The organism is Ktedonospora formicarum (genome assembly GCF_016587355.1).
Classification (GTDB): domain Bacteria; phylum Chloroflexota; class Ktedonobacteria; order Ktedonobacterales; family Ktedonobacteraceae; genus Ktedonobacter; species Ktedonobacter formicarum.
Genome location: NZ_BNJF01000001.1, coordinates 403,700 through 459,028, shown reverse-complemented (window position 1 = coordinate 459,028; position 55,329 = coordinate 403,700). Strand labels below are relative to the sequence as shown.

Annotated in this window: 61 protein-coding genes and 7 pseudogenes (1 of these 68 running past the window's edge); 35 read left to right on the top strand and 33 right to left on the bottom strand. The window is 52.3% G+C overall.

Going from position 1 to position 55,329, the window contains the following annotated elements:
* The 3 genes and pseudogenes from K3T82_RS02090 to K3T82_RS48950 all read left to right on the top strand — a co-directional run.
* Window positions 1-1,883: the 3' portion of an ATP-binding cassette domain-containing protein gene (locus K3T82_RS02090; RefSeq protein ID WP_220191844.1), read on the top strand. 355 nt of this gene lie to the left of the window's left edge; 1,883 of the gene's 2,238 nt are visible here — the last part of the coding sequence; its start codon lies off the left edge, out of view; the stop codon is at window positions 1,881-1,883.
* 343 nt (window positions 1,884-2,226) lie between these two features.
* Window positions 2,227-2,601, top strand: a pseudogene (locus tag K3T82_RS48955) (serine hydrolase domain-containing protein); the annotation flags it as partial.
* Between the two features lie 119 nt (window positions 2,602-2,720).
* Complete coding sequence (locus K3T82_RS48950; RefSeq protein ID WP_268886613.1) at window positions 2,721-3,296, top strand: serine hydrolase domain-containing protein; 576 nt, start codon at window positions 2,721-2,723, stop codon at window positions 3,294-3,296.
* A gap of 260 nt (window positions 3,297-3,556) precedes the next feature.
* Here K3T82_RS48950 and K3T82_RS02075 read toward each other — a convergent pair whose 3' ends face one another.
* Complete coding sequence (locus K3T82_RS02075) at window positions 3,557-4,549, bottom strand: helix-turn-helix domain-containing protein (protein WP_220191841.1); 993 nt, start codon at window positions 4,547-4,549, stop codon at window positions 3,557-3,559.
* A 186-nt stretch (window positions 4,550-4,735) separates the two neighbouring features.
* On the opposite strand from K3T82_RS02075, the gene K3T82_RS02070 reads away from it, so the two are divergent.
* From K3T82_RS02070 to K3T82_RS49780, 6 genes and pseudogenes are all read left to right on the top strand, one after another.
* Window positions 4,736-5,965 (top strand): MDR family MFS transporter, encoded by a 1,230-nt coding sequence (locus K3T82_RS02070; RefSeq protein ID WP_220191840.1) that lies wholly within the window; start codon window positions 4,736-4,738, stop codon window positions 5,963-5,965.
* 332 nt (window positions 5,966-6,297) lie between these two features.
* Complete coding sequence (locus tag K3T82_RS02065) at window positions 6,298-6,774, top strand: MarR family winged helix-turn-helix transcriptional regulator (protein ID WP_220191839.1); 477 nt, start codon at window positions 6,298-6,300, stop codon at window positions 6,772-6,774.
* Between the two features lie 111 nt (window positions 6,775-6,885).
* Window positions 6,886-7,377: a nitroreductase family deazaflavin-dependent oxidoreductase gene (locus K3T82_RS02060; RefSeq protein WP_220191838.1), complete on the top strand. Its 492-nt coding sequence runs from the start codon at window positions 6,886-6,888 to the stop codon at window positions 7,375-7,377.
* Between the two features lie 339 nt (window positions 7,378-7,716).
* Window positions 7,717-7,905, top strand: a complete 189-nt coding sequence (locus K3T82_RS49785; RefSeq protein ID WP_420799285.1) for a pentapeptide repeat-containing protein — start codon at window positions 7,717-7,719, stop codon at window positions 7,903-7,905.
* 94 nt (window positions 7,906-7,999) lie between these two features.
* Window positions 8,000-8,671, top strand: coding sequence for a Type 1 glutamine amidotransferase-like domain-containing protein (locus K3T82_RS02050; protein WP_220191836.1), 672 nt, complete (start codon window positions 8,000-8,002; stop codon window positions 8,669-8,671).
* A 139-nt stretch (window positions 8,672-8,810) separates the two neighbouring features.
* A pseudogene (locus K3T82_RS49780) lies at window positions 8,811-9,008 on the top strand (IS701 family transposase); the annotation flags it as partial.
* A 177-nt stretch (window positions 9,009-9,185) separates the two neighbouring features.
* Here K3T82_RS49780 and K3T82_RS02045 read toward each other — a convergent pair.
* The 3 genes from K3T82_RS02045 to K3T82_RS02035 are packed head-to-tail and all read right to left on the bottom strand — an operon-like array spanning window position 9,186 to window position 10,448.
* Window positions 9,186-9,893 (bottom strand): quinone oxidoreductase family protein, encoded by a 708-nt coding sequence (locus K3T82_RS02045; RefSeq protein ID WP_220191835.1) that lies wholly within the window; start codon window positions 9,891-9,893, stop codon window positions 9,186-9,188.
* A complete protein-coding gene (locus K3T82_RS02040; RefSeq protein ID WP_220191834.1) occupies window positions 9,797-10,156 on the bottom strand; it encodes a hypothetical protein in 360 nt (119 codons plus the stop codon). The genes K3T82_RS02045 and K3T82_RS02040 overlap by 97 nt, the downstream gene beginning before the upstream one ends.
* A 58-nt stretch (window positions 10,157-10,214) precedes the next feature.
* Window positions 10,215-10,448, bottom strand: a complete 234-nt coding sequence (locus K3T82_RS02035) for a hypothetical protein (protein WP_220191833.1) — start codon at window positions 10,446-10,448, stop codon at window positions 10,215-10,217.
* A 234-nt stretch (window positions 10,449-10,682) separates the two neighbouring features.
* Here K3T82_RS02035 and K3T82_RS02030 point away from each other — a divergent pair, with 234 nt between their 5' ends.
* Window positions 10,683-11,252: a MarR family transcriptional regulator gene (locus K3T82_RS02030; RefSeq protein ID WP_220191832.1), complete on the top strand. Its 570-nt coding sequence runs from the start codon at window positions 10,683-10,685 to the stop codon at window positions 11,250-11,252.
* Window positions 11,253-11,305: 53 nt separating this feature from the next.
* Here the strand turns inward: K3T82_RS02030 and K3T82_RS02025 are convergent, their stop codons facing one another.
* The 6 genes from K3T82_RS02025 to K3T82_RS48945 form a co-directional block, all read right to left on the bottom strand.
* Window positions 11,306-11,653 carry a zinc ribbon domain-containing protein gene (locus tag K3T82_RS02025; RefSeq protein ID WP_307810712.1) on the bottom strand — a complete coding sequence of 116 codons (348 nt, stop codon included), beginning with the start codon at window positions 11,651-11,653 and terminating at the stop codon, window positions 11,306-11,308.
* On the bottom strand, window positions 11,563-12,531 hold the full coding sequence (locus K3T82_RS02020; protein ID WP_220191831.1) for a class I SAM-dependent methyltransferase: 969 nt from the start codon (window positions 12,529-12,531) through the stop codon (window positions 11,563-11,565). The genes K3T82_RS02025 and K3T82_RS02020 overlap by 91 nt, the downstream gene beginning before the upstream one ends.
* Window positions 12,521-13,237 (bottom strand): TetR/AcrR family transcriptional regulator, encoded by a 717-nt coding sequence (locus K3T82_RS02015; protein WP_220191830.1) that lies wholly within the window; start codon window positions 13,235-13,237, stop codon window positions 12,521-12,523. The genes K3T82_RS02020 and K3T82_RS02015 overlap by 11 nt, the downstream gene beginning before the upstream one ends.
* A 201-nt stretch (window positions 13,238-13,438) precedes the next feature.
* A complete protein-coding gene (locus K3T82_RS02010) occupies window positions 13,439-14,017 on the bottom strand; it encodes an aromatic-ring hydroxylase C-terminal domain-containing protein (protein ID WP_220191829.1) in 579 nt (192 codons plus the stop codon).
* Window positions 13,990-14,457, bottom strand: a complete 468-nt coding sequence (locus K3T82_RS02005; protein WP_220191828.1) for an FAD-dependent monooxygenase — start codon at window positions 14,455-14,457, stop codon at window positions 13,990-13,992. The genes K3T82_RS02010 and K3T82_RS02005 overlap by 28 nt, the downstream gene beginning before the upstream one ends.
* A complete protein-coding gene (locus tag K3T82_RS48945; protein WP_220191827.1) occupies window positions 14,421-14,690 on the bottom strand; it encodes an FAD-dependent monooxygenase in 270 nt (89 codons plus the stop codon). Before K3T82_RS48945 ends, K3T82_RS02005 begins: the two co-directional genes overlap by 37 nt.
* Before the next feature lie 195 nt (window positions 14,691-14,885).
* Here K3T82_RS48945 and K3T82_RS01995 point away from each other — a divergent pair, with 195 nt between their 5' ends.
* Complete coding sequence (locus K3T82_RS01995; protein ID WP_220191826.1) at window positions 14,886-15,179, top strand: hypothetical protein; 294 nt, start codon at window positions 14,886-14,888, stop codon at window positions 15,177-15,179.
* 179 nt (window positions 15,180-15,358) lie between these two features.
* Here the strand turns inward: K3T82_RS01995 and K3T82_RS01990 are convergent, their stop codons facing one another.
* From K3T82_RS01990 to K3T82_RS01975, 4 genes and pseudogenes are all read right to left on the bottom strand, one after another.
* On the bottom strand, window positions 15,359-17,272 hold the full coding sequence (locus K3T82_RS01990; protein WP_220191825.1) for a sensor histidine kinase: 1,914 nt from the start codon (window positions 17,270-17,272) through the stop codon (window positions 15,359-15,361).
* A 122-nt stretch (window positions 17,273-17,394) separates the two neighbouring features.
* Entirely contained in the window at window positions 17,395-17,643 is a 249-nt protein-coding gene (locus K3T82_RS01985; RefSeq protein WP_220191824.1) for a hypothetical protein, read from the bottom strand.
* Window positions 17,644-17,984: 341 nt separating this feature from the next.
* Window positions 17,985-18,149, bottom strand: coding sequence for a hypothetical protein (locus K3T82_RS01980; RefSeq protein WP_220191823.1), 165 nt, complete (start codon window positions 18,147-18,149; stop codon window positions 17,985-17,987).
* An 88-nt stretch (window positions 18,150-18,237) separates the two neighbouring features.
* Window positions 18,238-18,327 (bottom strand): annotated as a pseudogene (locus K3T82_RS01975) (transposase); the annotation flags it as partial.
* A gap of 72 nt (window positions 18,328-18,399) precedes the next feature.
* Between K3T82_RS01975 and K3T82_RS01970 the strand changes: the two are divergent.
* Entirely contained in the window at window positions 18,400-18,759 is a 360-nt protein-coding gene (locus tag K3T82_RS01970) for a hypothetical protein (RefSeq protein ID WP_220191822.1), read from the top strand.
* Between the two features lie 255 nt (window positions 18,760-19,014).
* On the opposite strand, the gene K3T82_RS01965 is transcribed toward K3T82_RS01970, so the two are convergent.
* The gene (locus K3T82_RS01965; protein ID WP_220191821.1) at window positions 19,015-19,770 is read right to left on the bottom strand and encodes an SIR2 family NAD-dependent protein deacylase; all 756 of its coding nucleotides are present in this window, start codon (window positions 19,768-19,770) and stop codon (window positions 19,015-19,017) included.
* A gap of 534 nt (window positions 19,771-20,304) precedes the next feature.
* On the opposite strand from K3T82_RS01965, the gene K3T82_RS01960 reads away from it, so the two are divergent.
* Window positions 20,305-20,862, top strand: a complete 558-nt coding sequence (locus K3T82_RS01960) for a DinB family protein (RefSeq protein ID WP_220191820.1) — start codon at window positions 20,305-20,307, stop codon at window positions 20,860-20,862.
* Window positions 20,863-21,311: 449 nt separating this feature from the next.
* On the opposite strand, the gene K3T82_RS01955 is transcribed toward K3T82_RS01960, so the two are convergent.
* Together K3T82_RS01955 and K3T82_RS01950 are read right to left on the bottom strand one after the other, a co-directional pair.
* Window positions 21,312-22,595 carry a hypothetical protein gene (locus tag K3T82_RS01955; protein WP_220191819.1) on the bottom strand — a complete coding sequence of 428 codons (1,284 nt, stop codon included), beginning with the start codon at window positions 22,593-22,595 and terminating at the stop codon, window positions 21,312-21,314.
* Window positions 22,596-22,804: 209 nt separating this feature from the next.
* Complete coding sequence (locus K3T82_RS01950; RefSeq protein ID WP_220191818.1) at window positions 22,805-23,227, bottom strand: SgcJ/EcaC family oxidoreductase; 423 nt, start codon at window positions 23,225-23,227, stop codon at window positions 22,805-22,807.
* Between the two features lie 141 nt (window positions 23,228-23,368).
* Between K3T82_RS01950 and K3T82_RS01945 the strand changes: the two genes are divergently transcribed.
* The 4 genes and pseudogenes from K3T82_RS01945 (at window position 23,369) to K3T82_RS01930 (ending at window position 26,551) form a co-directional block, all read left to right on the top strand.
* On the top strand, window positions 23,369-24,508 hold the full coding sequence (locus tag K3T82_RS01945; protein WP_220191817.1) for a helix-turn-helix transcriptional regulator: 1,140 nt from the start codon (window positions 23,369-23,371) through the stop codon (window positions 24,506-24,508).
* Between the two features lie 138 nt (window positions 24,509-24,646).
* Entirely contained in the window at window positions 24,647-25,240 is a 594-nt protein-coding gene (locus K3T82_RS01940) for a hypothetical protein (protein ID WP_220191816.1), read from the top strand.
* Between the two features lie 59 nt (window positions 25,241-25,299).
* Window positions 25,300-25,611: pseudogene (locus tag K3T82_RS01935) on the top strand (transposase); the annotation flags it as partial.
* A gap of 736 nt (window positions 25,612-26,347) precedes the next feature.
* Window positions 26,348-26,551 carry a hypothetical protein gene (locus K3T82_RS01930; protein ID WP_220191815.1) on the top strand — a complete coding sequence of 68 codons (204 nt, stop codon included), beginning with the start codon at window positions 26,348-26,350 and terminating at the stop codon, window positions 26,549-26,551.
* A 174-nt stretch (window positions 26,552-26,725) separates the two neighbouring features.
* On the opposite strand, the gene K3T82_RS01925 is transcribed toward K3T82_RS01930, so the two are convergent.
* Together K3T82_RS01925 and K3T82_RS01920 are read right to left on the bottom strand one after the other, a co-directional pair.
* Window positions 26,726-27,115 (bottom strand): alpha/beta fold hydrolase, encoded by a 390-nt coding sequence (locus K3T82_RS01925; protein WP_220191814.1) that lies wholly within the window; start codon window positions 27,113-27,115, stop codon window positions 26,726-26,728.
* Window positions 27,112-27,873 carry an alpha/beta fold hydrolase gene (locus tag K3T82_RS01920; RefSeq protein ID WP_220191813.1) on the bottom strand — a complete coding sequence of 254 codons (762 nt, stop codon included), beginning with the start codon at window positions 27,871-27,873 and terminating at the stop codon, window positions 27,112-27,114. Before K3T82_RS01920 ends, K3T82_RS01925 begins: the two co-directional genes overlap by 4 nt.
* Before the next feature lie 113 nt (window positions 27,874-27,986).
* Between K3T82_RS01920 and K3T82_RS01915 the strand changes: the two are divergent.
* Window positions 27,987-28,586 (top strand): annotated as a pseudogene (locus tag K3T82_RS01915) (Type 1 glutamine amidotransferase-like domain-containing protein); the annotation flags it as partial.
* A gap of 443 nt (window positions 28,587-29,029) precedes the next feature.
* On the opposite strand, the gene K3T82_RS01910 reads toward K3T82_RS01915, so the two are convergent.
* Window positions 29,030-29,533: an SgcJ/EcaC family oxidoreductase gene (locus K3T82_RS01910; protein WP_220191811.1), complete on the bottom strand. Its 504-nt coding sequence runs from the start codon at window positions 29,531-29,533 to the stop codon at window positions 29,030-29,032.
* Window positions 29,534-29,991: 458 nt separating this feature from the next.
* Window positions 29,992-30,381, bottom strand: a pseudogene (locus K3T82_RS01905) (hypothetical protein); the annotation flags it as partial.
* A gap of 194 nt (window positions 30,382-30,575) precedes the next feature.
* Here K3T82_RS01905 and K3T82_RS01900 point away from each other — a divergent pair.
* Both K3T82_RS01900 and K3T82_RS01895 read left to right on the top strand, forming a co-directional pair.
* Window positions 30,576-30,770, top strand: a complete 195-nt coding sequence (locus K3T82_RS01900) for an IS4/Tn5 family transposase DNA-binding protein (protein WP_220191810.1) — start codon at window positions 30,576-30,578, stop codon at window positions 30,768-30,770.
* Window positions 30,751-31,215: a hypothetical protein gene (locus tag K3T82_RS01895; protein ID WP_220191809.1), complete on the top strand. Its 465-nt coding sequence runs from the start codon at window positions 30,751-30,753 to the stop codon at window positions 31,213-31,215. The genes K3T82_RS01900 and K3T82_RS01895 overlap by 20 nt, the downstream gene beginning before the upstream one ends.
* Before the next feature lie 287 nt (window positions 31,216-31,502).
* Here K3T82_RS01895 and K3T82_RS01890 read toward each other — a convergent pair whose 3' ends face one another.
* Together K3T82_RS01890 and ltrA are read right to left on the bottom strand one after the other, a co-directional pair.
* A complete protein-coding gene (locus K3T82_RS01890; RefSeq protein ID WP_220191808.1) occupies window positions 31,503-33,173 on the bottom strand; it encodes a recombinase family protein in 1,671 nt (556 codons plus the stop codon).
* Between the two features lie 393 nt (window positions 33,174-33,566).
* Window positions 33,567-35,324 (bottom strand): group II intron reverse transcriptase/maturase, encoded by a 1,758-nt coding sequence (gene ltrA, locus K3T82_RS01885; protein ID WP_220191807.1) that lies wholly within the window; start codon window positions 35,322-35,324, stop codon window positions 33,567-33,569.
* 660 nt (window positions 35,325-35,984) lie between these two features.
* Here ltrA and K3T82_RS01880 point away from each other — a divergent pair.
* Entirely contained in the window at window positions 35,985-36,317 is a 333-nt protein-coding gene (locus K3T82_RS01880) for an IS4 family transposase (protein ID WP_220191806.1), read from the top strand.
* Window positions 36,318-36,470: 153 nt separating this feature from the next.
* Here the strand turns inward: K3T82_RS01880 and K3T82_RS01875 are convergent, their stop codons facing one another.
* Window positions 36,471-37,670, bottom strand: coding sequence for a hypothetical protein (locus K3T82_RS01875; RefSeq protein ID WP_220191805.1), 1,200 nt, complete (start codon window positions 37,668-37,670; stop codon window positions 36,471-36,473).
* A 768-nt stretch (window positions 37,671-38,438) separates the two neighbouring features.
* Here K3T82_RS01875 and K3T82_RS49775 point away from each other — a divergent pair.
* Complete coding sequence (locus K3T82_RS49775; protein WP_420799284.1) at window positions 38,439-38,927, top strand: zinc ribbon domain-containing protein; 489 nt, start codon at window positions 38,439-38,441, stop codon at window positions 38,925-38,927.
* 340 nt (window positions 38,928-39,267) lie between these two features.
* Here K3T82_RS49775 and K3T82_RS01865 read toward each other — a convergent pair whose 3' ends face one another.
* On the bottom strand, window positions 39,268-39,711 hold the full coding sequence (locus tag K3T82_RS01865) for a ribosomal maturation YjgA family protein (RefSeq protein ID WP_220191803.1): 444 nt from the start codon (window positions 39,709-39,711) through the stop codon (window positions 39,268-39,270).
* Between the two features lie 235 nt (window positions 39,712-39,946).
* On the opposite strand from K3T82_RS01865, the gene K3T82_RS01860 reads away from it, so the two are divergent.
* The gene (locus K3T82_RS01860; RefSeq protein WP_220191802.1) at window positions 39,947-40,264 is read left to right on the top strand and encodes an alpha/beta fold hydrolase; all 318 of its coding nucleotides are present in this window, start codon (window positions 39,947-39,949) and stop codon (window positions 40,262-40,264) included.
* A gap of 133 nt (window positions 40,265-40,397) precedes the next feature.
* Here the strand turns inward: K3T82_RS01860 and K3T82_RS01855 are convergent, their stop codons facing one another.
* Window positions 40,398-40,880, bottom strand: coding sequence for a GNAT family N-acetyltransferase (locus K3T82_RS01855; RefSeq protein ID WP_420799283.1), 483 nt, complete (start codon window positions 40,878-40,880; stop codon window positions 40,398-40,400).
* Window positions 40,881-41,200: 320 nt separating this feature from the next.
* Here K3T82_RS01855 and K3T82_RS49770 point away from each other — a divergent pair.
* From K3T82_RS49770 to K3T82_RS47460, 4 genes and pseudogenes are all read left to right on the top strand, one after another.
* Window positions 41,201-41,284: pseudogene (locus K3T82_RS49770) on the top strand (hypothetical protein); the annotation flags it as partial.
* A gap of 386 nt (window positions 41,285-41,670) precedes the next feature.
* Window positions 41,671-42,210 carry a COG4315 family predicted lipoprotein gene (locus tag K3T82_RS01850; protein ID WP_220191800.1) on the top strand — a complete coding sequence of 180 codons (540 nt, stop codon included), beginning with the start codon at window positions 41,671-41,673 and terminating at the stop codon, window positions 42,208-42,210.
* A 284-nt stretch (window positions 42,211-42,494) separates the two neighbouring features.
* The gene (locus tag K3T82_RS01845; RefSeq protein ID WP_220195038.1) at window positions 42,495-43,235 is read left to right on the top strand and encodes a Type 1 glutamine amidotransferase-like domain-containing protein; all 741 of its coding nucleotides are present in this window, start codon (window positions 42,495-42,497) and stop codon (window positions 43,233-43,235) included.
* A 104-nt stretch (window positions 43,236-43,339) separates the two neighbouring features.
* Window positions 43,340-43,678: a hypothetical protein gene (locus K3T82_RS47460; RefSeq protein ID WP_236030948.1), complete on the top strand. Its 339-nt coding sequence runs from the start codon at window positions 43,340-43,342 to the stop codon at window positions 43,676-43,678.
* On the opposite strand, the gene K3T82_RS47455 is transcribed toward K3T82_RS47460, so the two are convergent.
* Both K3T82_RS47455 and K3T82_RS01835 read right to left on the bottom strand, forming a co-directional pair.
* Window positions 43,656-43,850, bottom strand: coding sequence for a hypothetical protein (locus K3T82_RS47455; RefSeq protein WP_236030946.1), 195 nt, complete (start codon window positions 43,848-43,850; stop codon window positions 43,656-43,658). The genes K3T82_RS47460 and K3T82_RS47455 overlap by 23 nt on opposite strands.
* 47 nt (window positions 43,851-43,897) lie before the next feature.
* A complete protein-coding gene (locus tag K3T82_RS01835; protein ID WP_220191799.1) occupies window positions 43,898-44,764 on the bottom strand; it encodes a HEAT repeat domain-containing protein in 867 nt (288 codons plus the stop codon).
* 251 nt (window positions 44,765-45,015) lie between these two features.
* Between K3T82_RS01835 and K3T82_RS01830 the strand changes: the two genes are divergently transcribed.
* The gene (locus K3T82_RS01830) at window positions 45,016-46,230 is read left to right on the top strand and encodes an IS110 family RNA-guided transposase (protein ID WP_220191798.1); all 1,215 of its coding nucleotides are present in this window, start codon (window positions 45,016-45,018) and stop codon (window positions 46,228-46,230) included.
* A gap of 20 nt (window positions 46,231-46,250) precedes the next feature.
* Here K3T82_RS01830 and K3T82_RS01825 read toward each other — a convergent pair whose 3' ends face one another.
* The 3 genes from K3T82_RS01825 to K3T82_RS01815 form a co-directional block, all read right to left on the bottom strand.
* Window positions 46,251-46,562 carry a hypothetical protein gene (locus K3T82_RS01825; protein WP_220191797.1) on the bottom strand — a complete coding sequence of 104 codons (312 nt, stop codon included), beginning with the start codon at window positions 46,560-46,562 and terminating at the stop codon, window positions 46,251-46,253.
* 235 nt (window positions 46,563-46,797) lie between these two features.
* A complete protein-coding gene (locus K3T82_RS01820) occupies window positions 46,798-47,082 on the bottom strand; it encodes a hypothetical protein (RefSeq protein ID WP_220191796.1) in 285 nt (94 codons plus the stop codon).
* A gap of 69 nt (window positions 47,083-47,151) precedes the next feature.
* On the bottom strand, window positions 47,152-47,544 hold the full coding sequence (locus tag K3T82_RS01815) for a nuclear transport factor 2 family protein (protein ID WP_220191795.1): 393 nt from the start codon (window positions 47,542-47,544) through the stop codon (window positions 47,152-47,154).
* Between the two features lie 331 nt (window positions 47,545-47,875).
* Here K3T82_RS01815 and K3T82_RS01810 point away from each other — a divergent pair, with 331 nt between their 5' ends.
* Window positions 47,876-48,448, top strand: a complete 573-nt coding sequence (locus tag K3T82_RS01810; protein WP_236030944.1) for a GNAT family N-acetyltransferase — start codon at window positions 47,876-47,878, stop codon at window positions 48,446-48,448.
* Between the two features lie 198 nt (window positions 48,449-48,646).
* Here K3T82_RS01810 and K3T82_RS01805 read toward each other — a convergent pair whose 3' ends face one another.
* Together K3T82_RS01805 and K3T82_RS47450 are read right to left on the bottom strand one after the other, a co-directional pair.
* The gene (locus tag K3T82_RS01805) at window positions 48,647-49,351 is read right to left on the bottom strand and encodes an RNA-guided endonuclease InsQ/TnpB family protein (protein ID WP_236030942.1); all 705 of its coding nucleotides are present in this window, start codon (window positions 49,349-49,351) and stop codon (window positions 48,647-48,649) included.
* Window positions 49,352-49,380: 29 nt separating this feature from the next.
* The gene (locus K3T82_RS47450) at window positions 49,381-49,554 is read right to left on the bottom strand and encodes a hypothetical protein (protein ID WP_236030940.1); all 174 of its coding nucleotides are present in this window, start codon (window positions 49,552-49,554) and stop codon (window positions 49,381-49,383) included.
* Window positions 49,555-49,918: 364 nt separating this feature from the next.
* Between K3T82_RS47450 and K3T82_RS01800 the strand changes: the two genes are divergently transcribed.
* The 6 genes from K3T82_RS01800 (at window position 49,919) to K3T82_RS01775 (ending at window position 55,218) form a co-directional block, all read left to right on the top strand.
* Window positions 49,919-50,461, top strand: coding sequence for an RNA polymerase sigma factor (locus K3T82_RS01800; protein WP_220191794.1), 543 nt, complete (start codon window positions 49,919-49,921; stop codon window positions 50,459-50,461).
* Window positions 50,458-51,777, top strand: a complete 1,320-nt coding sequence (locus K3T82_RS01795; protein ID WP_220191793.1) for a WD40/YVTN/BNR-like repeat-containing protein — start codon at window positions 50,458-50,460, stop codon at window positions 51,775-51,777. The genes K3T82_RS01800 and K3T82_RS01795 overlap by 4 nt, the downstream gene beginning before the upstream one ends.
* A gap of 731 nt (window positions 51,778-52,508) precedes the next feature.
* Window positions 52,509-52,943: a hypothetical protein gene (locus tag K3T82_RS01790; protein WP_220191792.1), complete on the top strand. Its 435-nt coding sequence runs from the start codon at window positions 52,509-52,511 to the stop codon at window positions 52,941-52,943.
* 122 nt (window positions 52,944-53,065) lie between these two features.
* A complete protein-coding gene (locus K3T82_RS01785) occupies window positions 53,066-53,440 on the top strand; it encodes a hypothetical protein (protein ID WP_220191791.1) in 375 nt (124 codons plus the stop codon).
* A 273-nt stretch (window positions 53,441-53,713) separates the two neighbouring features.
* Window positions 53,714-54,199: a hypothetical protein gene (locus K3T82_RS01780; RefSeq protein WP_220191790.1), complete on the top strand. Its 486-nt coding sequence runs from the start codon at window positions 53,714-53,716 to the stop codon at window positions 54,197-54,199.
* Window positions 54,200-54,234: 35 nt separating this feature from the next.
* Window positions 54,235-55,218 (top strand): alpha/beta fold hydrolase, encoded by a 984-nt coding sequence (locus tag K3T82_RS01775; protein WP_220191789.1) that lies wholly within the window; start codon window positions 54,235-54,237, stop codon window positions 55,216-55,218.
* Window positions 55,219-55,329: the final 111 nt, after the last annotated feature.

Genomic DNA, 55,329 nt, shown 5'->3' with positions numbered 1-55,329 from the left:
AACCCTACGCGGGTTATGCAAACGCCTTTTCCTTCAACGACCCTCAAGGCATGTGCCTGGAATGTAACGGCCTTGGGCGCAAGATCGGAATTGACCTGGACGCCCTTCTCGACAAAACAAAATCCTTGAACGAGGGAGCTGTCATCGCACCAGGATTGGCAGGCTGGGAACGTGATCTCTATCTGCGTTCTGGTCTGTTCGATAACGATAAGAAGCTTGCCGATTACACTGCGGAAGAACTCGACCTGTTGCTTAACAGCGAGCCACGGAAATACAAACTGGCGATTGGAAACCAGGAGATGAATGCCACCTATGAAGGTCTGGTGTACAAGTTCAACCGAAAATTTATTACGAGAGATATTCAAACCCTGTCAGAGCGTACCCGGCGTCAAGTTGAGCCTATTTTGAAGCTTGGCCCTTGCCCTCTCTGTAAAGGGGGGCGGCTCAATCAAATGGCACTGAACTGCAAGATCAATGGATACAATATCGCCGAGCTATCAGCGATGGAGGTCGATGAATTGCTGGAAGTGGTGCAAACACTCGAAGATCGGGCGGCAGCTCCAATCCTGCGCACCCTAACTGAACGGCTCCAGCATCTCATCGATATTGGTTTGGAGTATCTAAGTCTGGATCGGCCCACCGACACCCTCTCTGGAGGCGAATCACAACGCGTCAAGATGGTCAAGCACCTCAACGGAAGCCTTGTGGATGTAATGTACATCTTTGACGAACCAAGCATCGGGCTACACCCACGCGATGTCCATCGCTTGAACGAACTCCTGGAGAAATTACGTAATAAAGGCAATACCGTAATCGTAGTTGAGCATGACCCCGATGTCATCAAACGGGCCGATTATATTGTGGATATGGGACCTTATGCTGGGAGTGAGGGCGGTCAGGTGGTGTATGAAGGCAGTTATACCGGCCTGCTCGAAGCTGATACCCTCACCGGGAACCATTTGCTACATACCAGACCACTTAAGGAAGTATTCCGACAGGCGACTGGCGCTCTGCCGATTGTCCATGCGACAGTGAATAATCTGAAGGATGTCAGTGTAAATATTCCTACCGGAGTACTGACGGTCGTCACCGGCGTGGCTGGATCTGGCAAAAGTTCTTTAATCAATGAAGCCTTTCTGCGCCAGCACCAGGAAGCGGTGGTGATTGACCAAACCTCCCTGAGCACATCCAGCCGTTCCAATCCCGCGACCTATACCGGCATTATGGATGATGTACGTAAAGCCTTTGCGACGGCTAACCACGCTGATGCCGGTCTCTTTAGCTTTAACTCAAAGGGGGCCTGCCCCAACTGTCAGGGGCTCGGTGTGATCTATACTGACCTAGGTTTTCTTGAGGGGGTCAAGCTTCCATGTGAAGTGTGTGGGGGAAAGCGTTTTAAGGACGACGTGCTGGCCTATACTTTGAATGGCAAGTCCATTGCCGACGTGCTGAACATGACCGTTCGTCAGGCCCTGGAGTTTTTGAAAATGAAAGAAGTGCAGCTCAAACTCCAGGCTTTAAGCGATGTGGGTCTGGACTATCTGACCCTCGGTCAGCCCGTAAGCACGCTTTCAGGCGGCGAGTGCCAACGCATTAAACTGGCTAGCGAACTTCACAAGCAAGGCAGCATCTATGTCATGGATGAGCCAACAACAGGGCTGCACCTCTCGGACATCAGTCGTTTGCTTACCATCATGAACCGGCTGGTCGATGGCGGCAACACCGTGATTGTGATTGAGCACCATCTCGATGTGATTCGCAACGCCGACTGGATCATTGATATGGGTCCAGAAGGCGGAAATAAGGGCGGCATGGTCATCTTCGAGGGGACACCACGAGAACTCCTTGGCGCCAGGCATTCGCTGACAAGCCAGTACGTATAATGAATGCTGGCTGACGTTTTTGGCAAGCCGAGCTTCATTTTCAAAGAAGTAGGACCAGAAAATTAGACCAGGGAAATAGCCTCCAAAGATTGTAGTGAGGCTCCTGAGTATGTATGGCATGGGCTGCACTGTGTCATGCATACTCAGAGTGACGTTAAGGTTGTTCACACCTTACAGCGCAGAAGGCCATCATGGACATGTACCTTTTATCAAAATGGGAAAACTTTCGGTGGATGGTAGATTCTTTGAGAAGAGGGGGACTGGACCAATTGCCAGTGGGTAGATAAAAGGAGCCGACCTCTCTGATTTGAATGACCGCCTGGAATGTAGGGAGCAGTTTGCCATGATATTGCTAGACGAACTGGAGCGATACTTCCAGCAACGCACGGGACAAGATGCCTTTTCAGGAGTCGTCCTGATCACGCGGGGCAATTCACCGTTGTTCGCGGGTGCCTATGGGTACGCCAGTCGCTCCTGGAAAGCGCCCAATACTCTCACGACGCGCTTCGATACCGCTTCAGTCACCAAACTTTTTACATCCGTCGCCATCTTGCAGCTGATTGAGCGAGGATTCTTTACCTTCGATACTTCGGCCATCGATTTCCTGGGCTTGCGGGATACCACCATCGCGCGCGAGGTGAACGTGTATCACCTGTTGACCCATACTTCAGGGATCGCGGATGATGCCGAGGAAGAGGACGGCGAGGATTACGCCGATATCTGGAAAACCAGAGCGAACTATGCTGTCACTAAGACCGCCGATTTTCTCCCGCAATTTGCGTACAAGCCCCCAATTTTCCGCCTGGTCAGGAGTGTCGCTACTGTAACTGCGGCTATGTGTTGCTGGGCCTCCTCATCGAAAAGGCCAGTGGTCTGTCCTATCGGGACTACGTCCGCCAGCACATCTTCATGGCAGCTTCGATGCTGCATTCCGATTTCTTCCGCATGGATCTGGTGTATGACGATGTCGCCGAGGGTTGCGATCCGCTCCGCGATGAGGATGGGACGATTCGGGCCTGGAAGAAAAATATCTATTCTTACCCGCCCATCGGGTCGCCCGATGGCGGTGCGCACGTGACTGCCAGCGACCTGGACTGCTTTTTTCGCAAGCTCAAAGCAGGCGCTTTGCTCTCTCCTCAGACCACGGCGAGATTTTTCACTCCACAGGTGCGCTACCATCGGACGCTGGAGGGCTGGGATCGTATGTATGGATATGGGATAGAGTTTGCTGTTGATGGTGCCGGAAAAGTCCTCTTAGCGCAGAAAGGAGGAATCAATGCTGGGGTAAGCGCGGTGATTCGTCATTACCCTGACCAGGATCTCAATGTCGTTCTGCTGGCAAATATCCAGCAAGGTGTGTGGGAACCGCTCAGGACGATTCATCGCTTGCTCAAGGCAGAGGAAGGCACTTGATAGCATCCGCTCAAAATCTTCTCTTTGAGAGATTCCTCTTTACACAACTTTCGGCATGCATCCCCAAGCAAGAATAATTCATGATCCCAGATAGCCGACAGGTTTCATTCACTCTACCTGAACCTATTTTGCGTTTCTTATGGAAGCATGGTGCTGAACGTTGTGGTTGATTGCGGCGCGAATTGTGCATGCAAGCGATTTCAGGTATTTACGCCTCACCTCCCACACACCTTATGAGTGTGTCAGATCCGCTTTTCATGTCATGTACCATCAGGGGCGCACTCTATGCGCCTCTCCCCTTGTTTTTGCTGAAAAGTCTGACGATATGCCTGTGGTGAAATACGCAGAAAACGCTGGAAGTGCAAGCGTAGCGTCGCCGCTGAATGAAAACCACAGCACGTCGCAATCTGCTCAACGGACTCGTTGGTCGTTTCCAGAAGACGCTGAGCCAGCACAATGCGCTGCTGAAGTATCCATTGATAGGGAGTCATCCCCAGGGTCGCGCTGAAACGGCGCGCGAAGGTTCGCTGGCTCATTGCGGCCTGGGCTGCCAGTTGTTTGATGGTAAACGCTCTGTCGAGGTGGGCCGCGATCCACGCCAGGGTCGCGCCAAAGGGGTCGTTCTCATCCAGGTCGGGAAAGGGCGTCTCGATATATTGTGCCTGTCCACCCTCGCGATGGAGAGGCACAACCATCCGCCGCGCGACAGCCGCGGCAATTTCAGCTCCGTAATCCTGACGCACAATATAGAGAGATAGGTCGATAGCTGCTGCCGTTCCTGCAGCCGTCAATACCTGGCTATCATCGACATAGAGCACGCGGGGATTGACCAGGACTTTCGGATAGCGCGCAGCCAGTTCCGCAGCCCAGGACCAGTGGGTCGTGGCCTGGCGCCCATCCAGCAACCCTGCGGCAGCCAGGAGGAAGGCTCCTGTGCAAAATGAGATCACACGTGTGCCACGCTGATAAGCCGTGCGCAAAGCCTCCAGCAAATCGTCTGGCGCGGCCGTGGTACGAAAACGAGGAGAACTGGGCACAATGATCATATCTGCCTCCGCAAGATGCTCCAGGTGGTAGGGAGCGTTCAGGAGAAGGCCGGTAGAAGTCCGAACTGGCCCTGGTTCTGTGGCACAAATGAGCAGCCGATACCAGGGTACCTTCAATTCAGCGCGTTCAACCCCAAAAATTTCCGTAGCTACTCCCAATTGAAAAAGATTCACTGCATCGTACGCAATGATCGCAATTGTATACATGGCAATTTCTGCATGCTTTCTGTCTCTTCTGCTGCTGGTAGGTCTGCTCTGTTGCTGGCAAAATCTTAACACATCGATTGTTTTTTGCCAAACAATGAGCAACTTGAGCAGACGTGGGATCACAACGGGGCTCGCCTCCAGTGCGATTGCCGCGCTGCACATCTCTGAAAGGATTTCATTTTGGACATGTCCACAAAGCGGCTTGCCACTTTTTTGCAGAACCAGCGCTTCTCGCGCCCTTTCTGGTTCCTGGTCACTGGCTCCTTTATCAACAAAGCTGGCAATTTTATCATGCCTTTCTTTACGTTGTATCTGGTCTCTTTTCACCATCTGTCTATCAGTGCAGCGGCGCTCATCATCTCACTGATGGGCCTTGGCTCGCTGGGTGCAGGGGTCTGTGGAGGGATACTGGCTGATAGAATTGGACGACGCGTAACGCTGCTCTTCAGTCTGGTCGCGACAGCTACCTTGATGCTGGCCCTCGGCTTCGCCCAGACGCTGCCTCTGATTATTCCGCTCGCCATCCTCTACCAGTTCTTCAATGAGCTCTTTCGCCCTGTGACCTCGGCGGCCATAGCGGATCTGGTGCCACCAGAAGAGCATACGCGAGCTTATGCCCTGCGCTATTGGGCGAACAACATTGGCAACGCGATTGGACCGCTCATCGCCGGGCTGATTGCCCCTATCTCCTATCTCCTCCTCTTTCTGGGAGACGCGCTCACAACCTGCAGCTTTAGCCTGCTGATCTGGTTCGGGGTACCTGAAACGGGTCAGAGTAACCGTTTGCATGTCAAAAAACAGCTGGAGAGGAAAGCACCCACCAAACTCCCTCTGCGCCAGGCTTTTACCGATCCCTGGCTTTGGTCCTACGCGTTGCTGGCGCTCCTGTTCGACTGTGTCTATGTACAATCGACGACTACGCTGCCGCTTGACATGTACGCACATGGAATGAGTACGCTGGCTTTCGGTACGGTAATGGCGGTAAACGCGGTTCAGATCGTTTTCGTTAGCCTGCCGCTGACCACACTTTTTCAGCGCGTCAATCGGCACCTTTCGCTGGCCATAGCCGCGCTGATGTTGGGCACGGGCATGGGCCTCTATATCTGGCTACATACGTATGCTGGCTATATCCTGGGAGTGCTGTTTTGGACCGTTGGAGAAATTCTCTCCTATCCGATTGCACTGGCGCTGATCGCAGAACTCTCTCCGCCCCTCCTGCGCGGCTCGTATCAGGGAATCTACAGCAGCATTCGCGCGCTGTCTTCGCTTCTCGCTCCCGCGCTGGGTGGCCTGATCCTTGAACAGGTAGGCTCAACAGCTTTGTGGAGCAGCTGTTTTGTGGTTAGCGCACTCATCGCTTGCGGCTATCTGATCCTGAACAAGCTGCGTGTGAGCCCTAACGTAAGCGTGAAATGAAATGAGCTTGAAGATGGCCTCTTTTACGATTGAGATCATGAAAAAAAACAACATAACCGCGAAAAAAATAGAACAACAATCTTCGTTTGAGTGAGATTCTCTGTTACGCGATAAGTATTCTTGCCAGCAACAACTCTTGTCCCAAAGGCAAACCGGAGCTGTATTATCAACATTCGGTCACTTTGTCATCGCCTTCGCATTGCTGTTTTTTGTCAGCGCCCCTTCTCGACTTGACGTGCGTTTGTATCCGTGCTACTATTTGCCATAGAGATATTTGCTACAGAAAATATCTCTATGGCAAATAGTAGCACTTGTAAAGGAGCTAAGGAGGAATGCGACCAGATGAAACGCTTGGTTCTTGGGTAGCCCTCGTCATGCATAGTCTCACCAACGCCTTTGCGGAGGTCTTACAGAGACAGTGCAAACACCTGGAAAAACCGTATACCATTACCCCTCCACAATGGGCCGCGCTTGCCTGGATTGACACTTATCAGGTCTTACCTATTGGGGTGCTCGCGCAGAAACTTGGGATCGATGCTTCTGTTGCAACTGGCATTGTGAAACGACTCGAGGTGCATGGTCTGATTGAACGGGTACATGACCAGATTGATCGCCGCATTGTTCGGCTTTCCCTTACCTCAGAAGGAAGCGAGATCGTTCATCAGCTCAACCCTGTGGTGATCGCTTTTAATGAACGTTCTTTTCATGGCTTCTCATTGGAGCAACAACAGATACTCCTGGAACAGTTACGCCAGATTATTTCCAATGTTGCTCTTGAAACCGGGTCTCGCCACGACAATCTCGTCTAACGGCAACATGAGAAAAACGACTGGAAGAGATATCATCTCTGTTCAAAGCACTCTGCATATCTGCGGAAAACGCGCGAGCGGAACGACGAGCAAGAAAGAAGAGAGCATTTTATGGCAAAAACCTATCAACCCTCATTTACTTTCCGTCTGGGACTCTTTATCACCAGGACCATGCTGCGTGTAGGTATCAGCATGGGTGGTATGACCCTGCTCACAGTACGCGGTCGCAAAAGCGGCCAGCTTCGTACCACGCCGGTGACCATCGTCACACAGAACGGTCAGCGTTGGATCACTGCTCCATTCGGTGCTGTCAATTGGGTGCGCAATCTGCGGGCGGCAGAGGGAGCCACTCTGAGGGTGGGTCATCACAAAGAAACGATCTCTGCGACCGAGTTACCCACCAAGGAGGCCGCACTTGTTCTGAAAGAACATCTTGGCAGCTTTCCCTCTTTTATTCGACAATATTACAACGTCGCCCCGACTTCTTCACTGGAGGAGTTTGAGACGGAAGCACCGCTCCATCCCGTTTTTCTTGTAAAAAGCCAGTCCAAGCAGCAAAGCACGGAGCGTAATGCCCCTGAAGGGGAAGTTCTCTTTTCCTGAGCGATACAAGCACAAGGAAACATGTTTGCTTCCGTGGGTGAAGCAATGGTTTGCTGTTTGTGTATCTCTGAGTGCCTTACGGCAAACCTTTTTCGGGCAAAAAGTCAGGTGGTACCTGCTCCGACCTCTGTGAGCAGCTCTCCCCGTAAGCGTGGATGGACAATACGTCGCTTTGAGCCATCTGCCTGTGATATAGTGAAAAGACGATAACGCCTCTAAGGACAGAGGCCCGTTTATGTCTTGCAAGAACCAAAGAAACAGGGAGCGCGCACGTCATGGCAAATCAGGAACTCGTTGATCTTCTCAAACAGGGAGTGGGGGGCATGGAATCAATGGAGACTGGCGAATCAATCTATCATACCCGATCTCAGTGGTGCCAACCTCTCTAAAGCCAACTTTCGTGATGCCAACCTCAGCGAAGCCGACCTCGGTGGTGCCAACCTCAGTGATGCACCACAGCCGCACTTCTTTTTGATGGAGATAGCATCGACCCATTATATGGCTCGAAGCCGGAAAAGAGCAAGCTAGGAGAAGTTTTTTGCCTTGTAAGGCGGTAGAATGCCTTGCATGTCATAGGACTGGAAAAGACGTTCAGCTCTTCATGGATTGGAAAGGAACCATCATGAAATTGCTTCTCACCTCGGCTGGCATCAAAAATCCGAGCATCCACAACGCGCTGGTCGGCCTACTGGACAAACCAATTGCCGAGTCCAGCGCCCTCTGCATCCCTACTGCGAACTACGCCCAGCGCCGCGGTGCCCTCAACGCATGGCGATTCATCAGCGGACAAGAACCCGAAACCCCCATGTGCGAATTGGGATGGAAGTCCTTGGGAGTGCTGGAGCTTACCGCGTTGCCCAGCATCGATAAAGAGCTCTGGGTCCCCATGGTCCGGGAGACTGACGTCCTGCTGGTGAACGGTGGCGATCCCCTGTATCTATGCTACTGGATGCGGCAATCCGGACTGACCGACCTCTTGCCGGAGCTTGAGAGCAAGACGGTCTATGTGGGACTGAGCGCCGGAAGCATGGTGATGACCCCCAACATCGGGGAGGACTTCGTCGGCTGGGAGCCTCCCACCGGAGGCGATAGAACGCTGGGATTGGTTGATTTTGCGATTTTTCCACACCTGGACAATCCCGATCTGCCGTACAATACCCTGACTCACGCCGAAAGATGGGCCGCAGGCATGTCGGTGCCAGCCTACGCGATTGACGATCAAACCGCCATACAAGTGGTTGATGGCATCGTCGAAGTGGTCTCCGAAGGCCATTGGAAACGGTTAAAGTCCTAAGGAAATACTCGCCAGGAGGATTGTTCGCCCAGGAGGCGTCCTTCGATGCTTGTTTGTTGCGTCTGTTCCCTTTGTCAGGTCTGCTTTTCTCAGATCGAGCGTCTCGTCGCGCCTTTACTCGCACGATCATGTGCAGGGAATAACGCCTCGGTTTGGGGGATTTTCACCTCCATTTCTTGATGTCTGGCGGTGGGGACAGGAACTCCAACTCCTCCATGCTCGTATCGCTCCCCATTTTGTTCGTTCAGAACCCCGGCGTCGGACACTCGCCTATCTCAAAGGAATCATCAGTTCCATGCAGAGGAAAAACGATTGGCAATTGGCAGAGCACGCCGGTTGTAAGTAGGCTTTCACGAGTGTTCTCCTTCCTCTTGTGCGCCCTCTCCGCAGTTCAGCCCGCGTCGGGGAAAGTGAGACATGCGAGCTCGCCATCATTGAGCAGGCTGATGATGGCGAGCTCGCATGTCTGTGGGAACGGCACTCACGCATCAGCCTTTATGCGCGCTGTAGAGGCTCAGGGAACAATGACTATGCGCTTGCCATAAACATCGGTGCGCTTCCAAGCGCTTTCCACGTCTTTGAGTGGCACCTGCTCAATATCAGCCTGGAGCTTGCCCGCTTTGATCCATTCCCACACTAAGATCGTTCCCTCAGCAACAGCCTCAGGAGTAATGCCGGAACCAGCGCCCAGCAGTTCGAGTCCAGATGTGCGCAGCGCCTGTGCAGGCAGAGAAATGGTTGGCCCGGCCATTTCTCCGATTTGTACGAAACGAATGCGGTGTCGGGCAAAGGAGAGTTCACGGGGCACAAGCGCTTCCAGGAGCAGTTCCGTTGGATGCCCCCACACAAAATCAAGGATCACCTGGTATCCTGATGCTCCGGCTTCCTGTTTGAAGGCTTCTACCAGTGCTTCGTCAGATTGTTTGAGGTCAATCACCGCGTCTGCGCCAAGCTCACAAAGCTTCGCAAGCTGTGCCGCGCTGCGCCCGGTGCCAATGACGCGCTGTGCCCCAAGTAACCTAGCGACCTGGATCGCCAGTTTTCCCGCAAAACCGGTTGCGCCATGAATTAAGACCGTCTCATCCGGTTGAAGCTTTGCCCCACACCTGAGCGCAAACAATGCGGTCAGCGTCGATGCAGGAACCGTTGCCGCCGTCGCAGCATCGACGCCTTCAGGGATCGGGACGCAATGGGTTTTGGGAAAGACCGCCTTTTCAGCCATCGAGCCATAAGGAGACCGCAGCCCCCAAAGCCGATGAGTTGACCATCCTCGCGCAGCGCTATGCCATCGGTCCCCACAATCGCTGGCAGCGTGGGGAGTAACTGGTGATTGGCATAATGTGTCCCCTTTGCCAGAGCCCGATCAAAGTTCTCCAGGGCTACGGCCTTCACCTGAGCCAGTATCTCTTCCTCAAGAGGGGTAGGATCGGGAAAATCCTCATAGTGCGGGATATCCCCGAAATGATGGAGTACAGCGGCTTTCATACGGGCTTCCTTTCTTTATCGGCTGATAGTAGAGCATATTCTGTTCGATCTCCCATGACTATTTTTGTGCAGTATGCCGTTCGACGAAGTTCCCAATGCTCTTCTGCCACGCTTTGAGAACCCGAGGCTGGTGTTCCCTGGCATGAGCAGCGGGCAGCGGGTGGTTCGGCAAAGGGTGATTTTGCCAGGGCTGATTTTGCCACGGACGGTTTTTCAGGGGTTCCATGTCTTCAGGCAGGTGAAAGCACGCGGAGAAAAGCTTATGTTGCCAACGGTTGAGCGTGCGAAGCATAGTTGTTTACCCTCTTTCTGTTGTGAAGCACTGGACTCGGGCCCTTGAGGAGGCGAGGCCTGGTGCCTTTTGTAACAAAATGGTTTCTCTGAAACCATTTTGTTTCCTAGAAACAATAATACTGTGGCCTGGCCGTCTTGTCAAGTTTGTTTCCAAGAAACTTTATTTTTTCGCAGATATTTGCTATAGTATTGAGGAACCAAAGAAGACGCGCAGACCTGGAGGAAGAGAACTGTGCCTGAAGCTGACAATAATCAACTGGACGACCACAACGAGATCACCGAGCTTTCCGCACGCATTCTTGCCTTGCTGGGTCTGGTCACGAAGCGTTTCGATTCAGATGAAAATGAGTCGTCCTGGCAGTGGTTTGCTCAGCACGCCAGCAATCCACTCATTGTCGATCTGCTACGCGAATCGACCACCACGGCCTTGCGCGTGCTTAATGCAATAGGACGATTGGAGCCCGCGAACGGTATTACTATTTCTGAACAGTTTCACATTCCAAAGGGCACCGTCTCGAAAATTACCCGGAGGTTGGTCGCTAAAGATCTGATTACCCAAGAATCCCTGCCAAATAACAAAAAAGAGATCTTCTTCCGTCTCACTCCCCTCGGCAAAGAGCTCTTTGAAGTGCATTGCGCCTTTGATGAGCAGATGGAGCGAGGTTTCCTGCGTTTCTTGCAGCGCTATAACGCCGACGAACTGCGGCTACTGACCCGCGTCTTGCACGATGCTACCGAAGCCTCTTTTTTGACCTTGGGACTTCAAGCACCGTCGCAACCAGAAAAGAAGGGTGATGACTGACGAGCAAAGTATTTCTTTCGTCAGAAGGAAGAGCTAAGTGAAGTACCTCACGCCTAAAGGCGGGGGTGCGCGACAGCGCTCGGTTGTCTGCGAAGAGGTAGCCGAGCATTGTGGGGCGGAAAGCGCCCCACAATGCTCGTGAGCAGTGGTCCTTGCTCCACATAGCGATGCTGCAGGTTGCATGCGGCGTTCTCATCTCGGTCGAGCTCTGCACCACAACTTGAGCAGGAGTGCCATCGCTCCGAGAGATCTTTGGGCACCAGGACCCCACAGCCACTACACACCTGACTTGTCTGCTGGGGCGTCATCTTCACCGATGTACAGCCAGCCTCTGCCGCTTTGCAGGCAGACAACGTGATGAACCGGCCCCACGCCGCATCCAAGATGCTTTTGTCATACATTTTTTAATTTCACCCGGCTCAGGATCGTGATCCGAGCTTGCATTCTCATAATGGTAAACGATGAGGCGTTCCATCCTCCGCAGCGTGGTGCTGACCTCCTGGGCGCGGAAAAGCGCACGTACCCAAAGCGGGAAGCGGGAAAACGCGACCAGTTCGCTTGGTCTGAATTCCTTGATCAGCTCCAACTTTGGCTCAAGCTGCTTGATGTCCTGAGGATCATCAAGGCCCCATTTGTAGGTTGCACCCGTGCCCCCGACGTTCGAGCCCGCTCGTTTCACAATGAACGGATTGCAGATATCGAAGATCATCTGACCTCTGGGGAAATGAGCGACCACCGCACCCAGAAGCGCTTTCACTTCTGTTCCGCTCAGGTAGTGCAGCACCCCCTCGGCTAGAAGCAGCCCGGGACGGTCCCGTGGAACCTCGTCTAACCAGCGCAAATCCGAGAGCGGTGCACCGACCAGGTGATAGGAGTTCCGTTCGGGGAACAGTTGGCGGCGCAGGTCAATCACATCGGGGTAATCCACATCGAACCACTGGACAGAAGCCGGTGGATCGATTCGGAATACACGGCTATCCATGCCGCAGCCCACCTGGAGCACGGTCGCATTCGGGTGATCCGCCAGATAGCGGTTCGTGAGCAGATCAAAGGTCGCGGCGCGCGTGGCGATGATGGTAGGTCCGATTTTGTTCCATATGCTCCACGAGCTCACTCCCTTGAGGGTCTTGCTCATGTCGTAGTCGATATGCCGCATCGCTTCTTCAGCCCAGGGATCACGCAAGATAGGATCTTTCCATTGGCTCTGGAGAGCTCGACCACTCAAGGTCATGAGCATCGTTTCTTTTTCTTTGGTAAAATGGATCTTCTCAGTTGTCATTGGTGCTCCTTTCTGGAAACTGTGCCTGCACCTCTTCAATTTTCCGGCGCATCATCGCTTTCCCAGCTTCGAGGTTCGCCCCCGCTTCCGGTGTAAGCAAGGACTCGCAGAGTTCAGCGACTGTTTCCACTAACTCATCAAAAGATGGCTGATTCGGCCTGTTGGAGTCATTGGGGGAGGCTGATCTGCGAGAAGAGAGAGCAGCAAGGATGGAAGGAGTCAGCGCATCCAGGATGAAAGCCATGGCACTTGCGTTCATGTCCTGACGAACGACTCCGATCTCTTGCATGGCCTGGAGATATTCCCGTGTCGGACCAGGATCAGGTGGCCAAGAGACGAAGAAGCTACTTGGCCTGGAGAGATATTTGCCAAATGTTTGCTCATCTCGTGTATACATCGCAGCCATCAATGGTAACTGCTTGAGGGCTGCGAGCAAACCCCGATAGACGCTGGCAACCGTGCCCCCGAGAGGATCATTATCGAGATAGCGGTTCCAGACTTCCGCATAGATGTTCAATTCCCGAAGCAGAAGGGCCTTGATCAATGCGTCCTTTGATGGAAACAAGAGATAGACCAGTCTGCGGTTTAAGCCGACAGCATCGGCCACATCGCTCATTGTTAATTTGTTATACCCATGCCGAAGCAACAATTCAGCGGTCACGTCCAGGATGGCCTGTTCGCGCTCTTTCTCATCAATCCCCATCATTTCTCACTTTCACAATATTTGTTCATCTGTTCTTCATTGTAGGCGCGCTTTCGTTGGGTGTCAAGACGAGGTACCCCCAAGATACGCGCGAAAATATACAGTAACGCAATTTATTCTATTTGATGCAGTGAACGTATTACTCTGAAGCACGGCTAGCAGCTTCAGAGCGATAGACTTCTTAGGAAAGCGTCAAATCAAAGGTTAAATCATGCCCACAAAGATGCTGGCGAGATAGGCCCTGACCTGCTCAAGTGAGAACGGACGACCGAGGAAACCAACATAACCATCCGGTCGGACCAGCACCAGCCCATCCTCGGAGATGCTGTACGCGCGCCCGAGCACTGCGTTTTCGTCGCAGATGAGGCGTGTCCCCAGATGCTCAGCTTCCTCTGTCCGGTGCGGAAGAATGAGCCAGGCTTCTACGAGATCGTTGTATGTGCCTTTGAGCCAGACATCTAGTTCCTGCCAGGCATGCAGACTGCGTTCGGGGTGCTTGCGATGGGCGAAGAAGAACAGCACATGATGCGTCCCCAGGCACAGTGTATGGGTCCGTGTTGGGGTCTCGCCGAGAAGAATCTGGACATCTGGCGCTCGCTCGCCAACGTGACACGCAAGCAGGAAACCTCGCCGCATCCCAGGGATCTCCAGGTGGTGCTCTGCAGGATATTCACGGACGATAGAGCTGCCGTGATAAGATACATCGTTCTGCGCGATGCGCGTCGCGATCCACTTCCCCATTGGTTTGAGGCTCGCTACCAACGTGATGATGCTGTTACGCAATCGTGAGGAGAACGCCCTTGCAGCAGTGCCAGATGCGAAAAGAGGTCCGTCCCTCGCAGGAGTTGGCGTCCAAATCGCTCGCGCTCAACCTCATAGCTCTCGAGGATACGAGGATGCGCCTCCCCTCGACTGACCAGCGCCAGTTTCCATGCCAGGTTGAAGGCATCTTGAATGCCCGTGTTCATGCCTTGAGGGCCGATGGGCGAATGAATATGGCAGGCATCCCCCACCAGAAAGATGGGCCCTTGGCAATAGTGACGTACTTTCCGCTGATTGACATGGAAACGGGAAGACCAGACAATGTCATTCACGTGAACCTCGTTCCAACCGCACTTCGCAAGAGCGTGTTGGAGTTCCTCCAGTGTTACGTCACCCTCTGGCCCGGTTTGTGGCCGATATCCAATCAGAAGACGGTATTGTTCCTGTGGCAGGGGAAGCACGCGATGAAATCCCCTTCCTGCCAAAAGAAGGATGCCTGGGAAATAGGCAGATAGCAATCCATGTGGACATCGGTAAGCGCGAAGGACTGCTCGAATGTCCATCCCTCGAAATTCAGCCCGAGCAGCGTGCTATGGGGACCATCACAGCCAATCAGCCAGCGTGTATGCACCTGCTCATGCTGGTCATCAGCCTCATCTCTCTCTTTCCCTACGATGAGCTGAAGACTCCTCATTTTGGAGAGAGCGACACTCGTTGTACGTCTGGTAACACTGGAGTTTGAGAGAACGAGTCATCAAAAGCTCCAGAGCATTCTCCATCTCTCACTATAGACCCTCCACCGAAAAATAGATTTGGGTACAGCCCCTCACAGCGAAGGTCGGCACGTCTTCCCTCGTGCCTTCGTGCAAGTGAAGAGAGATGACTCTCTATGTTTGATGCTCAATCAACCCCTTTTGCCCAAAGTCAACGCCAGTGTGTGTATCCACTGTTGACCTCTGCTAATCACAGCAGCGAGATTTGTAGGGTTGAGTTTTCTCCTGGAAAAGGTGGGCGTACAAGAGGGCTTCCCATTGAAGCTGATTTTGATGGCCCACGTTTGTATCTCGAGAATTCCGAATATCATGCTATTTTTACGCTGCAAGACCGCGAGATTCTTCAGCCAGGAGAAACTACATGTGTATTCGTGACGTTTGTTTATCCCTCCTTATTAATTGGAGTTTAGACTAAATTGGCTCAGAGATTGCCCCCATGCAAGAATATCTGAGCGTAACAACATCAAATGAGATGGCTCTGTGGAATTATTTGTAGGTTAGGCCCACAGAGCTTGCAGTCCCAACCTGCCAATACTTTGTTGTGAGAGGTTTTTTTCTACATTCTATAGCAGTGTTCACTAAGATTGAGCTACATGGCAGGAGGGCTTATGTCACCCTCCAGAGAGGAGATTAAAGGCAAGGTAAACCAGAACGTGGATCCCTGACCAGGTGCGCTCTCCACCCCAATGCTCCCCTCATGCCGTTCAATGAACACCCGGCACAAATAGAGGGTCAATCCGAAGCTCAGATCCAGTTCATGCTGGACGGCACTCCCTTTGGCGCGATAGAAGCGTTCCCAGATATGATCGAGCTCTTCTCTCGCAATGCCCGACCCCTCATTATGAACTGAGACACGGGCGAGCGCCTCCGCGATTCGTAGCTGTACCACTACAGGCTGTCCTGGGGAAGAATAGGTGAGCGCATTCGTCACATAGGTGATGAGGACGTGCTTAATCCGCCCAGCATCGGCGATGATGGGCACTCTTTGTTCTGGAGAAGGAACATCTAACACGATGGGGTGCTCTGGTGCAGATCGTTGCTGCTTGGTCACTACCTCTTTCAGTAATGTGAGCAGATCCTCAGGGTTCAAGGACAACGTGAGCGTATGGGTCTGGATACGTGCATCATCGATTAAATCATTGATGATACGCTGCTGAAGCTGGGCACTCTGCGAGGCTGCTGCTAAGGGGCGCTGAACATGCGCAATGGGTTTGCGTATCTGAGCGGAGGGAGGCGCGAGTTGCTTTTTTAAGGTCTCTAATCGGCGCTGGGCTAATTGCAGATTGCCCATGATCCCTGTCAGTGGAGTGCGCAGTTCATGGGTCGCCAGAGTTAGAAATTCACCCGCCAGGCGACTCACTTCGCGTTGGGCAAGTACTTTTTTCTGTTTCTCTTCTTGCGCGTGAAAACAGTGGATCCCCTCAATGAGCAGCATGGTCTGTGCGGTGACGACTTTCATGAGCGCAATCTCCTCTGGTGTGTACGTCTCCCCAGAACCTGCTTTGCCGGTCATCAGCACCCCCACCCACTGCTGCTTTAGAAATAGAGGAACAAGCAGGAAAGTCTCGGAGCCGAGAGACATGGAGTGGGGGTATGCTGGAAAAGGCAGTTGTTGGCCGAGATAGTCAATCGTGCGCAACTGATCCGTCGTTAGCACCACCTCTTGGTTGGCGAGGAGGTGGGCCAATACCGTGTCGTCAACTGCTGCTAAGGGATGGAAGCGTCCTCCAATGTCTCGCCAGAGTTGTTCTTGTTCAGCGGTAAAGCCAGTTCCCGCGACAAAATGCAGATGCCCCGTTCGCTGACCAAGGGCGAGCATTTTCACATCATGACAATTGAGGACATTCCGGATGACATTCACCACTTGCTGGGCCACGAAAAGCACCGGAGGCGAGAGGAGGAAGGTTTCTTCTGGCAAGGTGTAATCCATCTGCTCAGGAATCTGCGCGACTGCGGTGAGCAGATCCAACATCGACTCGTGGACACATTGGAGGTGGGAGACTTCCTGGTAATAAGAGGTAAGCTCATGGAAGACAAAGACGATTTCTTCCGTACTGCTCTCTTGATCAACCACGGGAAAGGAGCGGACAGTGACAAAGATCTTGCGCCCGGAAGGTAGATCCAGCAGAAGCGTCTGTTCTGGCGAGTTGGTTCCTGCCTTCCCAGTAAGAACGAGGTTCATCAGCCATTGCCCCGAGGAAATGAATGGTGATTGCTCATCAGAGTGAATGTAGTGTTCGAGAAACTGCTGGGAGTCTTTCCCTTGACATTGGGCTTCGGAAGGTACTTCAAAGAGCTTACGAGCAGCGGTATTGATCCGTACAATCTTCTGGTTGTGATCACACGCAATGAGGCTGTCCGGGAAAGACTCCCAGATGGCTTCTACTCGGCTGAGTTGCTTGTGTGCTCCCTCTAAAGGGCGAAAGTGAGGAATAGGCTTCTCTTCAGGCATCCCACCCTGTTCAAGTTTGCGCTGTGTGACATGATGCAAGCTTTTATCCACCTCAGAGCTCCTTTTAGAAATACTCAATTGCTCTGAAAGCTGAGAGAAAAAACATTCATATAAGACTATTGTATGTGTCGTAGAAAAGAGACTGCAATCGCGTCCTTTTGAGATTGCCAGTGTTAGCACTCGGCTTGAAAGAAAGGCCGAGGTCGTTCAATCTTTATAATGTGTACTCCAGATCCTTCAGCGCGGCGACGCAACCCCTCTACAAGCGTCTGCCATCCACCCTCTACATAGTGAACCGGATGTTTGAGTGAGCGTTGCAGTTTGGCGACAAAAACTTCTGCGCTGACCAGATCGAGCGCAGATCTATAGACAAAGACGCGTGCTGTCGAAGCCAAGAGCCGACGAACCTGGGAACGTTTCACCGTTCGTTCCAGCTACTCCTGCACACTCATATGAGCCACTTCTTTGGTTTTGAGGTGTGGAAGCGTGCTCAGGAGACGTGCAAATTCGAATTTGTCACCAAACGTGAGCAAACGATTCGTCAGAAGCGAGGACAGGCTCACCGGAAAAGGATATATCTGGCCCTGATGCAGCAAAAAGGTCTTTTCTGGGGTGCATAACAGTAGGCAATCCCCAGGTCCTGTAAAACCTCTGAGGTAGCTCCCCAGTATAGATGGCATGGATGCCCCGGTTGAAAAGGTAGCCATCAATGATCGAGGACAAGCAATTGAAAACGCAACATGAGCCTGGATAGCTGATTTGGTCATGCTGTCTCCTGGCTCAGAGGTGCTCCAAGTACGACCGGGCGAAAAGCGCTCACCAGGCTCACAGTATAGATAGGAAGGGTGATGAGGTTGCGCAACGAAAAATCCAACGTCGCACTGATCGCACTGGCAGATGAACCTGTAATTCCGATTCCACTCAGCATAGGCTCACTTACTAGCCAACTCACGAAGCCACTAAATGCAAACTGGATGGGACGATAACACGTTTGCTCATGATCTCTAGCTAGACAGCCCTTCCAGTTTAGCCGATGGAACTAAGTCTTTGATACAATGCCATTGGGCATCCGTCAGATCTGTGGGATAGATTTGGTTGGCTTTCATCTCTCAAGTCTATCTCACCTGACTGGTCGCCCCTTTTCAAACCAACTCTTAGGACAAAATGAGGATCAATGTATGGATATTCTCACATCGCCACTGTTCTTAAACCAAATCCTGCAACAATCCCCCCTCTATCTGATATGGTTCATAGGCATTATCATCGCGCTTGTGAAATGGGATAAGCATCCACGCCTCTCGCTCCTCGTACTGCTTACCTTAATTTGCTTTATTCTCCAACTGCTGGTTAATGGAGCAATCATCATTGCTGCCCCGCTTATCAGCGCTGAGAATCATTGGGGAGTACAGCAGATGGTGGATTTCTACACTAGAGTTACCTTTATCTCATCTCTGGTAAGTGCTATTCTCTGGGGCCTCAACCTCTGGGCGTTCTTCGGTTGGCGTAAACCCGTAGCTGACCCGACCAATCCTACATAAGAGACAGTCTTTTAAGGCGGGAATGAGTGGCTCTTCCTTGGCGGCAGCAAAGTCTTCATCGCCATAAAGTCCCTGTACAAGACCCCTCTTGGTAGTAAAGTATTGCTAAACCAAATAAAGGCTGATTGAGCATTGAATAGTTGGGCCTCCGACCATTTCATAGATAGTGAGCGCTCGTTTGTTCAGTTCCTCGACCGGTTGGAACTTTTTTGCTGTCTGGCGGATACCGCCAGACAGCGTGGAGTTTTGTTTCTCTTACATTTGAGGCCATACCGTCTGGAGCAGTTCGGGCAAGATCTGGCCAGCAGGTCCATTCAGTCGATGGAAATCTGGGAAATCTTGTGCTTTTTCATCGGTATTCATAATCACCACCTCCGCATGGGACCGTCGCGCAAAGTGGACGAATGAGGCTGCTGGATAGACCTGCCCTGAAGTGCCAATGGAGAAGAACACATCACAGGCTGCTACCGCTTCTGCAGCCTCCAGTAATGGCTCTTGAGGTAATGGCTCACCAAACCACACGGCATCGGGTCTCAAGAGTGCCTGACAATGGGGGCAGCGCGGCGGAAGCGTTCCGGTCTCCTCCCACGTTCCTACAATGGTTCCTTCTTGGGAGCATTTCACACGATGAATGTTGCCATGGAGCTCAAGCACACGGCTGCTGCCTGCCTTTTGGTGGAGTCCATCTACATTTTGCGTAATCACGGTCACAGTAGGAACGACTCGTTCCATGGCTGCCAGTGCCTGATGCCCCTGATTGGGAGAGACCTGCCTGACCAATGAGCGCCGAGAGCTATACCACTCCCAGACCAGACGTGGGTGGTGCTCAAATGCCTGAGGGGTCGCCAAGTCCTCTGGATTGTATTGGCTCCAGAGACCTGTTAAGGCATCGCGAAAGGTTGGGATACCACTCTCAGCCGACATGCCAGCGCCAGTCAGGATGGCAATCTTGTTCGCGGCTCGCAAGTTCTCGATAAGTTCCTGGGGGATATCGCATGATCTCTGCATCATTGACGCTTCCTTTCATTCTCTATGGGCTTCTTCTGAACGACTCAAGCGTTCTTTGCAGTGTATGAGAAATACATATTAGCATTTGTTCATGTTTTTCGATACGGTTCGTTTATATTGTGTATGGACATACGCAAACCGTTGCTCACTCTTCTCTTTGCTTCATGTATGTAATCCAACGCGTCTCTCTCAAGGAGTATCCTTTTGCTTTGTCTCATCATTTGCCTCTGTTCCTTATTCCTAAGTACAATCAAATAATTTTCTTGGTAATGCGGGTGTGCATTGAGGGTGGACCATGCCCAAAATGTTGCATGATTGTACTTAGTGCAGGTTCAGAAAAGCTCTTATATAGAGAGGAATCAACAGATAGACAACAGCTCAGTATCCTGCTAGACTGTTAAAACAGCTTCAGTGACAGGAAGAACAGAGCGCTCCTGGCTGCTCTCACCAACGGAAGCACAGGATGCGAAGGTGGAAGAACAAGAGCATTTCTCAGGAAGCCTATTGATGTGAAGAAAGAGGAGAGGGGAAAGAACGATGCCGTACGAAAAGACGATCCAGGTGGTTCAACAGGCGTTGTCGGAAGCTCTCGTCGAGTTGGAGAAATGGTTTGAACAATCAGAGGAGAGTCGCTGTTATCATCCACAAGATGGCGGCTGGTCGATCCAAGCTATTCTTGAGCATGTGACACTGACGAACCATTATCTGCTCCTCATTATTCGTCAAGGACGAGAGAAAGCGTTGCGCCGAGCACAGCGCGGAGAGTCCATCCATGATGGAGAGAGCGATCTGGATCGCCTGACCCCGATTGGACATCCGGATGCTTTCCCTTGGATCAGGCCAGAGCACATGGAGCCAACGGGAGCTTCCCTCGAAGACGTTCGCACACGCCTTCATGCGCAGTACCAGGAGTGTCTGAGCATTCTTGCTGCACTTGGAAAGGGCGAGGGTTCCCTCTATCAGGTGCGGATGTCCGTGCAGAATCTTGGCAAGATGGATATGTACCAGTGGCTCTATTTTCTGGCACTTCATCAGAAACGCCATATCGCTCAGATCGAGCAGGTCTTTGAGGAATGGTACCGGGCTGCATCTTGATCATGCCACTTCCCAACACCAGGACCATCTGGTTGAGAAAGGGAAGGAGGTCAAGCAACCGGCTGAGAAAGCGACCCTAGCAGTTCGTAGCCAAAGTAGTTACACTCCCGTTGTCGGAGTTCGCTGGCAGAGAGCTTGCGAGCAGGCTCAACATCTATACCTTCTTGTGTATTCTCTTGCGTTCAAGCAAGGTCAGACTGTATCATCGTTATTTGGACGAACGTTTCTCTCATCTGGGCCATTCGCTCGTGATCCACTTTGTCATTCTCTGTCCAAGGAAATTAAAACGAATTATACCCCATAATGCCTTTTCTAAGGAAATCGCAGCCGCAATCTCTGCCTCCTGTTGCGGAATCATCTCACACCTGTTGATTCCTCTTTTGCGCATCAGATACGAGACGACTATTCCACGCAGACCCGACTGTTTTGCAGCGGGTCTGCGTGATAGGTTAGATAGCAGGCACTTCTTTCTCTTTAGCTTGTGCTCCAGCCGAAGAGCCACGCATGCGCAGAGCGAAGAGGAGCAGGCCGAGCAAAATGCTCAGACCCATAATCGGTGTGAAGATCCTCTCCAGATAACGCATCTCAGAGATCAAAGCAAAGAGGAAACCGACCAGGCTGATGTTCATTCCCCAGAAGAGGATATCCTCAGTCCAGGGCCATAGTTGGCGGCGTTCCTGCGTCGTCGCGTGAAGAAGGCCAAAAATGGCATTGGTCATAACGCCGACAAAGATCGAGTGATCGAGAGCAAGGAGTAGCCCTGGCGTATCAGTAGCGGGATCGTGGATAGCGCCTGCGATGAGATTGGCTACCAGGTAGACGGTCAGGCCAACGTTGAAAACAACGAAGAGTAGGCTCATGGCAAAGAAACGCTCGCTGTTGCGACCAGGCCAGTTGAGGCGCACGAGTGCAGGGGTAAAACGTACGATGTAAATCAGCACACCAACGATGGAGAAAAGCAAGTTGACCATCTGCAGCGGCATAACAGTGAAAAGGAAACTTGTGCCAATGGCCAGCCCAGCCAGGAAAAAGAGTGTGATTTGGGCTAGTCCCCAGCGAGAGATCCGCTCACACTGCGGCATCAGACTCCATTCAGAGAGACCCATACCAATGAGCACAAGATACCCAGCAGTCATTGTTGAAGCGTGTGCAGGGATGCTGTTTCCTGGCAAGATGAAGGCATTACCTAGAGCAAACACAAACTGGAGCAGCACCCCAATCAGCCCCGCCAGCAATAGCGTCACCAGCGATCCCAACACGGCCAGTTGCGCTACACCCAGATGTACTTTCCTAGTTTTGGCAACCACCCAACCAAGATAGAGCAGGATGACCAGCAGCATAAGCACACCCAGGACCGCGCGGGCAATATAGCTGCCACTCCCAAACCCCGGCACACTGCTGCTCCAAAAGGCCAGCACATACAGCGTGGTGGTGATCGCAGTAAAGATGCAAAGCCAGCGGACATAAGATCTTCCAGGGCCAGCCCCCTCGCCGAAGAGAAAAAGACTGATCGCGAACACGCTGAGTGTGATCCAGCCAAGCGTACCGGCGTGGACATGAGTGAGCAAGGTGTTATGATCGAGTTGCACAATGCGCTGGCCGTTGAAGATACCAATGCCCACGGTGAGAAGGAAGATGATCATAGCAGAGCCCAGGAGAAGCCTGATCTCGCCGCGCCAGGGACTTTGTTGCACATTCCACTGCGAAGTGGGCGCTTCTTGTTGCAGAGCCATTTGGTGTACTCCTTTCCTGAATCACAGTAAAGTGTTTTTTATATAACATGATGGCTGTTGCATCACTCGCTATATCAACGCTTATCATTGAGTTTCTTTATCTCGACTTTAGACAATTCCTCAGCTTCTTTCCAAAATTTATACTCTGGTGCCGCAGACTCACATGGGAGCAGACGAACAAATTCCACTCCGAGTTATTGGGATGGGCCTTATGATCTCTCCTGTTGAATCAAGGTATTTTGGAACGCGGTGAAATGCCACCCGTCAGCTTGTTTGATGGCAATCAGGGTCTGGATGCCATAATTTTCTGGGGCAGGAAGCGTCTGACCAGGAAACCGTGGTCTGCCATGCAGATGAAGCAGGGCAATGTCGTCACGCAAGAATCGGATACTCTTGATTGTCCCCTCCAAGCGGCTGCCTCGATAGAAGGTCTCAAAGATCTGCTGGTGCCCAGCGGCAATGGCCTGGCGCCCCTTGAAGTTGATTCCGTTCCAGACAATATAATCGGCATCGTCTGTGAATGGGGCTGCGAGGGCTTGCCCATTCCCCTGATTCCACCCGTCCACGAACTGTTGAAAAAGCTCGTGCAACGCTTGCTCATCTGCGCTTCGGTTGTACGTGTCATTCATCATAGGTCATTCTCCCTTTCGTTCGCAGTCTTTTGACCTCTCTTTACGACAGGCAGGCTCTTGCAGTAATATACAGTGAGAACTTCCCTACTCACATCCCGGAAATCCATGATTTTTTTGCGCACAATCCCCCAAGGAGGGACCATGCCACGGCTCTCACGTGTGCAACACGAGGCGCTCGGTCAACTCCGACACTTGGCGAGTCGAAGCTTGCTTCCCGAACAACTGGGAACGCTGCTCATGGAAGCCTTGCGCCGAGCGATCCCGTACGATATCCAGATGCTGCTAGGTGTTGATCCTGCGAGTCGGTTGTTCAACAGACTGCTCACCTTGGACGAGCGAGATGCGAGTGTTTTTTTGCGTTGGATCGAGCAGATTTATCTGGTGAAAGAACCCACGTGGGGGACCACCTTTCCCGGCCTGATGCAGGCAGGACTTAGAGTTGTGGTCCTCCATGATCGGATTGAGACCTCCTTGGGCTTGTCGCCAGATTTTTTTCACCCCTTGTCCGCACGTGAGTTCGCTCGCTGTTATCACGAGATTGACTCGCCGGCTGGGGGGATCTTGCGCGCGTTCTTCGCCGTGGATGGGTGCTATATTGCAGCCCTGGAGATGCATCGGTTAGAATCCTATCCAACCTTTCAGCCGACCGATCTGGCGTTTATGCACCTGGTTGCTCCACTCATCGGCAGAGCGTTGCGCTCGGCATTTGATCGCGAACGCGCGAATATCTCTCTCGATCTCGCAGGTCCAGAGATAACTGGCGTCCTCATCCTTTCGCCGACCAAGAAGATGCTGATGGCAACCCCCGCAGCGCTGACCTGGATGGAGCGACTGCGGGTCAATGAGCGGCTCAAGGGGACGCATCTGCCTACGGCGGTGTCCACTGCCGTGGCGAGCCTGTCTTCCCATACTCAGGAATTTCTGCCTCATACAGTCCAGGTCCAGACGTCCACGGGCTTACTGCGAATCGAGGCGGCTGTGGCTAGCGAAGACGGCGCGCTTGCAGTCACACTGGTGCCTCAACACACGCACTTCGAACTTATGGTGCCAGCGACCTTTCCGCTCAGTCGGGCCGAGAGGCAGGTGTGTGAACTGTTGTTGCGCGGCCACAGCAACCAGCAGATTGCCGCCGTTCTGGTCATCAGCGAACATACCGTGGAGTCACACTGTACGCATATTTATGAGAAGCTGGGAGTCCACAACCGCCGTGAATTGCTTGGTCGCTTCTTTCAAGAGGTCAGTTTAAGAGGGTTGGGTGCTCCTAAGATCAGGGAGCGTTGACATGTAGTTATAGCTGGTATCAACATCTATCTGTATAGAAAATTATTTCATGAAACAGTAATATGGGGAATCCTCAACCAGATTACGTTATTCGTTATTTTACTCCATTTAATCAACATTATTTGATGGAATGGGACTATGACCTGGGTTCCAGTGGCAACCTTCTGTTACCAGATCAGACGGGTCCGCATCGGCATCTTATGCTGGGTGTCAGCAAGAGCGGGCGCCTCTCCGCAGGAGCAGCAGACCAATGTTGATCGGATTGTGCAGGAGAGCCAGATCTCATTGCTTCCAGGCCTCTTCATGACACCCGTGTATTGGAGCACGCCCAGTGGAAAGCAGTATATTTATGTTTCCGGAGCCAATGTAGACACTGGACAGGGAGACACGATCAAAGCCTTTGAACTGACCAATGGTCAACTCAATCTAACCCCAGTGATGCACACTTCGCTCACGTACGGTTATCCAGGAGCGGGTATTGCTGTCTCCAGCGACGGAGACAAAGCCGGCACAGGGATTCTCTGGGCGCTCCAGCCTAACCTTCAAGATTCCGCAATCCTGCGTGCCTATGATGCCACCAACTTGAACAGAGAACTGTACAACAGTGAGCAGAATGTTGCTCGCGCTGGCCTGGATAGTTACCAGAAGTTCACTCGCCCGGTCGTTGCTGACGGCAAAGTCTTTGTATGCTCGCAGTCAATCCTCTATATCTACGGTCAACTTCTTTCCTAAGAGCTTATCCGAAAACCATGTGATAGAATACCAGGCAAAAACGAATCAAGGAGAGGCAGATGGCAAGGACGCGCCCATGGGAAGTCAGCGATGCATTGTGGGAGCACGTTGCTCACTTCATTCCTCCAACCCCCTCATATACCAAAGGAGGCCGTCCGTGTCTGCCTGATCGCCAAACCTTCGAGGCAAACGTCTACGTTTTGCGTACCGACATCCAATGGAGGGCCTTGCCACGGGAACTGGGAGCCAGTTCCACCATTCACGATCGCTTTCAACAATGGGAGCAAGCGGGGCCATTCAAGGCATTATGGCAAGCCGGACTGGCAATTTACGACAAACTGGTGGGCGTCCAATGGGAGTGGCAAGCGATTGGGACAGTGGAGATCTTCTGCGCCGTGTACGCTTTGTCAGCGGGCCTGGAGCGCCTAGTAAGGCTGCAAGCCTGTCTCAAACTCTTATGTTAGTCGCCTTTTCTCTCTTTACACAAGAGCTTGCTTGAACCTGCATGAATAGCTGTTTTTAAGAGGAGTTCTCTTTGCTCTTTCGTGTGATTGCTATTCGTATAGTCTTTTTGCACTGTTGAATGACGCTCGTTCACATCGGTGTCAGGTGGCCCCTTCTTGCTAGTCGTCTGCGAAAGAACATCGTAGAAATTTAGGAGGTTTTTGTGAGTGCCTCCTCCATAGGTTTCTGAGGCTGAGGGGAGACATGCGAGCTTCGCTGTTGGGTATTGAAAGAAAGCAAGGAAGAAAATCGTTGTCGTATGCATCTTTTTATTAAGGGCGAGTTGCTATTTGAGGGAGGAACAACCTGCATATGAAGCATGCCAGAGTGGGAGGTAAGACGGCGTGCGACCATCAGAATCGTCTGCCACTTGACTGAAAGATGAATATACTCACGCTTGGATATAAACCCAGGCTTCTTAGGGGGAAAAGCATTTTTGTGTCAGGAATACATGTACGAAAAAACGTTCATCAAAAGTAACCAAATGATACAGATTCTTGATGGAGAAGCGACGTTTCACACAACATTCAGAAAAGATGAGAGCGAAGGGACGACGCCATACGGCGTCGCCTCTTCGCGATAAGGCCCCAGGTATACTCGGCCGTGGTTTTACCGCTTTGGCCTGCTGACAAGCCTGCCGACGGCTCCGCCGAGGAGAGGGACGATGAACAGTATCGCAAGCAATCCGATGCTTGCAAGAATGCGTATGACCCACAGAAAGGGAGTGAGTATCACCTCTCTCCCCCCTTCGATCCCGTCGTCCCAAGCTTTGAGAGCCAGGTTAAGGATCACTGTACAGAGCAGTAGGATCCACCAGAGCCAGCCGGATATGTCCCACAACCAGGACACAAGATCATTTCCTTCGATCGGTGTTGCACCTTATCGGAGCCGAGTCAAGAGACCAGACTTCATTGAGTAGATGCTTGGCGGTCTTCATCGTCTGCCACGCCTTCAGCAGACGATGCGATCGCGAATGAGTAGTCAGCCACGGTAGGGGGCCAGGAACGCGGCCAGAGCGGCCAGCAGTTCCTTGGGAGCCTGCCAGTGGCCGCAGTCAGGAATGACCAGGGTCTGCACGTTGTCTGCTGCGAGCTTCATTGTGTTCCCAACGCCTTCACCACCGCTTTCCGCGCCGCCGATCGCCAGGACTGGAAGAGTCAGCCGCCGGGTCTTGCGCTGTTCGTTCTGCGCAATTGTGGTGTTGAGCGCACGGTAGAACTCGAAGCTGCCGCGCAGCGCTTCGGAGTTGGAGGCAAGGATGTCGATGTAGTACCCGACGGTGTCGTTGGGCAGCTTCTTCTTCCCAGCCGCCTCGGCGAACTCTGCGCCGAAGAAGATGTCCTCCCGTCCCCTGACGAGCTGTTCGTTCACCTTGGGGAGCTGGTTGAAGGCGAGAAGCCAGAGCCGGGCGTTGAGCTGCGGGGGGAAGGAACAAAGGCGGGTGAGGGAGACACACCCGGGAGGGGGGCCTCTGAGACGACCAGGCGATCGAGCCGGTTCTGGTGATCGGCAGCCAGGGCATAGGCGATCGGCATGCCGGTGTCAGTCCCGTACATGGCAAACCGCTGGTGCCCGAGCGCGTTCATCAGCGCTACCAGGTCACCGGCGAGAGTACCAGTGTCGTACCCGCTCGCGGGTTTGTCTGACAGCCCTATCCCGCGCTGGTCAACCGCGATAACCTTGAAGTCCCGAGCCAGCGTTGGCATCAGCAGGCGCCAGGCGTACCACGCCTGGCGCCTGCCATGCACTAGCAGCAGCGGCGGACCATCGCCTCCTATGACCGCGTGTAGGCGCAGTTTGCTAGTGTCGATGTAGCGGCTGGTGAACGTGTGGGCGAACTCTGCCAGCAGGTTCGGCGCTCCGGAGACGGAGCCGGGACCTTGGAGAGGGGAAGACGAGCTCATCTTACTGGGAGAGTTGCTCGTTACACCATTGCCAGCGGGAACGCCGCCACAGGCAGTCAGCAACGCCGATGCGGCACTGACACTCAGGCCAGCCGCCATGGCTTTCTGAAAAACCTCGCGGCGGGACATGCCGCGGGTGATTGTGTCATCCTCCACGAGTTGGTTGATATCATTGCGTTTCTGACGATCAAAGATAAACAAGAGATCCTCCTTGCATTTGTGCACAAGACTGATAGCGAGAGCAGACGACTCAGCGCTATGAGAAACGCAGTTGTGACGTTCTGGGGTCGTTCTGCTTCAGCCTCAAAGAGAGGAACTGGAGAAGCTTTTAGGCTCCCATGAAATTGTCAAGGAGAGGTATCATGAAATTGCTTCTCACCTCGGCTGGCATCACAAACACGAGCATCCATAACGCGCTGGTCGGCCTACTGGGCAAACCGATTGCCGAGTCCAGCGCCCTCTGCATCCCCACTGCGAACTACGCCCAGCGCGGCGGTGCCAGCCACGCATGGCGGTTCATCAGCGGACGAGAACCCAGAACCCCAATGTGCGAATTGGGATGGAAGTCCTTGGGCGTGCTGGAGCTCACCGCGTTGCCCAGCATCGATGAAGAGCTCTGGGTCCCCATGGTCCGAGAGACTGACGTCCTGCTGGTGAATGGTGGCGATCCCCTGTATCTGTGCTACTGGATGCGGCAATCCGGACTGGCTGACCTCCTGCCGGAGCTTGGGCGCGAGACGGTCTATGTGGGGCTGAGCGCCGGAAGCATGGTGATGACCCCCAACATCGGGGAGGACTTCGTCCACTGGGAGCCTCCCACCGGAGGCGATAGAACGCTGGGCATCGTTGATTTCTCGATATTCCCGCACCTGGATCACGAGGATCTGCCGGAAAACACCATGGCCGACGCAGAAAGATGGGCCGCCGGCATGCTGGTGTCAGCCTACGCGATTGACGATCAAACCGCCATTAAAGTGCTCGACGGAGCAGTTGAAGTGGTCTCCGAGGGCCATTGGAAACGGTTTACGCCCTAAGGAAATACTCGCCAGGAGGATTGTTCGCCCAGGAGGCGTCCTTCGCTGCTTGTTTGTTGCATCTGTTCCCTTTGTCAGGTCTGCTTTTCTCAGATCGAGCGTCTCGTCGCGCCTTTACTCGCACGATCATGTGCAGGGAATAACGCCTCGGTTTGGGGGGATTTTTTCCTCCATTTCTTCGCGTGGGCGACCTTCCTCGACGGTACGTACCACTCGTTCTCTCAGGTCTGCTGAATAGGCTCTCATGTATCCAACCCACTCTTTGGTTCAAAACTTATGTGTACCGCTCTAGGGTTTGAACAATGGTGATGGGATGGTTGTCAGACTGTGAATGCATTCTCGACAAATTATTCTGTGACAGCTTTACGCTCCTGGCGATCTGCCTCAAGTACCGCGTGTAGCTCCTGTGTCATTTGCTGGACGAGCTCTGGTCTGCCGTGGAACTGAGCCGGAGTATTCTGCAAGAGCGTGATATACCACGCGCCATCGTACTTGGTTGCCACGAGAGTTTGGTGCGCGTTAACGGCTGGGTTGAGATCCGACTGCCCGGGTGGCACCATACCGACGATAGCGCGAAGTATCCCTACATCGGAACTCAGCAGGCGTACATCCTTAACTTTCGTGATATAGGGAGCGGTGACGTGATTGGCAAAGATTTGCTTAAGCGTTGAGGCAATCTCCTGTTGTCCATTCATCTCGCTTCCATCGAAGCCAATTACTGTGCTCTCTTCCGAGAAGGGAGCAGCAAAAGCAGTGGCATCATGCTGGTTCCAGCCATGTAGCATATCATGATAGAGAGTGCGAATCGCCCTCTCATCGTTGTCTGACATTTGAGATGTGTACTCACCCATATGTATTTTGCTCCTACTTATTTCAACCAACCATATTATCTTATTATACCTGGGGAGTGGCTTTTGCATGTAAGTTGCTCTGGTGAAGCCCCCGTGCTAAAGTAGCGGGGTTCCAGAGGTTCGTCCCACGCTTCCAGTTCTTCATCTTCAGGATGAAGAACTGGTTCTAATGGTGGTTCCCCATGACTGTAGAGGGTAGCATCAACACACCCTCGTTTTCGGTTTCTTGTGAAGCATCGTAAGTCTGTTTCCCTTCCTCCCAGGCAGGGTGGGTTTTGCGGGAATTCTCTTCCTGCTTATCCCTCCGTCGGTCCTGCTTTTACTTCTTTGTGTCAGCAGGCTGCGGAACCCATTACAGGCCCACCTTTCGGAGGTCGTGGTAAGCGGGGTACGCATGAAACATTCCATCAGTTCCAGCACCATTTGGTGCGCTCAACACCTGCCGCCAAAGCGACGCACCGGTTCGCCAGGGTTTGGGCCAGTACGGTATCAATGTGTTCAGCGATCCATCCCAGGCGCAAACCTTTGACCGCTTGATGCAATACCACCTCGGTGAACCCATATTGCGTGTACAAGGCGCGGAAGCCTGCTGCTTGTTGGGCCTTCTGCGTGTGAGGAAGATCACGAGTCGCTTGCCAGGCAGCATCAGTGCGCATGCGGCGCAAGCATTTCTGTCCCTGGGAGAGGATGGTATTGTAGAGGCGGCGAGCGGCTTCCAGGTGAGCGCGGAGGCGAGTGGCTTGTTCTGGGTTGACGACGAGGGGCAGTTCGAGCAGAAAGGTCGGCGTTGCCGGCCGCTTCTCCTTGGGTGGTGTTGGTTTCTGCTGTCTCTGGCGTGGTCCAGGCATGTCGTCTCCTTTTCTCCATTCCCATTGATGAATCGCGCTGATCTATCTATTCTACCAGAACGAAGAGAAGAACACAAGTTCTATTGTAGAATACGGCTCTGTTTCATTCGTGCATGAGAGCGGATGTGGTGCTTCATCCCTGGTATCAATGCCCTGTCTTTTACCCACATTTTACAATTTGCTACAATGGGGAAATGAACATCCAGACAGTATTGAACCCGGAAGCATGGGCAGAACAAACATTTGGGCAAGTGCAGTTGCGAGATATGCGGCGGACGAGGCGAGCGGTCCAGGCGGCGTGTGCCATTGCACGTGATGCCTCGGCCTCGTTGCCCAAACAACAACAGAATTGGAAAGGGGTGCGCATCCTTGTATCGCTGGCTTCATGAACCCGACGTCACCTTCGAAGCGCTCGTGCAGCCTCATCAGCAGCAGACCCGAGAACGCATGCAAGCAGAGAGAGTTGTCCTTGCTGTGCAGGATACAACCGAGATTGATCTCTCCCACCGAGGCAAGATGGCTGGCATTGGGCAAATTGGCAATGCCAAAGGGCGTGGTTTCCATCTGCAAACAGTACTGGCGGTACAACCGGAGACCAGAGCCGTTCTCGGATGCCTGGCCCAAAAGCCGTTTGTTCGTCTCCCAGCCCCAAAGAACGAGCAACGGTATCAGAGGCGGCATCGAGAGCAGCGCGAAACGGATGTGTGGATGCAGATGATCGAGCACGTTGGCCCCTCGGCTCCTGATGGCCTGTTGGTGCATGTGGGGATCGAGGAGCGGATATGTTTCCTTTCTTTCGGGCTTGCGTCTCGACTCAGACGCACTTTGTGGTGAGAGCGGCTCACAATCGCCGAGTCGAGGCCCAAGAGGAAGAGCTTGGTCATCTTTTGGATCGGGTTCGTGCCTGGCCCAATCAGGATCAGCGTCCCTTTGCGGTCCCAGCCTCTCATGGGAGAGCAGGTCGAGAAACGACGCTTCAGATCAGCTTTGGACAAGTCAGTATTCTGCCCCCCTGCAATGATCCACGTGGGAGCAAGGACCCTCTGCCCTTGTGGGTGGTCCGTGTCTGGGAACCAGAGCCACCTGAAAGCGTGGAGCCTCTGGAGTGGATCTTGCTCACCTCAATGCCCATACATGCCGACGAGCAAGCCTGGGAGCGGGTTGCATGGTATCGCTGCCGTTGGATCGTCGAAATAGCCCAATCGCAAATAACAAAAATGAAGCTGTTCAGAAGATGGAGAGGTGGGGATCACATAGCGGATCTCGACCTCTCCATCCGTCACCACAACGCGGTCTATCAACAGCTCAATCAGTTGCCGCTTCTGTTCAAAGGTGGCTTCTGCCAAGCCAAGCTGCACGCGCTGGCAAAATGCCTCAATGGACTGGACCTGAGCAGCCAACGCATCGTGATGTCCCACATGTGCTTCAAGCTGGCGAACCTGCTCAGCAATCCCTTGTAACCGTTCTTCTCGCTCCTGATAGCGATGTTTGTACTCCTCTAAGTGGAGCACATCAGCGAGATAAGCATCGGTCAAGCGCTCCATCTGGTGTTGCAAGCTCACCCGTGCTTGGCGGAGGCGCTCGCGCCGAGCTTGCAATTCCTGTGGAAGCCAGCATCCTCCCTGAGCGCGTTGAAGTGCCTGAGCAATACTCTCAGGATGGGTAAGCACTTCACAGAGATCCTGCCACACCAACTCATCCAATTGGGGTGCAGGAATGAAACGGGAAGGACACTTCTCCTCACGGCAAGAAGCCACCGTATGGCTCTTGCCCCGGCAGATGGAGTACGCGTAGCCTGGATGGGAAGACCGACCAATACAAGCCAGGTGGCACGTGCCACAACTTACCAGCGCACGTAAGAGATACTCGTGAGCTGTGTTGTTGCGACGGGCAAATTGCTGGTTGTGAGCCAGGCGGGCTTGCACTTGCTCAACGTGCTCTTGTCTCACAATGACAGGCACCTGAGCCACCGCGACCCACTCAGAGGAATCGGCAAGAGGATGTCCCCAAAAACCACGACCAATGGGAGCCAATGGCGATTGCCGATGCTTGGCTGGCGTACGCTGATAGCGGCCAAGAAACACGGTCCCTGCGTAGACCGGATTGGTGAGAATGCCGCGCACGGTGGACTGATTCCAGCGCCAGTGACCCCTGGGAGGAGGAATGCGCAGCGCAATGAGACGTTTGGTGATCCCTCTTAAGCTCAGGTCCTCATGGAGATACCAATTCACCATTTCGGCAATCACCGCCGCTTCATCAGGTTCCACCCAGACGCAAGCGGGATCACGTGGATGGGTTGGATCAACCCGATAACCATAGGGAGGATGGGTCCAGGGCAGCAAGCCACCTGCCTGGTATTTCTGCCACCGTCCACGCCGCATCCGCTCGGTAATCAGGCTACGTTCATACTCGGCGACGGCTCCGCGAATCTGCAACAGAAGCTGATCATGAGGATTCTGACTCATGGGATGATCCACAAACTCCACCTGACATCCCCCATGCTCAAACTCTTCCAGCAGGAGCATCTGATGCACATACTTGCGTGCGAGTCGGGAAGGCTCTGTCAGGACAATCCGATCAAAGGCGAATTGCCTCACTTGCTCTCGCAAGCGATCGAGTCCGGGGCGACGCAGGCTTGCTCCATTGTAGCCATCATCGCGAAAAATGGAGACCTCATCCCAGATCCATCCCTGCCTTTGACTGTACTCTTGGAGCCGATCGAGTTGTTGATCGATGGTCTGGGTAAGTGCTTGGCGCTGGGTGGAGACTCGGGCATACATGGCGACTCTCATCTTGTATCTCCTGAGAGAAAGGTTCGTTCGGTTGCTCCGAAAGAGCCGTTGCACTCCATTGGACAAGAGACTGGTAACTGTGATCCCATCGCGACTGAGCATTGACATCTCTCACCACACAACGTCGCACGTTCCATTGCCGTTTCTTCATGTGCGTCCTCCTGAGAACAATGCTCTAGATTGGTTCCGTCAGAAGGACATTTTACTGTTTGGGCTGGCTTTTCGCGAGCTTTCAAGGGCAAGTGCCACCAGGAGAGATGCAGTCGGGAGAATCGGCTCATACAGAATTGTCGGGTAGCCGGAAAAGCCTCACAGCTCTCCCGCCCCCTCAGAACCGTGCTTGCGCCTCTCAACGCACACGGCTCAAGCACATCACGAACAACACGACTCCTTTTACTCTTTGTGTTTTGAGCATTGATCAGGTTTTCGCTCTTCTGCCAGTAATCCTTGATTGTTGAACTCCTGGCAGTCGCTTACCGCTCGTTTTGATGCAGCATGAATGTGCTGATGGCAGAGGAGGTGAACCAGAACAAGATTACTGTAGCTATTCTTTCCACCCTGGGCACGGGCTTGGAGATGGTGAACCTGAAGTTCTTCCTCATTGAAAAGGGATTCACCGCACTGCGGGCATTGACCCTGCTGCCTCTTCGCGAGTTTCTGTTTGGAAAATGTCAGGTCTTTGGCTTTCGCGGCCTGCCGTTCCATCCAGTAGCTCTTGAGGCTGGGATCGTCCGGTGAAGCTGTTCCTTTGACCAGCGTATGGCGTTCAATCGGGAACCAGCTGAATTTGAGCAGATAGGCTCCTGTTTGTTTGTCTCCAAACACCCACGAGTCCTTTCTTTCCAGATGTAGTTGGCCCCAATACCGTTGGTGTCGCCAACTCTGAGTTTTCCGGGGATGGGCGTGCCTGATGTAGTGGTCCTCTTTCTGGTACATCCATCGGTCCAGGCTACTGAAGGTTTCTTTTGCTACAGCAATGCGAAAGTAGTTCGCCCAGCCTCGGATCACAGGATTGAGTTTTCCTACGACCGCCTGGACGTTGGTCCCCTGGGCTTTTTCCCAGAGATTTTTGAGTTTCTTTCGCACCTGTTGAACTGATCCTTTACTCGGTTTGATGAGGAGTTTCCATCCCGTTCGTGAGGTATGCGGCGTTGGATACAGGCGAACGTTGAAGCCAAGGAAGTCAAATCCTTCGGTCAGGTGAACAATTCGTGTCTTCTCTTCGGAGAGAGTCAAGCCACGTTCCTTCAGCCAGTCCGTCAGAATGCTTTGCGCACGCTTGGCATCTTCCCTGGTTTCACAGAAACAGACGAAGTCATCGGCGTATCTTACTACTGCTCGTTTCCCAATGAGCTCTCCGCGACAGTTGTACTTGATGCCGAGGGCTGCTTCCATCCCATGAAGCGCGACGTTAAGAAGCAGGGGGGAAACAACACCGCCTTGAGGTGTACCTTGCTCCGTTGCATGGAAGACCTCTTCTTCGATATATCCTGCTTTCAGCCATTGCTTTATCAGTTCCTTTCCAGGAACCGGGCCAATGGTTTTCAGGAGATATTCGTGGGAGATTGCGTCAAATGCACCTTTTATGTCGGCATCAAGTATCCACTTCTTGGTTTTATTGGGTCGGGCCAGTCCGTAGATCTTTTCAAGAGCATCGTGACAGCTTCGACCTGGGCGAAATCCGTAGTTCGCGCCCTCAAACTTGGCTTCCCAAGCTGGTTCAAGGGCGTTTTTGATCATTGCCTGAAGGCAGCGATCCATCACCACCGGTATCCCTAATGGCCTAGATGTGTTATTTGCCTTTGGGATGTAAACCCGCCGTGTTGGCTTCGCTTTCCAACAGGAGTACTGCGCGAGCATATCGACCATTTTTCCACGGGCTTCTGGTGTTTTGATGACCAGTTTATCCATTCCAGGCGTTTTTCTCCCAGCGTTCATCTGCGTGACTCGTCGGACGCTCACGAGTCGATTGGAGTAGCTTTTCAACATGAGTTTTTGGAGCGAGTGGACCTTTTTCAAGTTCCCTTCTTGTGTTGCCCGAAAGATACGCTGTCTCAGGTTACGAACAGTCCGATTGGCTTTGCGCCAGTCAATGGCGTTCCATTCGGTCTGCGTCTCGGTTCCGTTTGCTAAGCGTGTGTGTGCTTGCATCTAACTTTTCCCTTGATGAGTTCCTTCACATCGTTCTTTGGGTGGTGTACCAGGATCACGTCAGCCGCCTTTCAGCGTGGGTATCTCCGTTGTCGGCCCTATCTGCCCAGTTATGGATTTCTGTTGTCTTTCGGCGAGCAGCCTTCGCTTCTTGATCCTTCCTGTTCCCACTAAGGCATTCGGCTTCCCTTACGGTCAGCTTACTCAAGAGATTGCTGGTCTTTTGAGACCTTATTGGGGTTTTCACGTTCTGCGCGATTGAGATGCAACCGGGGTGGGTGTCTCCTATACTGCGGGGAGTGGGTGTCCTCAAAGCCGATTGACAGCACGGCTTCCCAATATTCCCATCATCATCGTTTCAACCACTTTCGATGACCTCACATAACGCAGCCTCATCAGAGATTCACTTGCGTTCTCCCGTCCGGTTTTCCTCTAGCCCGGTTGCCTCTTGTGGTTTGAGGCTCCCTTCGGCATTCCCCCTCGCTTTCCACCCCACCGTTACCAGTGACGCAGAGAGAGGTGAGGACAGGCCTGGACACTGCCTGAAGGCTTTCGCCTCACTCAATTCGTGCAACCTCGTGTCGCACTGTCATTTGTGATTGTACCATCGAAGAGTATCATCAGTGCCTGAAAACCGGGTGTCGCATCGAGGAGCGACAAGTGCAAAGTGCTGATCGACTGACGCGATTGCTTGGCTTGTTCTCTCCTGTCGCTGTGCGACTGTTGCAACAGCGTGCGCTTTCCCAACAGACACCGGATCTTCCCGCCTCACAGGTGCTTGAAGCCGAAGTGGTTGCCATCATCGCGGTGCGTACCGCGCGGCTGCCTTCGATGCTGACCGTCAAAGCTTTTTGGACGGAAGTGGCCCGCATGGGTGGCTTTTTGGCGCGTTCTGGCGATGGCTCACCGGGCTGGAAAACCGTGTGGAAGGGCTGGCTCCAGTTGCAAACCCTGCTTGAGGGCGTTCATCTCGCTTCTCACCTCCCTTTGTAAATTGTGGGTAAAAGACAGGTATCAATGCCCAGGGATGAAGCACCATAAATGACCTGCTGCTAGCAGCAGGTCATTGTGACCTCAATACCTTGTTCAGGCTCTCCAGGTATCAATCATCGATACCTGGAGAGCCTGACAACTTGGGCCTGAAGATCAGATCATCTTCTTTGCTCGGCGTTTGGCATTCCAGGTGGGAAACACCACCTGGATGAGCGGGATGGGCAGATAAAAGAGCCATCCATAGGTGGATTGCCACAGGTTGTCCACATTGATCACCGCAAGCACAGCGGCGTGGGGATACGTCTGCTGGTACCACCCGCTGACCAGCTTGGCTGATGTGTACGAGCTCAACACCCCTACAGGGTTGATGGCGTATGTCACCAGCAGTCGTTTCACCCAACTTCGTGCCGCTTCCTCCGGTGAACGCAGATCCTGCGCATTGCCTCGGCTGTTGGCGGTGTAACGTCCCATAAGGGCAATGGCCAATGTGCAACCGGCTCCGAAAAGAGCAGGCCCGAAGGTTGCATGATGCTGGACAAAGGCCGCGAAGCCCTTCGATGTGTCAGATGCTCCAACTCCCAGGAAGATCGGGATAATGAAGACTCCGACACAGACCAACAAGGGCACAATCCCCGTGAGGTACGCGATGCTGTTTAGCCATCTGCGAGCAGCCAGACCCTGGAGAGCGCACCTCTTGCGACGAAACCGTAGCTGGCGTGGCGGATCAAGCACAAGTTTCATCTGGATGACGAAGAAGAGCCAGCTTACGCTTGCCTGCACCGCGTTATTCGCATTAATCGTCGCCGAGGTGGTCGCGTGGTAAGACGGGAGATACCACCCGCTGACCAGCTTGCCGCTCTGGTAAGCGAGCAGCGTGCCAACGATATACAGAGCGATGGTTGCGAGCGTGCGAAGTGCCCAATCGTCTTTCTTACCAGGCTGCTGGCTACGCTGCTCGGCAGCACGCGTCATCCGGGCGATCAGCAACACGCCGCCAACGTCGATGCACGCTGGCGCCAGACTGGCGTACCTCTGTACGAATCCGGCAAGGCCGGTGGGGGTGGTCGCCGAAGCGCCCACTCCGCATAGCAATGCGATCAGGAACATGGCAGCCACCACGAAGGACAGAAGCCCAATCGCATTCACAAAGATGATCAGGCGCTGCGTGGAACGCTTACGTGCGTCCAACAGAACCTGCACGTCCTGGCGCATCATGTCAAGCTGGGTCTGTGCCTGTGCCAACCTGATGGAAAACTGCGTCTGGATGGAATCGAGGCGATTCAACCGCCTGGTGAGCAGGATGATAGCGACCGACCCGGCAAGGACCGGCCCGATCTTACGTGAGCGGTTCACGTTATTACCCTTCATTGGGAGGTTTTCATCATGGAGGACAGGCTACATTACCTGTATAGAGGGAACAGACCTCTATGGCTTACTATTTGCTACATGAAGCTGGTTGATCTTCAAGCTCTATTCACTTTTTAGATGTTGTGTTGATACCCCTCCTTTTCTCTGGTATCACAGTAGAGATTGCTGCGTGACGCCTGACGACGCCTGTGGTCGATACCCTCGCGCAGATGCAGCAGCAAATGAGCGCGCAGATGCAGCAGCGGGTAGCCCATCCTTAGGTTGTATGATGACGGAACAGCATAGAACCTCTTAGTTCTCGAATAGCCCACCTCGCATTCGCTCTCGAAGGGGGCGGGAAACAAAAACTCACCGAGAACCGTCCTCGGGGGATGATTAGCGACCTATTACCCCGAAGAAATGGCCGTTGATTCTAGCACAAGCCAGCAATCGGCAGGACGACCAGCTCCAATAGACCCCTTTATTGTGTATTAATATGATCAAATTTGTCAAGTATAAAGAAATGCACCATCCTTGGTGCATGTTCATCAAAACCTTCGCCTCTTTCCTTATTTGGGGAGTGGGGATACGCCTCTCCCACACCAGTTGACAAAACACTCTCTCATAGAGAGCGTTTCTGTATGGATAGAACGATTATTTTGTAGCTTCACGCAACACATGAGCAAGCCAAACACTGCAACAAACGTTGCAGGAACATACCGCTTGCTTCAATGAAAAGAGCAAGAGCGCCGTCTCTTCCGTCTCCGTCGCAATCTGCAAGCCAAAGGTGCCCATTCAGCGAAACGCCACCCGCGTCAGCTCTCTGGCAAACTGTTTCGGCAACGCAAAGACCATGACCATGTGCTCTCCAAACATATCGTCCAGAATGCCGCTCCTGGTTCGACCATCGTCCTTGAGAGCTTGACGCATATTCGCTCGCGTGCTCGTATGCGCAAGGGAGAAGGGCTGTGCCGCCTCCATTCGTGGAGCTTCGCCCAGTTTCACGCCTTCCTCTCCTACAAAGCGCAGGAGAAGGGCATTGCCGTGGTGAAGGTGGACCCTCGCCATACCTCGCAAACCTGCTCTCGCTGTGAGCACCTGGCGCGTCATAATTGTCGTTCTCAAAGCCTCTTCCTCTGTCGTGTTTGCGGATTCAGTCTCAATGCTGCTCACAACATCGCTGAGAAACATCTTGCTCACCTCGATATACCTTTGGCGAGTGGGTCGCTGTCAGATGGCCTCTCGTCTCACGCTTCGGCGTAGGGACAAGCCCCTAGCGCAGAGCTACGGGGTATCTGACACTGTGTACATACAGTATCTCTTAAAATGGAAAGGCTTTCTTCTATATCTCAACACACCTCAACATTGCTTCCATTTGCATCGCGTTCATTTTTCCTTGGTCTCGAACACTATCGCCCTTGCTGTGGTACTTGTTGCTCTATCCCTCTTCTGAACAATTACTATTTCGCTAGGATATTAGCCTACTCTGTATTAAGGGTAGCGCTCCCCTGTTAGGAGTGCAGTCGTCACGACCTGACCAACGTATCTGTTCTCATTGGCAACTCGGTGCTTGTTCACCAACGCCAAATACTTGAAAAGTAGTTCATAACGTGTTCATCGGATTATTGCCCTCTCCCTTGCGGCCCATAGTAGCTAACGTAACGCAGGGCCTGGTCATTTTTACTTGAAGGACCTCAAGAACGGCGATCATGGCACAGCCAATGGCGTAGCACGTAATATCGTTCCAATCAAAGACCGAACCCACAATAATTTGTAAGATGGTATTCTCTGATCCTATGAGACTGGCAACATCAAAAAACTGTAGGATTTCTACTGTGAAAGCAATGAGAAAAACATACAGAGGTAAGAATGCAACACGCTCCGGAAGAAATATTCGTAGGAAAGAATACACACCCCCTACAGCTAAAATATCTCCTATGTAGGGGCGAACAAATGCATCATGAACAAAAATAGCAATCAATATTTCAACGGTAAGCAACAGAAGAAACATCAGAAAATAGAGACCTCGCTTTTTTCCCTTGGACATAATGTCTGTTCCCTCCAAAAATAGACATTTGCTCACGTGTTCAACTTTTTCACATGAGCATATTCCTAGTTCTTTTCAGTATGGACGTTACCTGCTTAAAGACAACAATTTTCACACAATTCTGCGTTATCAGCCCGCTTTGACACTTTGCCGACATCGTTGGAAAATGTCCAAGCGGGTCATATACTTCCCAAAAAATATTAAACCTTTGTCCTGTGTAGAAGCATTTACTTCAATGGCCATTGTGCAGGATCACTACAACTGGGAACGTTTTCGAGATGAGCTTCTCAGTGGAGCAAACGTTGCTGATGAAGCATTTCTTCAGAAGATCCGTCAGCGTTATAGCTGCTCCTTTAATATTGGGAACCTTCCACACCCTTTTCACAAACCAGCGGTACTTCTCGCAGGAAGGCAAGATCATATCGCAGGATACCGCGATACTTGGCGTATTCTAGAAAACTATCCTCATGGAACCTTCGCGAACCTGGACCGCGCCGGTCATAATTTGCAGATTGAGCAGCCTCAACTCTTCAATGCCTTACTAAGCGAATGACTGGATCGAGTATGGGAATCTCTGCAATCATATGCCCTCAACTAGGCCAGGCGCACAAGAAAGGGCGCCGCAGGACAACACCATGTGAGTGGAAGCACCGGAAGAGTGTTGGGCGTAATACGCGTGCATTGCATCACCGAGGTTCGTAGATGTAGGACATTGCTGGCTTCCCGTTGAGTGTGAGCTCACCGATGGCGACAAATCCGTTGTGTTCAAGCACCTTGCGTGAGGCTGGATTGTCCAGCGTGACGCGCGCGCGTAGTCTGGTGAGTTTGTACTCTGTGGTAGCAAGCTCACGCGCCTTGTGCACAGCCGCTGTAGCCAGCCCCTGCCCCGCAGCCTTCTGCGCGATCCGGTATCCGAGTTCTGCCGACCCATCTGCCACTTCGACAAGGTTTACTCGCCCTAGCACCTTGCCGTCCTCGTCTATCAGCAGGTGAAAGTAATCCGTCCCGGCTGCCTGCCATTCAAGGAGTTGCGCAAGCCGTGTATCGAATTCGGCAAAAAACTCGTCCCCCCGATCAGGCACTGATGCTGCGAAGTAGGCCCGATTCTCTCGCTCGAACGCGAGTATGGCAGATGCATGATCAAGGCGAACTAACTGAAGATCTGGCATTAGGAGTGGGAGGTGCGGCATCGATGCTAATCCGGTTTTGATGCCCTCCTTCGATTCGGAGTGGACAGATCTCCTGTCCACCGCCTGGCTCCCAAGAAAGGAGCATGTACCGACCTTTGATGCGTCTTGCTTATCTTGTTCTTCCATATGTTTATTTTTGTCCAATGGTGAAGTGATTGTGTCCGTTGAGTCCTAAGCATACTGTATCACCCGGTTGCAACTCTTTAAGGAATTCCCGACATAAGATGGGAAAAATGCTCACACACCTTCTTTCCTATTGCATCCTGCCCTGATTTTCTTATGCGAAAGTCTGCAAACATACGTTCACATTTGTATGCTTGGATTGCGGATACATAGCTGATCGAGACTATAACGCGGCAAAAAAATTCTGTAGGTGGCGGTGAGTTGCACCGACACCCGAAATGCTTGTGGAGAGAGCAGCTCTGGCTTGTCCACTGGGGCAAACGAAACTGCTCTTGTTGAGGCAGGAACCAGACCGCATTGAGGCGTGCCCTCAATGTCTAAGTTCTGGACAACGGACGTCTTGCCTGCTACTACAAGACAAATAGGTGTTTCACTGTCATGGGAAACTTAGTCCTAAAAAACAATGAAATGGAAGATGCGAGGCAAGCAAGCTCATATTCCGATGATGGGAGAATTATATGCTGAGGTTTTTTAGATGTAATTCAGGGAACGAATGTATTTCTTTGGAGTGAAGTGAATTACTTCTATGTATCGACAGCATCTACAGTCAACGCTTACAAAGCTATGTTTCTGGAGGAAAATTTTTATGAGCTTACGAACGCAAACTCTTTTTTCTAGTTTGGCGTTTTTGTTGCTGCTCTTTCTGGCAGCATGTGGCGGTGCTACCGATGGCTATAATGGTTCCGGTGCAACTGCAACACCTACTCAGTCGAATGCTGTGACTCCCACATCTACAAGTGGAGACTATACGAGTGGAACAAGTGACGCAGTGATCAAGACGGCTTCGGCCACGATTGAGAGTAAGACAACAACTATCTTGACAGATGCGAAAGGGATGACGCTATATTATTTCACCCTTGATACAGCATCAAAGGTTGCCTGCATGGATAGCTGTGCGCAGAAGTGGCCGCCGCTTCTCTTCTCAGGTTCTGGCACACCTCAATCCAGTAGCAATCTCACGGGGCAGTTGACTACCTTGGATGCGAATGGTGGTAAGCAAGTTGTCTATAATGGGCACCCATTGTATACATATGCTGGAGACTCAGCTGCCGGACAGACGAGTGGGCAGGGGGTTGGCGGCAAATGGTATGTCGCAACTGTTGACTTGGGGCAGAACAAAGCATAAGTTTTCTCTTACTGTGTTTGGCTTTCCATCAATGGTGTCACGAGAGGAAACTCTCGTGACATTTTCGCTGCGTAATACGCTTACAAAAGGCTTTTTCGTTGCTTGCCAATTTCAAGGAATCTGAAGTGAACCCTTGAGGCCGGTTCATGCTGCTCCGCACATGGCTTGAAGTCGAGAACGAGCAAGATGGGAGAAGTTTTGTGCTTTACAAGGCGGTAGAATGTCTTGCATGTAATGGGACAGGCAAAGACGTTCGGCTCTTCAGAGATTGGAAAGGAAATATCATGAAATTGCTTCTCACCTCGTCTGGCATTAGCAACGACAGCATTCGTAACGCCCTGGTTGATCTGCTGGGCAAACCAATCGCCGAGTCCAGCGCCCTCTACATTCCCACCGCGATCTACCCCTTCCCTGGCGGTGCTGCCATGGCCTGGCGACTGATCCACGGGCCCTTGTGCGAATTGGGGTGGAAGTCGTTGGGCGTGCTGGAGCTCACCGCTCTGCCCAGTATCCAAGAAGACTGTTGGGTCCCAATGCTTCAGGAGACGGACGCCCTGCTGGTGAACGGCGGCGATCCACTGTATCTGTGCCACTGGATGCGACAATCCGGACTGGCTGACCTGCTGCCCTCTCTGCTGAGCGAGACAGTCTATGTGGGGGTGAGTGCCGGGAGCATGGCGGCGGCGGCCACCTTCGGCGAGACCTACCTTGATCCGCGCAGGGGCAGCGGTGAAGCGTTCACGTCGGAAGACATCGTGTTTGCCACGCCCCAGGGCGAAATCAGCAGGACCTTGGTCACGGCTCAGGGAGTGGGACTGGTTGACTTTGCGTTGATTCCGCATTTGGATCACGAGGATCACCTGGACGCTTCCCTGACCAACGCAGAGAAGTGGGCTGCGAGGCTACCCGTGCCAACGTACGCGATCGACGATCAGACCGCCATCAAACTGATCGATGGCGTCGTCGAAGTGGTCTCTGAGGGCCATTGGAAACGGTTTACCCCTGAAGGAAATACTCGCCAGTAGGATGGTTTCCCCAAGAGGCGTCCTTCGATACTTGTTTGTTGCGTCTTTTCCATGTGTCAGGCCTGCTTTTCTCATATCGAGTGTTTTGTAGCGCCTTCACTCGTATGACGAATGGCAAGGTAGCACGTACAGGGACCGACGCCTCGGTTTGGGGATCTCCAACCACATTTCTTGACATCTGGTGGTGGAGACAGGAATTGAAACAGCTTCACGCCCGTATCGCTCCTTATTTCGCACGAACCGAGCCTCGTCGTCGAGCATTCGCCTATCTCAAAGGGCTTCAAGCCAAGATCAGCATCGATCACCTGCTCAGTGGAAGGCAGATGCGCCGCATAGCGATCAGCGCTGTCTTTGGTGATGGGGCCACTCTAAGGGATGGCCCCATCAGGCAAAGGACGCGACCAACGAAGAGCAAGAGGATCATGCATCGCAGGCAAGGGTGATATTTCCATTGCGCCAGATGAAGGCATTGGCGGTGTAGGTCGCCGATTGACGGTTACGCTTCCTTTGGAAGGTTGGATATTTGACACTCCCTTCAAAGAAATTGAGGAATGCTTTGTCCAGGTGGCGATATGCATGCGCTGGTCCGCTGGACTGCCGCCTGGCATCTGGCACACCTGGTTTTGCCTTCTGCGATGCATCATGTACTGTGGATGCCCTGTTTAGGATATTGCCTCCACAGTCTTCTTCAATCGTGCAAGAGCCTGCCGTGCTTGATCAGCCACCAAACCAACAGGATCGGTTAACAATGTACGCAATGGAGGAATGGCCCGTCCATCGCCCAACTGACCCAGGGCCTTGGCGACATTCCTACGAACGTCCGCATTCTCATCGTTGAGCAGGGGAATCAGGGGCTCAACAGCCCGTGCACTCCCCAACTCGCTCAGTGCAGAAATTGCGTATGAACGAACGGAATGATCTGTTTCATCGAGAGCGGTGATGAGGGGATCAATAGCCTGTGCATCTCCCAGCTTGCCCAGAGCTTCAGCCGCAGAGTAACGAACGCTTGTATTCGTATCACCCAGAGCAGCAATGAGGGGCTTCACAGCCCGCGCGTCTCCCAACACACCCAGTTCACGGGCTATATACTCGCGACAGGGGATATGAGTATCGTTGAGCATGAGAATGAGAGGTTCGACAGCACGTGTATCATTCATCGCCTTGTAGGCTGCCCGACGGACAAACTCGCTCCAGTCTCCTCGAGCGGCAAACCAATACGGGATGGTCTGCGAATAATCCAACTGTGCCAGGGTTTTTAGCACGAGCAGGCGAAGATCAGGGGATTGGTGGGTCAACAGAGGGATCAGGGCGGAAAATACATGTGGATCGTTAAGGGTCCCCAAGGCCTTGATGGCGGCTTTGCATACTTGATCGTCGGAATCGTTGAGCAACGTCAGTAGCGCTGGATAGGCCTGGGCTAGCTCAGAGCGGCGGCGCATGATGTTCCTGATCGCCTGCAGACGCACCTGGCTGTCGGGATCGGTCAATCCTGTAAGCAACGTGGCAAAGGGAACGCGGGATCTCGTCATGAAAGAGGGCTCCTTATATGTTAATATGTTTTCAAGCCCTCTCGACCAAGGGCTAGCAGGGTCGCTCCCTGCTCGATTCGTCCTGCTGGGGAAAGGCTAAGGACTCCACACGGCTTGACCGGCAAGGAAAGATCGCTCTTTCCCAGCAGCTTTTCCTGGGCCAATCGACGATTGGAGGGTAGTTGCTTCGAGCACCTGTTATATAAGGACCCGACCGCTCCCAGGAAGTTTTGGCGAAAGGAAGTTCGAAGATGTGGTATGTTGGATTGGATTGGAGCGATACCCATCATGATGTGGTTGTGCTCGATGAAGCTGGACATCAGGTGGGAATACAGCGTTTTGCCCACAGCCATCAAGGTTTGCACCACTTGAAAGACTTTTTGCTGGGTATCGCCTCTAGGCCGGAGGATCTGGCCTGTATCGTCGAAACGAATCACGGCCTGCTCATTACCTTCCTGTTGGAAGCAGGCATTCCGGTGTATCCAGTCAACCCGAAGACAGCGAACAAACTGCGTAAAACAGCAGGCGCGAAGACAGACCGCATTGATGCCTATCTGCTGGCAAAAACCGGACGCTTTGACCTGCCCGATCTGCGTCGCCTCTCTCCTGATAGCCCGATCATTGCTGAATTGAAGACGCTCACACGCGATCAGGATGCTCTGATTCAAAGCCAAACGCGGCTGGTCAACCAACTCACCGCCTGCCTCAAAGAGTATTACCCGGTCAGCTTGAAGCTGTTTGGAAAACTGCATCAGCCCTCGACGCTGCTGTTTTTGCAGGCGTATCCGACTCCAACCGCAGCGGCGGCAGCTTCCCTTGAAGAGATCGAGGCACTGCTCAAAAGCTGCAAGTATCCTCATGCGCGGCGGGCAGCCCTTGAGATGGTGGAGCAGTTGCATTCTCAAGAGTTGACGGCCAATGAGGTCATCGTGCGTGCCAAATCGCGCCTGATGCTCTCGCTGGTCAGACAGTTGCTGCCACTGCTTGAGGACATCAAAAGCTACGATAAGGAGATTGCTACCCTTTTTTTGAAGCATCCCGACCATGACCTGTGGCAATCTCTGCCTCGGGCTGCTCAGCGTCTGGCTCCGCGGTTGCTTGCCGAATGGGGTGATGACCGAGCACGTTACAGAGATGCCCAAAGCGTGCAGGAACTGGCGGGAACGGCTCCCGTGCCGTTCCAAAGCGGCAATTTTTCCAAAGCCCATAAACGCTTTGCCTGCCTGAAGCCGCTGCGCAATGTGCTCTATCAGTTCGCCTGGCAGACGACGCGACAAGATGCTTGGGCACGAGAGTATTACCAGCGCAAGCGGATGGAAGGCAAGACCCACAGTATGGCCGTGCGCTGCCTGGCTAATGTCTGGGTACGCATCATCTATCGCATGTGGGTGAGCAAGGACCTCTATCAGGCCGCAACGTTTGAAGCGGCGAAGCTGGCTCACGCGCCTCGTCAACGTGCTGCCTAAACCCAGGCTGTCCCTTGGCGTCATGGCTGGTTGGGCAGACTGAGCACTGCAACGTCTGTTGTCAGTGCTGAGACCGTGTGCTCCAACGGAGTCGCCCAAACGGTTCCCGCTGCGCTTTTTCTGCCGAGCGTGAGCCATTCCTTCATCCCTGCTCCTCGCTCCAACGTCTGCCGCAGCCCGCCACCGCGTTCCCGACTTCCGGTGTGGGTTACTTGCAGCAGACCATCTCGAGTCAAGGCCGCGCAGGAGGGGAAAGAGTCGAGGGTAGGCGCGCTCGTCTTGGCCTTGACCGAGGTGGGAGGCTTGTAAGCCCACACGGGAGGCAGTTTCACCTCTGCTCACCTTGCTTTTTCCTTTCTCGTTTTTGGCTCTTGACATAGAGGGTCTTTCCTATGGACCACAAGAGTTCTTGTGCTCTATTCTTTCTCCGTTCCTCTGAGCTGTCAAGGTGGGAGGTCCATCATCTCATCTGGCTTGCCACACCTGCAAAAAAACTCTTCAGTACATTTTCACCCGGAGTGGTGCGTCAACGGCGCATGATGTTTCCATTCATACTCAGGGATCTTATCAGCCTTGTATGTTTGTTACGACCTCTAGTCCCAAAATGAGGCGCGGGCAGGGAGCATATCTAGTACGAGATGGCTCCCTGCCTACGCCCATCAGAGTGTCGATGTGGTGTCTCTTGTTGCTGACTGAGCGCGGCTCAGTCACTTCGACACCATCGAGCGTGACCATACCACCAGTGATGTCGGGGTAGAACTCGAAGTTCCATTCAATCACGTCATCGGCGTGCTGCTTAGCCACGGGCAGTAGCGCGTTCACGATGGCGCGGGTGTTAGAGCTGTTTTTCACCCCGGTGCTCACCACACGCTGCGTGACGATCGCGTAGAGATATGCCCCCTACTACAAGCAGCCATCAGATTACGACTTGTCTGGTGCTTGCATATACCACTCAGTGAACGAGCGACACTGCCCCTCATCAGTGAAGTGCAGCACCCACAGATTGTGATACGCCCGCTTGAGCGTTTTCTGGGTCTGATCCGTATAATAGGAGGACAATCCGACAGCAATCGCCATGCCGTCCTTGACCAACAACGGTCGATACTCACCATGGTACGTCCCCGCTACGTCACGGTTCTCTTGCCAGGCTGCAACGATTTGGGAGTGGCCGCGAGCCACATCCTCCCCCTCGTCCCAGGGATGCCAACGATACTCAGCGTCGTCGGTAAACAATGCAGCGATCTCGTCTGGATCATAGGTCATCCAAGCATGGGTGTATGTGTTGAGCCAGCGCTGCACCATCTCAGCGTTCATCTTCATAGCTCTTTCTGCCTTTCTTATGAAAGATCTTCATGGCCTTTTTTACTCATTTGTTTGTTCAATTTCTCGTCTATTTCTCTCATTCATCAGTATCATAGATAGCATCTCGTTTCCTATTCTGCAGTGCCCAAAAAAACGGCTGTCTTTTGATACATAACTTCGCCAAAAGATCTTTCCAATTGCTTTGCATGTAATGGTATTATTTATTATAATACCATTACATGCAATATAATAGCAAGTTTTGTGTTGTTTGCTTGCTGCAAGCTTCTATGCAAAGGAAGGAGACCGTAGTACAATGGCAACCTGAGGATTCTCTATTTTAGGAATGAAAGACCGAAAGATGATCTTGACAACGAAACGCCTTGTGCTACGCGAGTTTGAGGAGGAGGACTGGCGGGGAACGCTTGCTTATCAATCGAACCCACTCTATCTACGCTATTATCCTTGGACGCATCGAACAGAATCGGATGTACAGGCGGTTGTACGACAGCTTCTTGCGCAGCGCGAGGAAGAACCCCGGACGAAATTTCAGCTCGTCGTCACGCTTGCTCCTGAGGGACAGCTCATTGGCAATGCTGGCATCCGGATGAAAACAATGGATGATCGAGAGGCTGATATTGGCTATGAACTCGATCCTCGTTACTGGGGTTACGGCTACGCGACCGAGATCGCTCATGCGCTCCTCCTCTATGGTTTTCGAGAGTTGGGACTCCATCGTATCTGGGCGTGGTGCATTGCAGAGAATACAGCTTCCGCACATGTGTTGGAAAAGATCGGAATGCGACAGGAAGGACGGCTGCGAGAAAACAGGTGGATGAAGGATCGCTGGTGGGATACCTTGCTGTATAGTATCTTAGAACATGAATGGCAAGCTCAGGAATTCCCTCGATCCCTGTGAAACTGTGGATGGCACGAGCGTTCTTCGCTGGCCTCTTCTGGAGAGAAAGCCGATACAAAAAGTAGGTCCGTTCCCCGGCCTGGCTCTAGAAACGATGCCACATGCGCCCTTGCAACAACGCACATCCCAGGCTCCTATACACCCTCTCGTTGATAGGTTCTTGGTCGCCTTGGCGTTAAATGATGATTCCCCACGCATTCATGCGTGGGCTTCTCTGGAGGCTTGCGCATCCTGAAGGCTCCGTCCGAGCCAAAGAGCTTTGATGTTTCTCGTGGCGTTGTGATCACGATCCAGTTCGTACCCACATTGGCAGGAATGCCAACGCTCTGAGAGCGTTTTCTTCCGAACTGTGTCACACCCGCTACATATTTGGCTGGTATATCTGGGATCAACGTGTACCACCTGGAGCGTACCAGCCTCTGCCACTTTGTACTGACACAAGGTGATGAAGTGATGCCAACCAGCATCGACAAGAGATTGGTTGAACCCAGGCTTCACACGTGCCCCATTGAGAAGGTAGTGCCCGCTCTCCTCATCCTGTTTGGGTTTCGCCTGTCTGGACAGATTGGAAGGGGCAAGGTCTTCAAACAATATGGTTTCATAAGCGTTTGCCAAACGTCGAGACCACTGATGCAAGTAGTCATGACGCTGGTTTCTCGCCTTCCTGTGCAGCTCCGCAACGCGCTGGACAGCCTTCTTGCGTCGATGAGAGCCACGCTTCTTTCTCGACATCGCTTGTTGTGCTTTAGCAAGTCTCTTCTCAGCTTCGCGGTAGAGTTTAGGATTCTCGATCACACCGCCAGTCGAGAGCGTTGCCAGTTTTGAGATCACGACATCAATCCCGATACATTCATCAGTGTAGGGTGTTCGCTTGACCGTTTTTGCTTCACAAACAAGACACACATACCACCCTTCACCCTCCCTTTTGAGAGTCAGGTCTTGACGGCTCCTCCCACTCCTCGATGGCGCTTCATCTTGATATGCCTGATCTTTGAAAGGGCAAGACGCCCATTCCCCATCGATAAGCCAGCCTGTGGATAGGTGAAGCTAGCATACTGGTTGCGATCCTGAAAGCGTGGGTAGCCAGGGGGCTCGCCACGCTTCACCCTGCGAAAGAACTCCTGAAACGCTTTGTCCACCCGGCGCAACACACCTGTCGCTCTCGCTCTTCTCACGTTTTCAGTGGGAAAAGCACACACCAAAGGGAGGCAAAGTCGAGGCAACAAGCCGCTACCACAAGCGGCGTCGAGGACCAGCATCGGGTTACATGCATTTCAACGCCATGAGTGATTCTTATCGCCATACATGTGGGTAAGAATCAGCTCCTTTAGACAGGGGGTTCCAGAGGCCGATGTCGATGATCCTCATTCTCCCTCTGGATGTCACATTTTCTTTCCTTTGGCATCTATATAGATGAACTTGAAAACTCATCGCTCTCTGTGACAAAAGAGCCTTCAAAAGGAAAGTTGTATGCTACTATCAGATGAAGACACACCTCCGGCTGATCATGACCAGCTCTTTGATCGCTATCATCCAGTTCTCTTTGCATACATACGTTCATATGCTCATTCACGTGAGGATGCTGAAGACATAACCCTGGATGCATTTACTATTGCGTTAGAGAACAGTGACATTATTACGTGGGAGAGACCAAGGCAGCTTGCCTGGCTGAAACGAGTGGCTCACAACAAACTGATGGAACGCTCTCGCCATCTCCGGCGCCATCCTGTTCTCGCTCTCGATCCTCGCGCCGATACCATCCCAGACAGTAGTACTCCCGAACAGATGGCGTTACGCAACGAAAGCTATTCACAATTACGACTCTATATTCGCCAACTGCCCCCTTTGCAGCAGCGACTCTTGCTTCTACGTTACGGACAGGGGCTACCGACTTTAGAAATCGCTACGCTACTGCAGAAAAGTAATCAGGCAACCCGCAAACTGCTTTCACGTACCATTTGCTCTTTGAGAACAATGTATGCTCATTCCCCTGAGAAGAAAGGAGAGAGATGATGAATCCGTACGAGTACAAAGACCTCCTTCCAGAAGAAAGGGATAATGTTGAGCTTTTTGCACAATTACAGAACATCCATCGCACGACGTCAGAAGATGAGCAGTCTCTCAAACACCTGCGAAAGCGTTGGTATACGATGCGCCAAGAAGTGCCCTCGAAACCCAACGCCCTCTCACCCAGGCCAAAAAATATACAAGCACGCATCACTCCACATAAAAGAGGGGATGCCAAAGGGAGGGCCTGGCTACGCCCTTTGAATGCACTTGCAGCTATTCTCGTCATCTGCCTATTAACTGGGGCATTCCTCTTCACCATTTCCGCTCTCAAACAGAGAACAATGACACCTGCCACGCAAGGAGAGGGTTCATCCGGAATATGGCTTGGTTTCAGACAAACACTCGCTATGTTTGATGAGCAAGTAGGTTGGATGATGGATAACCAACTCTCGGCAAAAGAAGGATATGCGCCAGTATGGCATACAACCGATGGAGGAAAACACTGGCAACAGGTCACACCCAATCTCACGCCTCATAATGAATTCTCGTGGTCACTCTATGTACGCGATAAGGTAACGGCCTGGCTCATTACCAAGTATGATGGAGAAAGATATGCAGCGCTTTACCGGACTCTTGATGGAGGAAAGACCTGGCAACGTTTCGATTGGCCTTATGCAGCAGAACCCCTGGATTTTCTGACATTTACCGATCAGAATCATGGATGGAACTTGCTTGTGACTTCGCCTTTTGCCATCAATCTTGGTGATGTCAGAACGGGGAATTATGTGAGTGAGACAGACACAAGGCTCCAACAGTTTTTGCTCCATACTCGTGATGGAGGAAAATCCTGGCAAAAGATTGGTCCGCTTCCAATCGATGGGAGGATTGAGCAAGTCCAGTTCCTTGATGAACAAACAGGATGGATCACAAGTGAGACGGTTACCCAGAAAAAAGGCGCGCCTCTACCAGAACATACAGGGTACCTCTATATGACGCATGATGGGGGACGGAGCTGGCAACGACAGTCGCTAGAGAGCGCCCTGGCAGGGATCAAAGCAAATGCCTATCTCGATCTTACTTTTTTTAACAAGCAAGAAGGGTATGTCTACGCAGAATATGGTCTTAGTGGCGTCAACTTACAGTATTACTTATATGTGACCCATGATGGGGGTCAATCCTGGCAACAGAGTGGAAATGCCCTTCCCTGGGGCAGGACATGGGCATCATCATTCCTCCTCTGGAGATGCCCAAACAGCAAGTGCTCGCTGATAGTTTGCACATTGCACAATACCAGGGAAACACGTTTCCTTCTCAGATAGAAGCTATCAATACCTTCTCGTTGATGAATGGCCGCTGGCAGCAAAAGCAAATCACCTTTCAGCGTCACAATCCTACTGCTAACGGTATCATAAGGGGGTTTAGTTTCCTTTCCGCTCAAAGAGGATTTGTTATGATCCAGGTAGGGCAAGGGGGGCGAGAGTTCTACCACACCATCGATGGAGGCAAAACGTGGCAGAAAGTGGGTCTTCTCTCCTGAGCATTTCTGTTCCCGCTCGAGCATGTTTCATGGAGAGGGATGTGGACTGACCAATGTATCTGGGGCAACGAACAGAAGAAACGCTTTCTTTGAGGCCAAGGCTCGGAAAGGGAACTACTCACAGCAAGTCTCTCTTCACCAAGGGACAACAGACGAGCGAAAAGGAAGAGGCTGAAATGAAACAACATCACTTCAGCCTCTTCACAGTAGGTTGCTCCGTTCAAATTTTAGGCCCTCGACGCGAAACCACCAAAGCGTATGGGTCTATCATCTCTCCTCTTCACCAAAACCTCCGCTTCTAGATATCCTGTCCTTCCAGACATGGGGAGAAAAGACGCGTTCCTCTTGTTGGACTTTCACACTATTTCTTGTGTTTGTCTTTATTTTTATAAAAAGAAGAGACCTGGAAAAGAAATTGTAGCGTTTTTCCAATTTAGGAGTAAAAGATTAGATTGTATTAGATGAGATGTGATAAATGCTCTTTAGTACACCTCATCCAAAGAGAGGGGATTGATGAAAATTTCAATTCGTGCGAAGCTCGTGTGCCTGACTGTCTTCAGCAGTTCGCTTGCCCTCTTGCTGCTCCTTGGTACGGCCCATTCGGCATCAGCCGCCAGTGTCAAGACCAACGTGCCAGCGAAAGCTGCAATGCCTCAGCCAGATGGTCCAGGCGCTACAGGCGTCATACCGAGAACTCAACTGCCAGAAGTCTATGAACGCGAACGGATAGCAAAACTCGCACCACGGGAAGCAGAACTCATACCACGCGAAGAAGAAGCTGCAAAGGCAGCGGCTAAACAGCGCTCGTATGGGTCATCCTACCGACCATACTCCTATGGATCAACCTATCGACCATACTCGTATGGATCAACCTATCGACCATACTCGTATGGGTCATCCTACCGACCGTATTCCTATGGCGGATACTCCCACGGATTCATGCGCTAAAAGGAACCAGCGTATGGTGAGTAGGTTGGTCATGACCGGGTCGCTCGTACCCTGTCAAAGCACAAGAGAGAAGGGAAGTGTCGGCCCTCTGCACTCCCTTCTCTCGCCGCAGGCGGCACATCTTGCAAACAACGTTTTGCAGTCCACAAGTGGGAACTGGAGATTTGAGACTCGCACATGTGTTGCTCGCCTATCTCTGGTGCAAGCAGGGCAAACCCGAAGGAGCGCTTTCTTACTGGTGTGTGGAACTCCAGCATGTCCTCCCCTCGCACAATGATGCAACCATTCAGCGAGTTGGCTTTCATCCTGGCACGGCCTTGCTCTGTCATGGTATTGCCATGACCCTGTTCAACCCTTCTGGGGATGCCTATCATACCAATTCGCGTTTTCATTGTTGGATCCCCGCCCGGTTGGCCGGTAGTGGGTCGCCAGTTTCTGTTGGCATGTCTTATCGAACAATTCATACCAATGTTGGCGGAGAAAGACGAATACCTTAGCTCACCGTATACAGTCCACGACCTGTTCCTCTTGCTTATTCAATACGATGGAAGGCTTCCATATCGCTGGCAGCATTTCCTTGCTCTTTACCTTTATGATGGACAGAAATAACAAAAATATTTATTATTTCTGTTGCCTGTGTTATCATATGCAGAGGGAAGATCACTCCCGATCAGCGAACTGAGATGTTCCGCTTGGAGGCGGGCTCTCTACTTGAGATGAAGAAAACATCTTCAGGAAAAAAGAAACAGTGAGGAAGGTATTTCGTTCGTATGAATAAGAATGAGCAGTTGCAATACGCAGACCACATCAGACATTTTTACACCCTGCGGTACGGTTTTCCCCCCATGGTTGGTCGACTGCTTGGCTATCTCTTCGTCTGTGTTCCCGAGAAGCAATCCATGAATGAGCTTGCCGATGCGCTCATGGCGAGCCGCAGTGCCATTGCGGGTGCCGTCCAAACACTGGAGAATTACCATCTTGTCAACCGCACTCGCGCTGCTGGCCACCGAAGCGATTCCATCAGTCTCAATCCGGCTGGGATTGAGGGGAAAGGATTTGACGCGACTGTTTACCAGGAGCAGGCGGCCCTGTTCCGTGAAGGTCTGAATGCTTTGAAGGACGAGGGACCAGATCCACGCATCTCTCTGCTAGAAGAAGCCGCCGCACTTGCCGAATTCTTGGCTGAGCAAATACCCGCCCTCCATAAAGAATGGGAGAAACGGCGCGATGCGTTTCGGCGCAATCGCGAGCTTTGAAGCGAGTAACGATGTTGTTCAATAAGGGGATGATCATGCTGAAAAAGAGATCAAAAAAGGCCATGGGTGTTGAGGAATATGTCCTGATCAACGGAATTCATCAGTACCTGTTTCATTTTGGGGCAACCGATGAAAATCCAGTCCTGCTGTTTTTGCACGGTGGACCTGGTAGTTCTGCCTCCCTTTTTGCCCATGCATTTCAAGACAACTGGGAAGAGCAGTTTACCGTAATTCATTGGGACCAACGTGGGACGGGAAAAACGCTGACGAAGAATCCAGAAAGTTCTCCAACTGTTGATGTACTCCTCCAGGATTTGCTAGAACTTATTTACTATCTCAAGAGCAGATATCATAAACAGAAGATTGTGCTTCTTGGTCATTCCTGGGGAAGTGTTTTAGGGAGCCTTTTTATCAAGGACCATCCAGAAGAGATCGCGTATTATATTGGTGTAGGGCAAGTAATAAATAAACGGGCAAGTGAGTGCCTCAGCTATACAAAAGTGAAGGAGGCCACTGTCCAAGCAAATAATCTGAGCGATCTGAAAAAGCTTGAGGCTCTTGGTGACTATCCCGGAGAGCAATTCGATACGCAATGGCTGAAGAAATCGCTCCAACTGCGCAAACTGCAAGGGAAATATCATCTCACAAGGAAGTCGAATGTCTCCCCGTTGAAAACCCTTTTGACTAGTCCTCTCTTTCAGTTCTCTGACCTCTCTGCATTGATAAAAGGGAATAAAGCAAATAAAGAATTGATGATCTTTTTAGGGAGTTTTGATGTACATACAAATCCGGCAACATATCAAGTTCCTCTCTATTACATTGTCGGCGAAGATGACTGGCAAACCCCCGCTGCTCTTACGCAAGACTATGTTCAGAGAATCAAAGCCCCAGAAAAAAAGATCTACATCATACAGAATGCTGGACATATGGCTATGGTTGACCAACCTACCTTGTTTCTGAACATCCTCCGAGACATTAAAAAGAGACAGGAGAACGGGCAAGAAACAGGACAGGAATAGGGGATGGATCACGTCATTTTCATCATTTGAAAGAGATGGAATTGTACTCAGCGTACCCGAACAGAAGCATACCGTTTTCTGATTTGGAGACGCTGATCCCCAAGATCCTTT

Bases quoted from the DNA above. Each gene is read 5' to 3' on its own strand.
- K3T82_RS01955 (WP_220191819.1), bottom strand. From the start codon at position 22,595: ATGGCTCTGCAACAAGAAGCGCCCACTTCGCAGTGGAATGTGCAACAA.
- K3T82_RS01900 (WP_220191810.1), top strand. From the start codon at position 30,576: ATGAACATCCAGACAGTATTGAACCCGGAAGCATGGGCAGAACAAACA.
- K3T82_RS01980 (WP_220191823.1), bottom strand. From the start codon at position 18,149: ATGCTGAGTGGAATCGGAATTACAGGTTCATCTGCCAGTGCGATCAGT.
- K3T82_RS01950 (WP_220191818.1), bottom strand. From the start codon at position 23,227: ATGATGAATGACACGTACAACCGAAGCGCAGATGAGCAAGCGTTGCAC.
- K3T82_RS01800 (WP_220191794.1), top strand. From the start codon at position 49,919: ATGCTACTATCAGATGAAGACACACCTCCGGCTGATCATGACCAGCTC.
- K3T82_RS01940 (WP_220191816.1), top strand. From the start codon at position 24,647: ATGACCTGGGTTCCAGTGGCAACCTTCTGTTACCAGATCAGACGGGTC.
- K3T82_RS01865 (WP_220191803.1), bottom strand. From the start codon at position 39,711: ATGTCCAAGGGAAAAAAGCGAGGTCTCTATTTTCTGATGTTTCTTCTG.
- K3T82_RS02060 (WP_220191838.1), top strand. From the start codon at position 6,886: ATGGCAAAAACCTATCAACCCTCATTTACTTTCCGTCTGGGACTCTTT.
- K3T82_RS01855 (WP_420799283.1), bottom strand. From the start codon at position 40,880: ATGCCAGATCTTCAGTTAGTTCGCCTTGATCATGCATCTGCCATACTC.
- K3T82_RS01910 (WP_220191811.1), bottom strand. From the start codon at position 29,533: ATGGGTGAGTACACATCTCAAATGTCAGACAACGATGAGAGGGCGATT.
- K3T82_RS02050 (WP_220191836.1), top strand. From the start codon at position 8,000: ATGAAATTGCTTCTCACCTCGGCTGGCATCAAAAATCCGAGCATCCAC.
- K3T82_RS01995 (WP_220191826.1), top strand. From the start codon at position 14,886: ATGTTTGATGCTCAATCAACCCCTTTTGCCCAAAGTCAACGCCAGTGT.
- K3T82_RS01965 (WP_220191821.1), bottom strand. From the start codon at position 19,770: ATGATGCAGAGATCATGCGATATCCCCCAGGAACTTATCGAGAACTTG.
- K3T82_RS01790 (WP_220191792.1), top strand. From the start codon at position 52,509: ATGAAAATTTCAATTCGTGCGAAGCTCGTGTGCCTGACTGTCTTCAGC.
- K3T82_RS01890 (WP_220191808.1), bottom strand. From the start codon at position 33,173: ATGAGAGTCGCCATGTATGCCCGAGTCTCCACCCAGCGCCAAGCACTT.
- ltrA (WP_220191807.1), bottom strand. From the start codon at position 35,324: ATGCAAGCACACACACGCTTAGCAAACGGAACCGAGACGCAGACCGAA.
- K3T82_RS02070 (WP_220191840.1), top strand. From the start codon at position 4,736: ATGTCCACAAAGCGGCTTGCCACTTTTTTGCAGAACCAGCGCTTCTCG.
- K3T82_RS01775 (WP_220191789.1), top strand. From the start codon at position 54,235: ATGCTGAAAAAGAGATCAAAAAAGGCCATGGGTGTTGAGGAATATGTC.
- K3T82_RS01945 (WP_220191817.1), top strand. From the start codon at position 23,369: ATGCCACGGCTCTCACGTGTGCAACACGAGGCGCTCGGTCAACTCCGA.
- K3T82_RS02020 (WP_220191831.1), bottom strand. From the start codon at position 12,531: ATGACAACTGAGAAGATCCATTTTACCAAAGAAAAAGAAACGATGCTC.
- K3T82_RS48945 (WP_220191827.1), bottom strand. From the start codon at position 14,690: ATGAGGAGTCTTCAGCTCATCGTAGGGAAAGAGAGAGATGAGGCTGAT.
- K3T82_RS47460 (WP_236030948.1), top strand. From the start codon at position 43,340: ATGACGAATGGCAAGGTAGCACGTACAGGGACCGACGCCTCGGTTTGG.
- K3T82_RS02040 (WP_220191834.1), bottom strand. From the start codon at position 10,156: ATGAAAGCCGCTGTACTCCATCATTTCGGGGATATCCCGCACTATGAG.
- K3T82_RS01845 (WP_220195038.1), top strand. From the start codon at position 42,495: ATGAAATTGCTTCTCACCTCGTCTGGCATTAGCAACGACAGCATTCGT.
- K3T82_RS01810 (WP_236030944.1), top strand. From the start codon at position 47,876: ATGAAAGACCGAAAGATGATCTTGACAACGAAACGCCTTGTGCTACGC.
- K3T82_RS01830 (WP_220191798.1), top strand. From the start codon at position 45,016: ATGTGGTATGTTGGATTGGATTGGAGCGATACCCATCATGATGTGGTT.
- K3T82_RS02015 (WP_220191830.1), bottom strand. From the start codon at position 13,237: ATGATGGGGATTGATGAGAAAGAGCGCGAACAGGCCATCCTGGACGTG.
- K3T82_RS01850 (WP_220191800.1), top strand. From the start codon at position 41,671: ATGAGCTTACGAACGCAAACTCTTTTTTCTAGTTTGGCGTTTTTGTTG.
- K3T82_RS01960 (WP_220191820.1), top strand. From the start codon at position 20,305: ATGCCGTACGAAAAGACGATCCAGGTGGTTCAACAGGCGTTGTCGGAA.
- K3T82_RS02045 (WP_220191835.1), bottom strand. From the start codon at position 9,893: ATGGCTGAAAAGGCGGTCTTTCCCAAAACCCATTGCGTCCCGATCCCT.
- K3T82_RS01970 (WP_220191822.1), top strand. From the start codon at position 18,400: ATGGATATTCTCACATCGCCACTGTTCTTAAACCAAATCCTGCAACAA.
- K3T82_RS01780 (WP_220191790.1), top strand. From the start codon at position 53,714: ATGAATAAGAATGAGCAGTTGCAATACGCAGACCACATCAGACATTTT.
- K3T82_RS01860 (WP_220191802.1), top strand. From the start codon at position 39,947: ATGGCCATTGTGCAGGATCACTACAACTGGGAACGTTTTCGAGATGAG.
- K3T82_RS02025 (WP_307810712.1), bottom strand. From the start codon at position 11,653: ATGTATGACAAAAGCATCTTGGATGCGGCGTGGGGCCGGTTCATCACG.
- K3T82_RS01815 (WP_220191795.1), bottom strand. From the start codon at position 47,544: ATGAACGCTGAGATGGTGCAGCGCTGGCTCAACACATACACCCATGCT.
- K3T82_RS02075 (WP_220191841.1), bottom strand. From the start codon at position 4,549: ATGTATACAATTGCGATCATTGCGTACGATGCAGTGAATCTTTTTCAA.
- K3T82_RS02065 (WP_220191839.1), top strand. From the start codon at position 6,298: ATGCGACCAGATGAAACGCTTGGTTCTTGGGTAGCCCTCGTCATGCAT.
- K3T82_RS01835 (WP_220191799.1), bottom strand. From the start codon at position 44,764: ATGACGAGATCCCGCGTTCCCTTTGCCACGTTGCTTACAGGATTGACC.
- K3T82_RS01795 (WP_220191793.1), top strand. From the start codon at position 50,458: ATGATGAATCCGTACGAGTACAAAGACCTCCTTCCAGAAGAAAGGGAT.
- K3T82_RS02035 (WP_220191833.1), bottom strand. From the start codon at position 10,448: ATGCTTCGCACGCTCAACCGTTGGCAACATAAGCTTTTCTCCGCGTGC.